The sequence below is a fragment of the Salipiger abyssi genome (genome assembly GCF_017311415.1).
Classification (GTDB): Bacteria; Pseudomonadota; Alphaproteobacteria; order Rhodobacterales; family Rhodobacteraceae; genus Salipiger; species Salipiger abyssi_A.
Window position 1 is genome coordinate 110,063 of record NZ_JAEKIS010000001.1, and the last position, 57,391, is coordinate 167,453.

General features: G+C 66.9%; 46 protein-coding genes, 1 other RNA gene and 2 pseudogenes (2 of these 49 cut by a window edge). 22 read left to right on the plus strand and 27 right to left on the minus strand.

Annotation, left to right across the window (positions count from 1 at the left end; all coding sequences use genetic code 11):
• A protein-coding gene (locus I6N89_RS00605; protein ID WP_207016299.1) for a tyrosine-type recombinase/integrase crosses the window boundary here: on the minus strand, positions 1–1,216 show its 5' portion. It extends 122 nt beyond the left edge of the window; the window shows 1,216 of its 1,338 coding nt (coding positions 1–1,216); the start codon lies at positions 1,214–1,216; its stop codon lies off the left edge, out of view.
• Between the two features lie 328 nt (positions 1,217–1,544).
• Positions 1,545–2,459, minus strand: a complete 915-nt coding sequence (locus I6N89_RS00610) for a LysR family transcriptional regulator (RefSeq protein ID WP_207016300.1) — start codon at positions 2,457–2,459, stop codon at positions 1,545–1,547.
• A gap of 209 nt (positions 2,460–2,668) precedes the next feature.
• Between I6N89_RS00610 and I6N89_RS00615 the strand changes: the two genes are divergently transcribed.
• Entirely contained in the window at positions 2,669–2,980 is a 312-nt protein-coding gene (locus tag I6N89_RS00615; RefSeq protein ID WP_076695770.1) for a Dabb family protein, read from the plus strand.
• Between the two features lie 40 nt (positions 2,981–3,020).
• On the opposite strand, the gene I6N89_RS00620 is transcribed toward I6N89_RS00615, so the two are convergent.
• Positions 3,021–4,085, minus strand: a complete 1,065-nt coding sequence (locus I6N89_RS00620; RefSeq protein WP_207016301.1) for a maleylacetate reductase — start codon at positions 4,083–4,085, stop codon at positions 3,021–3,023.
• A gap of 510 nt (positions 4,086–4,595) precedes the next feature.
• On the opposite strand from I6N89_RS00620, the gene I6N89_RS00625 reads away from it, so the two are divergent.
• From I6N89_RS00625 to I6N89_RS00655, 7 genes are all read left to right on the plus strand, one after another.
• Complete coding sequence (locus I6N89_RS00625) at positions 4,596–5,687, plus strand: ketopantoate reductase family protein (protein WP_207016302.1); 1,092 nt, start codon at positions 4,596–4,598, stop codon at positions 5,685–5,687.
• A gap of 107 nt (positions 5,688–5,794) precedes the next feature.
• Positions 5,795–7,240 carry an amidohydrolase family protein gene (locus tag I6N89_RS00630; protein ID WP_207016303.1) on the plus strand — a complete coding sequence of 482 codons (1,446 nt, stop codon included), beginning with the start codon at positions 5,795–5,797 and terminating at the stop codon, positions 7,238–7,240.
• 252 nt (positions 7,241–7,492) lie between these two features.
• The gene (locus I6N89_RS00635; protein ID WP_207016304.1) at positions 7,493–7,786 is read left to right on the plus strand and encodes a YciI family protein; all 294 of its coding nucleotides are present in this window, start codon (positions 7,493–7,495) and stop codon (positions 7,784–7,786) included.
• 73 nt (positions 7,787–7,859) lie between these two features.
• Positions 7,860–8,993: a sugar ABC transporter substrate-binding protein gene (locus I6N89_RS00640; RefSeq protein ID WP_207016305.1), complete on the plus strand. Its 1,134-nt coding sequence runs from the start codon at positions 7,860–7,862 to the stop codon at positions 8,991–8,993.
• A gap of 99 nt (positions 8,994–9,092) precedes the next feature.
• On the plus strand, positions 9,093–10,649 hold the full coding sequence (locus I6N89_RS00645) for a sugar ABC transporter ATP-binding protein (protein ID WP_207016306.1): 1,557 nt from the start codon (positions 9,093–9,095) through the stop codon (positions 10,647–10,649).
• Positions 10,646–11,671 carry an ABC transporter permease gene (locus tag I6N89_RS00650; protein ID WP_207016307.1) on the plus strand — a complete coding sequence of 342 codons (1,026 nt, stop codon included), beginning with the start codon at positions 10,646–10,648 and terminating at the stop codon, positions 11,669–11,671. The genes I6N89_RS00645 and I6N89_RS00650 overlap by 4 nt, the downstream gene beginning before the upstream one ends.
• Before the next feature lie 19 nt (positions 11,672–11,690).
• Positions 11,691–12,533, plus strand: coding sequence for an intradiol ring-cleavage dioxygenase (locus I6N89_RS00655; protein WP_207016308.1), 843 nt, complete (start codon positions 11,691–11,693; stop codon positions 12,531–12,533).
• Positions 12,534–12,691: 158 nt separating this feature from the next.
• Here I6N89_RS00655 and pdxY read toward each other — a convergent pair whose 3' ends face one another.
• Positions 12,692–13,549 (minus strand): pyridoxal kinase, encoded by an 858-nt coding sequence (pdxY, locus tag I6N89_RS00660; protein ID WP_207016309.1) that lies wholly within the window; start codon positions 13,547–13,549, stop codon positions 12,692–12,694.
• 173 nt (positions 13,550–13,722) lie between these two features.
• Positions 13,723–14,073 (minus strand): MerR family transcriptional regulator, encoded by a 351-nt coding sequence (locus I6N89_RS00665; RefSeq protein WP_207016310.1) that lies wholly within the window; start codon positions 14,071–14,073, stop codon positions 13,723–13,725.
• Positions 14,074–14,155: 82 nt separating this feature from the next.
• Here I6N89_RS00665 and I6N89_RS00670 point away from each other — a divergent pair, with 82 nt between their 5' ends.
• The 4 genes from I6N89_RS00670 (at position 14,156) to I6N89_RS00685 (ending at position 16,795) form a co-directional block, all read left to right on the plus strand.
• On the plus strand, positions 14,156–14,950 hold the full coding sequence (locus I6N89_RS00670; protein WP_207016311.1) for an alpha/beta fold hydrolase: 795 nt from the start codon (positions 14,156–14,158) through the stop codon (positions 14,948–14,950).
• Positions 14,951–15,044: 94 nt separating this feature from the next.
• Positions 15,045–15,932, plus strand: a complete 888-nt coding sequence (locus I6N89_RS00675; RefSeq protein ID WP_207016312.1) for a LysR family transcriptional regulator — start codon at positions 15,045–15,047, stop codon at positions 15,930–15,932.
• An 85-nt stretch (positions 15,933–16,017) separates the two neighbouring features.
• Entirely contained in the window at positions 16,018–16,443 is a 426-nt protein-coding gene (locus tag I6N89_RS00680; RefSeq protein WP_207016313.1) for a MerR family transcriptional regulator, read from the plus strand.
• Complete coding sequence (locus I6N89_RS00685; protein WP_207016314.1) at positions 16,418–16,795, plus strand: carboxymuconolactone decarboxylase family protein; 378 nt, start codon at positions 16,418–16,420, stop codon at positions 16,793–16,795. The genes I6N89_RS00680 and I6N89_RS00685 overlap by 26 nt, the downstream gene beginning before the upstream one ends.
• A gap of 18 nt (positions 16,796–16,813) precedes the next feature.
• On the opposite strand, the gene I6N89_RS00690 is transcribed toward I6N89_RS00685, so the two are convergent.
• The 4 genes from I6N89_RS00690 to I6N89_RS00705 form a co-directional block, all read right to left on the minus strand.
• Positions 16,814–17,191: a pyridoxamine 5'-phosphate oxidase family protein gene (locus I6N89_RS00690; RefSeq protein ID WP_207016315.1), complete on the minus strand. Its 378-nt coding sequence runs from the start codon at positions 17,189–17,191 to the stop codon at positions 16,814–16,816.
• A 145-nt stretch (positions 17,192–17,336) separates the two neighbouring features.
• Entirely contained in the window at positions 17,337–18,707 is a 1,371-nt protein-coding gene (locus I6N89_RS00695) for an aspartate aminotransferase family protein (protein ID WP_207016316.1), read from the minus strand.
• An 11-nt stretch (positions 18,708–18,718) separates the two neighbouring features.
• Positions 18,719–20,176, minus strand: coding sequence for an NAD-dependent succinate-semialdehyde dehydrogenase (locus I6N89_RS00700; RefSeq protein ID WP_207016317.1), 1,458 nt, complete (start codon positions 20,174–20,176; stop codon positions 18,719–18,721).
• Positions 20,177–20,725: 549 nt separating this feature from the next.
• Positions 20,726–21,205: an Lrp/AsnC family transcriptional regulator gene (locus I6N89_RS00705; RefSeq protein ID WP_207016318.1), complete on the minus strand. Its 480-nt coding sequence runs from the start codon at positions 21,203–21,205 to the stop codon at positions 20,726–20,728.
• 114 nt (positions 21,206–21,319) lie between these two features.
• On the opposite strand from I6N89_RS00705, the gene eutB reads away from it, so the two are divergent.
• The 3 genes from eutB to I6N89_RS00720 all read left to right on the plus strand — a co-directional run bounded on the left by eutB (position 21,320) and on the right by I6N89_RS00720 (position 27,604).
• Complete coding sequence (eutB, locus tag I6N89_RS00710) at positions 21,320–22,288, plus strand: hydroxyectoine utilization dehydratase EutB (protein WP_207016319.1); 969 nt, start codon at positions 21,320–21,322, stop codon at positions 22,286–22,288.
• Positions 22,285–23,244: a cyclodeaminase gene (locus tag I6N89_RS00715; RefSeq protein WP_207016320.1), complete on the plus strand. Its 960-nt coding sequence runs from the start codon at positions 22,285–22,287 to the stop codon at positions 23,242–23,244. Before eutB ends, I6N89_RS00715 begins: the two co-directional genes overlap by 4 nt.
• A gap of 313 nt (positions 23,245–23,557) precedes the next feature.
• A complete protein-coding gene (locus tag I6N89_RS00720; RefSeq protein WP_268957193.1) occupies positions 23,558–27,604 on the plus strand; it encodes an ExeM/NucH family extracellular endonuclease in 4,047 nt (1,348 codons plus the stop codon).
• A gap of 80 nt (positions 27,605–27,684) precedes the next feature.
• Here the strand turns inward: I6N89_RS00720 and I6N89_RS00725 are convergent, their stop codons facing one another.
• Together I6N89_RS00725 and I6N89_RS00730 are read right to left on the minus strand one after the other, a co-directional pair.
• Positions 27,685–31,449 (minus strand): translocation/assembly module TamB domain-containing protein, encoded by a 3,765-nt coding sequence (locus tag I6N89_RS00725; RefSeq protein ID WP_207016322.1) that lies wholly within the window; start codon positions 31,447–31,449, stop codon positions 27,685–27,687.
• Entirely contained in the window at positions 31,446–33,230 is a 1,785-nt protein-coding gene (locus I6N89_RS00730; RefSeq protein ID WP_236016360.1) for an autotransporter assembly complex protein TamA, read from the minus strand. The genes I6N89_RS00725 and I6N89_RS00730 overlap by 4 nt, the downstream gene beginning before the upstream one ends.
• A gap of 254 nt (positions 33,231–33,484) precedes the next feature.
• On the opposite strand from I6N89_RS00730, the gene I6N89_RS00735 reads away from it, so the two are divergent.
• Positions 33,485–34,390, plus strand: a complete 906-nt coding sequence (locus I6N89_RS00735; RefSeq protein ID WP_207016324.1) for an NAD-dependent epimerase/dehydratase family protein — start codon at positions 33,485–33,487, stop codon at positions 34,388–34,390.
• 3 nt (positions 34,391–34,393) lie between these two features.
• Here I6N89_RS00735 and I6N89_RS00740 read toward each other — a convergent pair.
• A pseudogene (locus I6N89_RS00740) lies at positions 34,394–36,166 on the minus strand (DNA polymerase III subunit gamma/tau); the annotation flags it as partial.
• 231 nt (positions 36,167–36,397) lie between these two features.
• Between I6N89_RS00740 and I6N89_RS00745 the strand changes: the two are divergent.
• From I6N89_RS00745 to I6N89_RS00755, 3 genes are all read left to right on the plus strand, one after another.
• Positions 36,398–37,927: an ankyrin repeat domain-containing protein gene (locus tag I6N89_RS00745; RefSeq protein ID WP_207016326.1), complete on the plus strand. Its 1,530-nt coding sequence runs from the start codon at positions 36,398–36,400 to the stop codon at positions 37,925–37,927.
• Positions 37,928–38,017: 90 nt separating this feature from the next.
• Entirely contained in the window at positions 38,018–38,851 is an 834-nt protein-coding gene (locus I6N89_RS00750; RefSeq protein ID WP_207016327.1) for a neutral zinc metallopeptidase, read from the plus strand.
• A 1-nt stretch (position 38,852) separates the two neighbouring features.
• Positions 38,853–39,362 (plus strand): dual specificity protein phosphatase family protein, encoded by a 510-nt coding sequence (locus I6N89_RS00755; protein WP_207016328.1) that lies wholly within the window; start codon positions 38,853–38,855, stop codon positions 39,360–39,362.
• A gap of 103 nt (positions 39,363–39,465) precedes the next feature.
• Here I6N89_RS00755 and ffs read toward each other — a convergent pair.
• An RNA gene (gene ffs / locus I6N89_RS00760) (signal recognition particle sRNA small type) lies at positions 39,466–39,564 on the minus strand.
• 56 nt (positions 39,565–39,620) lie between these two features.
• On the minus strand, positions 39,621–41,597 hold the full coding sequence (locus I6N89_RS00765; protein WP_207016329.1) for a bifunctional 2',3'-cyclic-nucleotide 2'-phosphodiesterase/3'-nucleotidase: 1,977 nt from the start codon (positions 41,595–41,597) through the stop codon (positions 39,621–39,623).
• 196 nt (positions 41,598–41,793) lie between these two features.
• Here I6N89_RS00765 and nudC point away from each other — a divergent pair, with 196 nt between their 5' ends.
• Together nudC and I6N89_RS00775 are read left to right on the plus strand one after the other, a co-directional pair.
• Entirely contained in the window at positions 41,794–42,756 is a 963-nt protein-coding gene (nudC, locus tag I6N89_RS00770; protein ID WP_207016330.1) for an NAD(+) diphosphatase, read from the plus strand.
• Positions 42,757–42,807: 51 nt separating this feature from the next.
• The gene (locus tag I6N89_RS00775) at positions 42,808–43,278 is read left to right on the plus strand and encodes an SRPBCC family protein (protein WP_207016331.1); all 471 of its coding nucleotides are present in this window, start codon (positions 42,808–42,810) and stop codon (positions 43,276–43,278) included.
• A 308-nt stretch (positions 43,279–43,586) separates the two neighbouring features.
• Here the strand turns inward: I6N89_RS00775 and I6N89_RS00780 are convergent, their stop codons facing one another.
• Genes I6N89_RS00780 through I6N89_RS00790 form a run of 3 tightly spaced genes read right to left on the minus strand, consistent with a single transcriptional unit; the run spans position 43,587 to position 47,104 of the window.
• Positions 43,587–44,219, minus strand: a complete 633-nt coding sequence (locus tag I6N89_RS00780; RefSeq protein ID WP_207016332.1) for an ATP-binding cassette domain-containing protein — start codon at positions 44,217–44,219, stop codon at positions 43,587–43,589.
• Positions 44,212–45,852, minus strand: coding sequence for an ABC transporter permease (locus I6N89_RS00785; RefSeq protein WP_207016781.1), 1,641 nt, complete (start codon positions 45,850–45,852; stop codon positions 44,212–44,214). Before I6N89_RS00785 ends, I6N89_RS00780 begins: the two co-directional genes overlap by 8 nt.
• Before the next feature lie 37 nt (positions 45,853–45,889).
• Positions 45,890–47,104: an ABC transporter substrate-binding protein gene (locus I6N89_RS00790; RefSeq protein WP_207016333.1), complete on the minus strand. Its 1,215-nt coding sequence runs from the start codon at positions 47,102–47,104 to the stop codon at positions 45,890–45,892.
• A 163-nt stretch (positions 47,105–47,267) separates the two neighbouring features.
• Here I6N89_RS00790 and I6N89_RS00795 point away from each other — a divergent pair, with 163 nt between their 5' ends.
• On the plus strand, positions 47,268–47,867 hold the full coding sequence (locus I6N89_RS00795; RefSeq protein WP_207016782.1) for an SAM-dependent methyltransferase: 600 nt from the start codon (positions 47,268–47,270) through the stop codon (positions 47,865–47,867).
• Positions 47,868–48,038: 171 nt separating this feature from the next.
• On the opposite strand, the pseudogene I6N89_RS00800 reads toward I6N89_RS00795, so the two are convergent.
• From I6N89_RS00800 to tkt, 10 genes and pseudogenes are all read right to left on the minus strand, one after another.
• Positions 48,039–48,620: pseudogene (locus I6N89_RS00800) on the minus strand (HAD-IA family hydrolase).
• The gene (gene gph, locus I6N89_RS00805; protein WP_207016334.1) at positions 48,617–49,282 is read right to left on the minus strand and encodes a phosphoglycolate phosphatase; all 666 of its coding nucleotides are present in this window, start codon (positions 49,280–49,282) and stop codon (positions 48,617–48,619) included. Before gph ends, I6N89_RS00800 begins: the two are co-directional and overlap by 4 nt.
• A 118-nt stretch (positions 49,283–49,400) precedes the next feature.
• The gene (locus tag I6N89_RS00810) at positions 49,401–49,955 is read right to left on the minus strand and encodes a thioredoxin family protein (protein ID WP_207016335.1); all 555 of its coding nucleotides are present in this window, start codon (positions 49,953–49,955) and stop codon (positions 49,401–49,403) included.
• 3 nt (positions 49,956–49,958) lie between these two features.
• On the minus strand, positions 49,959–50,660 hold the full coding sequence (rpe, locus tag I6N89_RS00815; protein ID WP_207016336.1) for a ribulose-phosphate 3-epimerase: 702 nt from the start codon (positions 50,658–50,660) through the stop codon (positions 49,959–49,961).
• Positions 50,657–51,589 carry a CbbX protein gene (cbbX, locus tag I6N89_RS00820; protein WP_207016337.1) on the minus strand — a complete coding sequence of 311 codons (933 nt, stop codon included), beginning with the start codon at positions 51,587–51,589 and terminating at the stop codon, positions 50,657–50,659. The genes rpe and cbbX overlap by 4 nt, the downstream gene beginning before the upstream one ends.
• A 103-nt stretch (positions 51,590–51,692) precedes the next feature.
• Entirely contained in the window at positions 51,693–52,112 is a 420-nt protein-coding gene (locus I6N89_RS00825) for a ribulose bisphosphate carboxylase small subunit (protein ID WP_207016338.1), read from the minus strand.
• 80 nt (positions 52,113–52,192) lie between these two features.
• Entirely contained in the window at positions 52,193–53,656 is a 1,464-nt protein-coding gene (locus I6N89_RS00830; protein WP_207016339.1) for a form I ribulose bisphosphate carboxylase large subunit, read from the minus strand.
• Between the two features lie 24 nt (positions 53,657–53,680).
• Complete coding sequence (fba, locus tag I6N89_RS00835) at positions 53,681–54,760, minus strand: class II fructose-bisphosphate aldolase (protein ID WP_207016340.1); 1,080 nt, start codon at positions 54,758–54,760, stop codon at positions 53,681–53,683.
• 105 nt (positions 54,761–54,865) lie between these two features.
• The gene (gap, locus tag I6N89_RS00840; protein ID WP_207016341.1) at positions 54,866–55,867 is read right to left on the minus strand and encodes a type I glyceraldehyde-3-phosphate dehydrogenase; all 1,002 of its coding nucleotides are present in this window, start codon (positions 55,865–55,867) and stop codon (positions 54,866–54,868) included.
• An 18-nt stretch (positions 55,868–55,885) separates the two neighbouring features.
• Positions 55,886–57,391, minus strand: partial view of a transketolase gene (gene tkt, locus I6N89_RS00845; RefSeq protein WP_207016342.1) — the 3' portion only. Its footprint extends 480 nt past the window's final position; 1,506 of the gene's 1,986 nt are visible here — the last part of the coding sequence; the start codon falls outside the window, past its right edge; its stop codon occupies positions 55,886–55,888.

Genomic DNA, 57,391 nt, shown 5'->3' on the forward strand with positions numbered 1-57,391 from the left:
CTGAGATGTAGCCTGCGACGGTATCGGCGGCCATGACGAGGCTGCTGTCGAGGGTATGCACATACTTGCTAGTCACCGAACCCTTCGAGTGCCCGAGGAGGGCCGCGATGGTGATTTCGCTGAAGCCAAGCTCGTGGGCTATGCTTGCGAAGCTGTGACGCAAGACATGTGCGGTGATATCCGAAAGTTCGGTGTTCTCGAACAACTGACGCCATCGTTTTGGAAAATTCCCGAAAGCGTTGTTGCCGCGCACACCTGGGAACACGAAGGGCCCTTCCTTCCTCAAGCTCTGCGTTTCCAGGAACTCGACAACCGCCAATCCTATCGGTCGTGTGGACGCACCTTCCTTTGTCTCTGATAGCCGCAGACAGCTGTTGGGAAGATCGACATCGGACCAGCGGAGTTCGATGATCTCGCTGCGCCGGCAGCCCGTGAGGGCGATCTGGCGAACGATGCTGACCATGGTGGCGAGGTTTTCATCCCGCTCGGCCTTGTCCAGAATTTCCCCCATCAACTGATACTCGCTGTGCGTCAGACGCCGGTCGCGAACGCGATCTTTGGGCTTCTTGATGCCGTGCGCGACGTTCTTGTCGACGATGCCTGCCTCCGACGCATAGGTTAGGATACCGCCCAGTAAACCGACCGCACGGGTTGCTGTGCCCTGGCCACCCCGCAAGATCGTCTTGCCCCTTAGCTTCTGGGTCTTTCGTGTGGCACGGGTCTTCCCGAGGATAATGTCATTCATCATCTTCGTAACATCCGCTTTGGTCAGATCGCGTACCCGCTTCTTGCCGATTAGCGGGATGATATGCCCATTGATCCGCCCAATATCGGTGGTGACCGTTGTTGGCCTCTTGGGTTGTCCTCGTTTCCCCAAGATCAGACCTGCGTGCAGGTCTTCTATGTAGCGCTCGCAGAGCTGTTGCACGGTCATGGCCTGTCGGTCGTCGTGGCGCTCTTCGGCCGGATCATCGCCCTGTGCGACGCGCCCAAGCTGGACCTTGGCCTCTCGTCTGGCTGTTTCGGCAGTCCAGATACCGTGGAGGCCAATTGTATAGCGGCGCGACCGTCCGTCACGGCGATACTGGATCACGTAGCTGCGCTTCCCAGAAGCGAAAACACGCAGCCCGAAGCCAGACAGATCGCTGTCCCAGACAACGTAGTCCTTCTTCTGGCTCTTAACGCTTTCAACCAACCGTTTTGTGATCTTTGGCATCGTCAACCTCATCATCTGAGCAACTGAGCCGCGTAAGCACCACGTAAGCAGTCGGGGGGAAGCTACGGAGTAGTTGCGGCTATCGGTTTCGACGACGAGCGAGCTTAAACACAAGCGATTTTAAGATGTTAGCGTGCCGTGGCGTGCTGCGTCGCGCATTTCGGATAGGCCACGATTAATTGCTCCGAAGGCAGAGGCCATAGGTTCGAATCCTATCGGGTGCGCCATTTCTAGATACGCGCTGAAAGGTCCCTCGTTCCCTTGATCGGACGTGTCCTTTCGGGCTTCGGATGTCGTCTTGGCAACGCGCAAAATAGCCCGGGTGCGGTCAGGACATCCAGATCTCCTCGTACCCTTTCGCCTTGAAGTGATCGGAGAGGAATTCGATGAACAGCCGGGTCTTGGCCGGCATGTGGCGGCGGGCCGGGAAAGCCATGTTGATGGTGAGCTGCGGCAGATCCCAGTCGTCGAGCACACGCACCAGACGGCCCGCCTCCAGATCCTTTTGAACGATGTAGGAGGGCTGCGCGATGATCCCCATACCGTCGCGGGCGGCGGCCATCAGAAGCTGGCCCTCGTTGCTGGTCAGGACTGGCGTCACGTTGATCGTCGTGCGCGATTTGCCCTTGTGCATATGCAGCCGCAATGGGTCGTCCGCCAGCATGTAGACCAGCAACCGGTGGCGTTCGAGATCCTCCGGGTGGCGCGGCATGCCCATCTCGCCGATATAATCCGGCGAGGCGACGAGGCGACGGCGGGTCTTGGCCAGCTTGCGCATGGTGATCGAGCTGTCCTCCTCGACCCGCCGGGTGCGGATCGCGAGATCGACCCCGGTCTCGATAATGTCGTGATAGCGGTTGGAGGCCGTCACATCGACCTGGATACGCGGGTATTTCCGGGTGAACTTCGGGATCAGCGGCATCAGGTGCAGCAGCGAGAACGAGGTCGACGCCGTCAGCTTCAGCGTGCCCGAGGGCGAATGCGACACGCTGCCGATCAGCGCCTCGGCGTCCTGAAGCTCGGCGAGGATCGACCTGCCGTAAGAACAGAAGAGCTCGCCCTCTTCCGTGAAAGAGATGCGCCGCGTGGTGCGGTTGACCAGCCGCACGCCCAGCCGCTCCTCCAGCGAGGCGAGATAGCGGCTGGTGGCCGAGACCGACTGGCCCAGCACCTCCGCCGCCTTGCTGATGCTGCCCTGCTCGACGATCTGTACGAGCACCTCGATCTCGGTGAACCTGTCCATGTCCCCCCGCCTTTCGCTATGAGCGCCGTCTTTGATCAATACGGGCGCAACCTATGGCACTTCAGTTCATTATTGTGATTTTCGCAATTATCTTTCCTTGCGGGGTCGATTTCTTTCGGAACCCGGAAAGGTAGGATGATCCGGCGATCTGTTGGAGGAGCAGGTGTAGAGCTTGCCGGTCATAGCGGCGGCGCACCGGAAGGAAGATCATGATCAAGCATATCGTCATGTGGAACATGTCGGGGGAGACGGCGGCCGAGCGCGACGCGGCGGCGCAGATCGTCAAGGAGAAATTCGAGGGTCTGCGCGACGCCGTGCCCGGGTTGATCGAGCTCGAGATCGGTATCGATGAGAGCCAGGTGGGCTATGCCTGTGACGTGGTGCTCTATTCCGTGTTCCGGTCGCGCGAGGCCCTGGCCGCCTATGCCAGCCACCCGCTGCACCTCAAGGTGCGCGAGGAGCTGGGGAATATGCGGATCGCCCGCTACCAGGTGGATTACGTTCCCGGCGGCGCGCTCTGAGCGCCCCCGGCAGGCGGGCGCCCGCCGGGGGCCGGTCTCGTCAGTGCCGGGACGGCGGGCGGCCATGGAAGGCATCCCCGAGCAGCAGCGTCAGCGCCTCGCGTTCCAGCGGACGGGGATTCCAGTAGGGATCCCTGAGGCTCAGCTCGACCACATGCTCGATCCCGTCCTCCGGCATGCCAAGCGCCTGTAGCCCCTCGGGCGCCCCGATCTCGCGCCCGATCGCGTAAAGCCGCCCGGCGGGATCGTCGGTCTTCAGCGCGGCGCGCAGCCGCTCCATCGCCTCGGGAATGGCGGGCGCCGTATAGGCCAGCGCATGGGGCAGGATGATGGCATGGGTGGCCGCATGCGGCGTGTCATAGGCGCCGCCGATGGCGTGGCAGAGCTTGTGGTGCAGCGCCATGCCGACCGTGCCGAGGCAGGTGCCGCAGAGCCAAGCCCCGTAGAGCGCATCCGAGCGCGCCTCGCGGTCGCCGCCATCCTGCGCGATGCGCGGCAGGGCGTCGGTCAGCGCGCGCACCCCTTCGGCGGCGATCAGCGAGGTGATCGGATTGGCCTCCCTGCAATAGAGCGCCTCGACCGCGTGGGCGACGGCGTTCATCCCGCTCAGCCCCGACATCTCGGCCGGCAGGCTCATGGTCAGCTCGACATCGTAGAGCACGGTTTCCGGCAGCACCTTTTCGCTGCGCAGGGTGCGTTTCACCCCGTCGGTGGTCTCTCCCAGGATCGGCGTCATCTCGGAGCCGGCATAGGTGGTGGGGATGACGATCTGCGCCAGGTTGGTGCGCAACGCCAGCGCCTTGCCCAGCCCGATGGTCGACCCGCCGCCGAGCGATACGATGCCGTCCGCGCCCAGCGATTTCAGCGATTTCAGCGCCTGTTCGGTGACTTCTGCCGGCGTATGCATGCGGGCGTCGCTGAAGATCCCGGCGCTGAGATCGCCGAGGCTCTTGGCGACGGCGCCGACCTGCTCGGCCTGCTGCGGGGTCGAGAGCAGCAGCACGCGGGTCATGCCGGCGTTGCGGATCTCGTCGGCCAGTTTGTCGAGCGTGCCGAAGCCGAACAGGATGCGCCCGGGATTCGCGGTGTAGGTGAAATTGTGCATGGGTTCCTCCCCGATCTCGCGCCGGACTCCTGCGGGATATCCGGGGGCGAGCGTTGCGTTGAACAGCCGGAATCTTGGCAGTTGCGCGGGGCTCTTGGAACGCCGGGAGGGTGGGAAACATCTTTGCGGATTTGGCAAATATCCTGCGGTTCGAGGGTGTTCAGGGGGCGCGGGACTGCCGGTGTGCGGACGGGGAAGATGTGAGGATTCGCTAGAGGGTATGTTTTTAACCATATGATTTTCAACAATTATGACTGGAATCACTCGATGACGTCACGTCTTCGCTTTGCCGCTTGCCCCGGCGTTTCCGGACTTGTGCGAAATTCGGGTGAATGGCGCGGTTGACCGGATTTGTGGCGGGCCGGGGATCTGGACAGCGCAAGGAGCGCGCTCCTAGGATCATGACCACTCGGAGGGCATCGAGCCAGCCTGGCGATGCCCGGCGGCGCCTTCTGGAAAACGCACAGCCGATGCCGGCCGGAGGGCCGCCGGGGAAGGGGAGGACGAGCTATGAACAAACCGCGGATCGCCTATGTGGGGACCGGCGCGAACGGCGCCGGGATCGCCGCCGACATGACCAATGCAGGCCATGACGTCACCATGATCGAGCAATGGCCCGATCATGTGGAGGCGATGCGCCGCAATGGCATCATCGTCGATCTGCCGGGCGGGCGCTCGGAGACCACCGAGGTGCATGTCCGGCATCTGTGCGAAGTGGCCGAGATGCGCCAGCCCTTCGATCTCGTCTATCTCGGCATGAAGGCTTATGACACACGCTGGGCGGTCGAGCTGATCAAGCCGATGCTGGCCGAGGATGGAGTGGTGATCGGCATGCAGAACGGCATGACCCGGGGCACCATCGCCTCCATCGTCGGGCCGGAGCGCTGCCTTGGCGCGGTGATCGAGGTCACCGCGAACATGTACACTCCGGGCCGCGTCGACCGGCAGAGCCCGCGCGAGGAAAGCTGGTTCGCGCTCGAAGACAGTACTGCCGTTGGACCCGAGCGCGTGGCGCTTGCCGCCGAGGTGCTGGGCGCGGCGGGGCGGGTCGATGTGGTGGCCGATATCCACTCGGCGAAATGGATGAAGCTCGCGGTGAACGCCGCCGAGCTGGTGACCTCGGCGCTGGTCAGGCTGCCGCTGATGCACGCGGCGAAAGACCCCGCGCTGCTGAACTTCATGCTGGCCACCGGGCGCGAGGCGGTTGCCGCAGCGGCGGCCGATGGCGCGATCCTGATGCCGATCCTCGGCATGCCCGAGGATGTCGACACCACCGATCCCGCCGCCTTTGCCGATGCGCTTTTCGGCAAGGTGCTGTCGTCGTTCTGCCTGCCCGACACCGAAACCACCTGTTTGCAGGACTGGCGCAAGGGCCGGCGCAACGAGGTCGAGGAGCTGAACGGCTACGTCGCCGAGATCGCCCGCACCAACGGGCTGAAGGCGCCGCTCAATATCTTCACCGTCGAGATGGCCCGCCGCATCGAGCGCGGCGAGCTGCCCTTCGACGAAACCAATCGTGACGCGATGGCGGCGGCACTGGCCGAGCATTACCCGGAGCTGGGAAATCTCGCCGGACTGCCCCCGCATCTGGCCGGCGCCTAGGCGCCTCCGCACCGCTTCATGTGAAAGAGACCGGCCGGCCTTTGCCGCGCTGTGCGCCTCTGCGCGCACCCCCGGAGGAGGGGCCGAATGTTCAAGGGAGAGAGACCATGACAAGACTTCTGATCAAGAATGCCGCCACCGTCACCATGGATGACGCGCTCGGCGATTTCGAAAAGGCGGATATCCTGATCGAGGACGGCGCGATCAAGGAGATCCGCCCCGATATGGATGCCGATGCGAGCATCGACGCCGAGGTGATCGACGCCGAGGGCATGATCGCCATTCCCGGCCTCTGGGACGCGCATCGCCACACCTGGCAGACCGGGCTGCGCGGCATCCTCGCCGATGGCCGCATCCCCGATTATCTGCGCGGCTTTCGCATTCAGATGGCGACGCTCTATCGCCCCGAGGACATGTATGCCGCGAACTATGCCGGCGGGCTCGATTGCCTTGAGAACGGCGTGACCGGCCTGGTGGATTACTGTCACAACATCATCAACGAAGACTATGCCCGCGCCTCTGTCGAAGGGCTCAAGGCCTCCGGCGTGCGGGGGCTCTACGGGCACGGCATGGTGCCGGTGACCGAAAACACCTTCGCCGATGGGCGTGGCCTGTCCGAAGGCAATGAAAACGCCGATCTCAGCCACAATTGGCGCTATGAGACCGCGCGCGAGATCCGCAAGGAGTATTTCTCCGACGATGGCCTTCTGCGCTTCGGCATCGCGCCGCAGGAGCTGGCGATTGCCCCCGCCGCCGAGGTGGAGCAGGAATTCGAGCTGGCGCGGGAGCTGAATTCGCGCATCACCTTCCACAGCAATCAGGTCGCCGTGCCCAATGGCGGCATGCGCGATATGCACACCCTGTCGGAGCACGGGCTGCTGGGGCCGGATGTGAACCTTGTGCATATGACCTTCACCAACCCCGACGAATGGGACATTCTCGATGGCTCCGGCGCGTCCGTGACGCTTTGCGCGGAAACCGAGATGCAGATGGGCATGGGCTTTCCGGTGGCCGTCGAGGCGACGCGCTACACAGACGCGGGGCCGAGCCTCGGCATGGATTGCACCAGCAGCACCAGCGGCGACATGCTGGCCCATGCGCGGCTCGTTCTGCAATGCACCCGCTGGCATGGCGATGCGGTGCATTACGAGAATTTCAGCCACCCGAAAAAGATCCACTGGACGACGCGCGACGCGCTGGCCTGGGTCACGATCAACGGCGCGCGGGCTGCGGGGGTCGACGATATCACCGGCTCGCTGACGCCGGGCAAACGGGCCGACATCGTGCTTCTGGATATGCGCGGCATCGCCTTTGCCGGCTGGAACCGCAAGGATCCGTGCAGCATGGTCGTCTCACAGGCCAATAGCCGCAACGTGCACACGGTTCTGGTCGACGGCAGGATCGTCAAACGGGGCGGGCCGCTGCTGCATGTCGATCCGGAGGCGGCGGTGGCCAGGCTCGAAAGCTCGCATGATTTCCTCAACGAGGCCATGGAAGAGAACGGCGGCTTCATCCCTCAGCCGCCGGTGCCGCTGCCGCTTTACGAGGCCTGATCCGGCCTCTGCGCGGCCCCGGCTCGCGATGCGGGCCGGGCCGCGTGCCGATGCGCGCAGAGTGTTGCGCGCATCGGGTGTCTGCCATTCGCTCGTCGGTTCTGATTTGCGGATGGCGCAAAAATATTTCCCGAAAATGCCAGATTATCCCGCGTTTGGGGAAATGCCATGATGCTTTAACCAGACGGTCCGGGGTCCGGACCGCGCCGCATCAGGCCCCGGGACGGGGCGGCGGCGGGAAGAGGAGAAACCATGCTGTTCGCAATCCACTGCCTTGATCATCCCGGAAAAACCGACGACCGGCTGGCCCATTACGACGCCCACAAGGCCTATCTGGCCACGGCGCCGATGGCCTCGGTGATCTCCGGCCCGCTGCTGGCCGGGGACAACGAAACCATGATCGGCTCGCTCTTTGTCGTCGAGGCCGAGCGCATCGAGGATGTGCGGGCCTTCAACGCCGCCGACCCGTTCAACAAGGCCGGCATCTGGAAAGAGATCAATATTCACCCCTTCAGCATGCGCGTCGACAACCGGGCGTCGCGCTGAAGGAGGGCGGAGCCGCGCAAGGCTCCGTTACAATCGAAGGCCCCGGGAGGGGGGCCGAAAGGGAGGGAACATTATGACCTATTTCACGCATGTGAGTGGCAAGGGCGTCTCGCTCGCGGCGATGATCGCCGGCGCGACGCTGGCGCAGCCGGCGCTGGCCGACGATGTGCTCGCCGAGGCAAAAGCCATGGTCGAGCAGGGCTATGCGGGGCTCTACGAGGCGCCGCCGGAAACCGGCCCCGCCGCCGTCACGGACAAGACCATCTGGTATATCTCCTGCGGCCAGGCCTTTGTGCTCTGCGCCCAGCAGGCCGAGGGCTTTGCCGAAGCGGCGGAGCAGCTGGGCTGGGAGATCAGCATCCAGGATGGCAAGGCGACGCCCTCGGTTGCCAGCGACATCATTCGCCAGGCGGTCGCCGCCAAGGCCGATGGCATCGCAATCTCCGCCTTCGACTGTCCGGGCGTGAAAAGCGCGCTGTTGCAGGCCAAGGCCGAGGGCATCCCCGTCGTCTCGGTCCAGTCGATTGATTGCAGCGCCGATGTGTTCGGCAGCGAGGAGCCGCTTTTCACCGCCTCAGTCAATATGCTGGGCTCCACCGATGCGCGCGATTTCTACTATCGCTTCGGCGAGCTGCGCGCCAATTACGTGATCGCCAGGACCGAAGGGCAGGGCAAGGTGATCTCCATCGCCGAGACCAGCCAGCAGGTTCAGCAGATGAACCACAAGGGGTTCATGGACACCATCGCCAAATGCGAGGGCTGTGAGGTCGCGGAATCGACGTTCAACTTCGGTCAGGTGCCGAGCCCCGCGACGCAGATCTGGCAATCGGCGCTGCTGCAAAACCCCGATGCGGTCGCGGTGGAATACGGCATCGACGCGCTGATGGAGCTGGGGCTTCAGACGGCTGTGCGGCAATCGGGCCGCAGCGACCTTGTGGTCGGCGGGGGCGAGGGCTTTCCGAACAATTTCGACCTGATCCGCCGGGGCACGCAGACCTTTTCCATCGCGCTGCCCTTCAAATGGTTCGGCTGGGCCGTGGCCGATACGATGAACCGGGTGCAGGCGGGCGAAGACCCAACTGAGATGCCGAACCAGGGCACGGGCTTCATCTTTGTCGATGCCGAGCACAACCTGCCGGAACCGGGCGAGATGCTGGAGCCGAAACTGGATTTCCGCGCGGCCTATCTGTCGGTCTGGAACGGCTGACCACTGGCGGCGCCCGGAGAGGATCCGGGCGCGGTCTGGCACAGGCTCACGATGCCCCGGATTGCCGTTGCGCACCCTGTGCGGAAGAGGGAGGACCCAATGCAAAACATGACAGAGCGGGCAGAGGTGACCTCTGCGCTGCGGATAAACACCCTGTCGAAATCCTTTGGCCAGACACAGGCGCTGGACGAGGTGAGTTTCGAGATCCGGGGAGGCGCCATTCACGGGCTGCTCGGCGGCAACGGGTCGGGCAAGTCGACGCTGATCAAGGCGCTGGCCGGGGTGCAGCCGGCGGATCACGGCGGCAGTTTCGAGTTTCTCGGCACCAGGGTCGCCGCCGATCACATGACGCCCGAGCTGTCGCGGTCGCTGGGGCTGCGCTTTGTGCACCAGAACCCGGCGGTGTTCCCGTCGATGACCGTGGCCGAGAACATCGCCATCGGCGCCAGCTTTCCCACCACCGCCGGCAAGATCCGCTGGAAGGCGCTGCGCCGCCACACCCAGGAGCTGCTCGACCGGTTCGAGATCGACGCCCGCGCCGGCGACATGGTGGGCGATCTGCGGCAGGCCGAACAGACGATGATCGCCATCGCGCGGGCGCTTCAGGATGCCGATGAAAACGCCGTCTCGGCGCTGGTGCTGGACGAGCCCACCGCCTCGCTGCCTGACCACGAGGTCGAGATCCTGCTCGATGCGGTGCGCCGCTTTGCTGCCGCCGGGCATACGATCATCTATGTCAGCCACCGGCTCGACGAGGTGATCCAGCTTACCGATGACGTGACCATCCTGCGCGACGGGCGCCACGTTGTGACGCGCCCGACCGAGGGCCTGTCGGAGGCCGGGCTGATCGAGCTGATCGTCGGCCACAGCCTTGAGAAATCCTATGCCTCGGCGCAGGCCGCCACGCCCGCGCCGCAGGGCGCCTCCCGGCTTGAGGTGCGCAACCTCTCGGGCGGGCCGCTGCGCGACGTGTCCTTCGATGTCGGGCGCGGCGAGGTGCTGGGCATCGCCGGGCTGCTCGGCTCGGGCCGCACGGAACTGCTGCGGATGCTCTTCGGCGATCTGGAGCGTGAGGGCGGGACGGTGACGCTCGACGGCAGCGCGGTGCGCTTTGCCGAGGTGCGCGAGGCGATGGCGGCGGGCGTCGCGCTGGTGCCCGAGGATCGCAACCGCGAGGGCGTGTTTCAGGGCCTTTCGGTGCGGCACAACCTCTCGATTGCCGACCTTGGGTGTTTCACCCGTGCGGGCCGGATCAACGGCACCCGCGAGCGGCAGGAGGCGCGGCAGTCGATTGCCGATCACCGGATCAAGACCGCCGACGACGCGGCGCTCATTTCGTCGCTCTCGGGCGGCAATCAGCAAAAGGTGGTGATGGCGCGATGGCTGCGGCGCAAGCCAAGGCTGCTGCTGCTCGACGAGCCCACCCAGGGCGTCGATGTGGGCGCGCGCGAGGATCTTTACGCCGCGATCCGCGCCAGCCTGAGCGACGGCATGTCCGTCATCGCCGTCAGCTCGGATTTCGACGAGCTCGCGCAGATCTGCGACCGCGTGGTCGTGCTGCGCGATGGCTGCATCACCGACGAATTGCGGGGCAAGGACATCACCCGCCAGCAAATGACACATCTGGTACTCGCCAGCGGAAAGGATGCCGCATGACCATGGTCAAGGAAACCAAACATATCGCAAACCCGCCCAGGGGCGGCGGCTCGGTCAACTGGACCGAGTTCTTCGAACGCTCGGGGCTGATCCTGCTGCTGCTGCTGGTGATCACCGTCTTCGCCATCCTGCGGCCGAACACCTTCGCCACCTACGCGAATTTCCGCAGCATCGCGACGGTGCAGCCGGTCATGGCGGTGACCGCCATCGCGCTCATCGTGCCGCTGATCGGCGGGCGGTTCGACGTCTCGGTGGGCGCGACGCTGGGGCTTTCGGCCATCGTCACCGCCTCGGCCATGAGCCATTTCCAGCTGCCGCTGGCGGCGGCCATCGGGCTGGGGGTTCTCTCGGGCGCGCTGATCGGCGCGGTCAACGGCACCATCGTGGCCTATCTCGGGGTGAATTCGATCATCGGCACGCTGGGCATCGCCACCATCCTCGGCGGCGTGGTGACCGGCTACACCAACGGCATTCCGATCAGCAGCGGGCTCTCGCCGATCCTGACGGATATCTCGATCCAGTCGGTGCTGGGCATTCCGGTGCTGTTCATCCTCATGGCGGTGATCGCGGTGGCGGTCTGGTTCGTGCTGACCCAGACGCCCTATGGCCGCAACCTCGCCGCGGTCGGTGCCAATGCCGATTCCGCCCGGCTCGCGGGGATCCGCAGCAAGCGCGTGGTGATGCAGAGCTTTGTCATCGCCGGTGCGCTGGCGGGCATCGCGGGGGTGCTCCAGATCGGTGCGCAGGGCAATGCCGGGCCGCAGCTCGTCGGCATCACCTTCATCCTGCCGGCGCTGGCCGCCGCCTTCCTCGGCGCGACCACCTGGCAGCCGGGCCGGTTCACCGTGCAGGGCACGATCATCGGGATCTTCTTCCTCGGCACCACGATCAGCGGTCTGTCGCTGGTGGGCATTCAGCCCTGGATCACCGATGTGTTCAACGGCGCCGCCGTGGTGCTGGCGATTGCGCTCTCCGCGCAGCTGCGCCGCCGCCGGACCGGGTCGCTCGATATCGGCAGCTAAGCCGGGAAAGGACGCACGCATGACAAAGTATTTTTCCGAAGACCAGTCGGTCGACGTCGTAAATGCCCGCATGGGCGGGGAGATCAATCCCCGCCTGCGCGAGGTGATGACCAGCCTCGTCAGCCACCTGCATGCCTTCGCCAAGGAGGTCGAGCTGACCCAGGCCGAATGGGATCTGGCCATCGAGTTCCTCACCAGGACCGGGCAGATCTGCACCGAGGAACGGCAGGAGTTCATTCTGCTCTCGGACGTTCTGGGCTTTTCGATGCTGGTGGACGCGATCAACAACCGCCGCCCCGCGGGCGCGACCGAGAACACCGTCTTCGGCCCGTTCCACGTCGCCAATGCGCCGGTGCGGGAGTACGGCGCGACGATCTCGCTCGACGGCAAGGGAGAGCCCTGCCATTTCACCGGACGGGTGCTGGATCTCGACGGCAACCCGATTGCCGGCGCCTGCGTCGATGTCTGGAGCGACAATTCGGATGGCTATTACGATGTGCAGCAGCCCGGTATCCAGCCGAAATGGAACAACCGGGGCCGCTTCATGAGCCGCGAGGACGGGCGCTACAGCTTTGTCGGCATCAAGCCGGTGAGCTATCCGATCCCGGATGACGGGCCTGTGGGCAAGATGCTGGGCGCGCTCGGGCGTCACCCCTACCGGCCCGCGCATATGCATTTCCTTGTGACCGCCGAGGGCTATGACACCATCGTGACGCATACCTTTGTCGGCGAGGACAGCTATATCGGCGATGACACGGTGTTCGGCGTGAAAGAGACCCTCGTCGCCCCCTTCGTCCGGGACGGGGAGGGTGCATGGCGCTCGGATTATGATTTCGTGATGGTGCCGTCGACGCAGGAATAGCGAGCGAACGGCGATTGATCCGGCGCGACGACGTTCTTTGAAACGGCGCGCCGTTCGTATTTCCCAATGAGGCAAGCCCCTGATGGAGCGCCGTTTTTCGGCAGTCAACGCTTTGCGCCGAAAGGGGCGCGCGCCCTCTTCTCCACGCCCAGAGACGGTTAGCGCCCGTCACCGAGTGCTGGGGTCAGGAGCGCGCGCCGGAACTCGGGCTCGCTCAGCACCACCTCGCCCGCGCCGAGCGCCTTAGCGTGGCGGAGCGCGCGGGCGGTAAGCGTCTGGGCGGTCTCGACCGCCTGCGGCAGGGGACGGCCCCGTCCCAGCCCGGCCATGATCAGCCCGGCAAAGAGATCGCCGGTGCCGGGCAGCGCGATGGGCAGGTGTTCGGTCGGGTGGCGGCTGCTGCCCTCGGGGCCGAGGATGACGCTTTCGATATGGCCCTCGGGTGTATCCTCCAGCGCACAGCCGGTTGCGATAAGATGCGCGGCAGGCGCGATGTGCAGGGCCTCGCGGGCGGCCTGAAGGTCACTCAGCGTACGGATCTCCTGCCCGGTGAGCCAGGCCAGTTCGAACGGATTGGGCGTGGCGATGTCGGCCATCGGCAGCAGCCGCTCGCGCATCACATCGGCGATGGCCTCGGGCACGTAGAGGCCCGGCCGCTCGTCGCCCATCACCGGATCGCAGAGATAGGTGAGGCCGGGGTTCACCGCCTTTGCCTCGGCGACGAAATCCGCCACCATCTCGGCCACGTCGAGCGAGCCGATATAGCCCGTCAGGATGTAATCCGCCCGCTCCGGCAGGCCGCGCTCGCGGGCGCCTTGCAGCAGGTCGGAAAAGAACTCCGGCGGCAGGGCGCGGCCGCGCAGGGTCGGGTAATCGGGCGTGTTCGAGAACACCACGGTGGGGATCGCCGCCACCTCCAGCCCCGCCGCCTGCATCGGGAACAGCGCGGCGGAATTGCCCACATGGCCAAAGACCACCTGACTCTGGATCGAGATCACGAAAGGGGGAGGGGTCATGCGGTGCCGTCCAGTCTCTTGCTTCAGTCCTCGACCCGATGCCCCTGAGTTCCGCAAGGTTCAGCCTGTCGCCAGGGGCCTCGGACGTTTGCCGCATGTCTGGCAGGGACGCGGCCCGTGGGGAAGATGCTATCTTCCGGAAAATGGCCCGTTCGGTTTGGCGCGGGGCGATCTCAGGGCGACAGGCTGGCGATATAGCTCGCGATCAGATCGCGCGAGCGCGCCATGTCTTCGAGCTTGCGGTCGAGCTTTTCCAGCTCGCCGTCGAGACGCGCGCGAAGGTTTTCGCAGGGATCGAAGCGCGGTTCGGGACTGATGATGCAGGGCAGCAGGTCGCGCATCGCCTCGATGGTCAGCCCGGCATCGGCGAGCTGGCGGATCCGGCGGGCTTCTTCGACATCCGCCTCGGAATAATCGCGGTAGCCGCTGTCGCGCCGGAGCGGCGTCAGCAGCCCCTCGGTCTCGTAGTAGCGCAGCATCCGCACGCTCACGCCGCTGCGCTCGGAAATCTCGCCGATCTTCATTGCCGCGTCCTTTTTGCTTGACCCTGACAGCACTGTCAGGGTGCAGGAGAGGGCCGGTCGGATCAAGAAGGAGACCGGAGAAATGTCGAAAATCGAGTATGTTCAGGCGGATGGCGCGCGGATCGGCTATCGCGACGACGGTGACGGGCCGGCGCTGGTGCTGGTGCATGGCACCGGCGGCGACGGCGAGGCCAACTGGGGCGAGGTGCTGCGCGGCCTGCCGGGGCGGCGTATCCTGCGGCCCGATTACGCGGGCTCGGGCCTGACGGAGGGCGCGACCGAGCGGCTGACACTCGACCGGCTGGCGGATCAGGTGCTGGCCGCCGCCGATCATGCCGGGGTCGATGTCTTCGACCTCGTCGGGTTCTCGCTGGGCGCGGCGGTGGCGCTGCGGATCGCGGCGCGTCATCCGGGTCGCGTCCGCCGGCTGGTGAGCCTCGGCGGTTTCGTCACCGGCGGCGATCCGCGCTCGCGCCTGCAATTCGATCACTGGGTCGAGCTGGCGGGGCGCGACCGCGAGGCCCTTGCCCGGCTGATCCTGCTGACCGGGTTCAGCGCCGATTTCGTCGCCGGGATGGGCGATCTCGACGCGGTGGTGGCGCAGATGGTGGAGACGACGAACTGGGAGGGAATGGCGCGGCAGGCGATGCTCGATACCGCGGTCGATGTCTCGGCGGATCTGGCGGCGATCCGCGCGCCGACGCTGGTGCTGGGCAACCGCCACGATCAAATGGTGCCGCCTTCGGCCTCCGTCGCGCTGGCCGAAGGCATCGCGGGCGCGCGGCTCGGCTGGATCGACGGGCCGCACCTGTCGCCGATGGAATGCCCCGACGCGGTCGCGGCGGCGATCGCTGATTTCCTGCGGGAAGAGCGCTGACGAGCGCGACCTGGCAGGTTGACGGACGGGGGCAGGATCGAACATGGTTGGAAAATCGAAACTTGTGCATCTTTTGGATTGAGAATTCTCAACTGTGACAGATCTCGCACCCGTCCGAACCCTGAATCTCGATGCCCTGCGCAGCTTTGTGGCGATCCATGAGACGGGCTCATTCCGCCGTGCCGCCGCGCGGGTCAACCTCTCGCCCTCGGCGGTGAGCTTGCAGATCGGCAAGCTTGAGGACGTTCTGGGGCAGCGGCTGCTCGACCGCAATGCGCGACGGGTCGCGCTGACCGAACAGGGCGAACGGCTGTTGCTTCAGGCGCGGTCGCTGCTGTCGCTCAGCGACGAGACCATGGCGATGTTTCGGACCCCGGCGCTCGAAGGGCGCATTGCACTGGCCGCGCCGCATGACCTCGGCATGTCATTCGTGCCGCAGCTGCTGGGCCGGATGGCGGAGCGCTATCCGCGCATTCGTGTCGATGTGCGGCTCGGCGCCTCTGGAGAGATGCTGGACGGGTTCCGGGCAGGTCGGAGCAATGTCGTGCTCTTCAACGATGTCGGGCCGCCGGAGATAACCTCGCTGCGGCTGCGGTCGGAGCCGCTGGCCTGGCTCATGGCGCGCGGCGGGCGGGCGCATCTGGAGGATCCGCTGCCACTGGCCATGGCCGAAACCGGATGCTCCTGGCGCGAGGCCGCGCTCGCCGCGTTGAGTGCGTCGCAGCGGCCCTGGCGCATCGCCTATTGCAGCGACACCTCGATGGGGCAGGTCGCGGCGCTGCGGGCCGATCTCGCGCTGGCCGCTCTGCCTCGCTCTCTGGCGCAGGGCGATCTGGTGGAGGTGCCGGAGACAGCAGCGCTGCCGGCGCTGCCCCAGACGGAAATCCGCATCGCCCATGACGACAGCGCGCTGGCCCGCGCGATGGTTTCTCTTGCCGGTGACACGGCAGAGGCCGCGCTGTCGGCGCTGCGGGCGGGCTGACCGGCGCGAGGCCGAAATAACGCCTTGACTTAGAGCGCGCTCGAACCCCTAGGCTCGGATGCGTCTTGATGAGAAGCAGGGTGTCATGAAAATCGGTGAGCTTGCGAAACGCAGTGGTCTGTCGGCTCATACCATCCGCTACTACGAGCGGATCGGCCTCTTGCCATATGCCGATCGCGATGCCGGCGGGCGGCGCGATTACGACGAGTCGATCCTCGTCTGGATCGCCTTTCTCGATCGGCTGAAGACCACCGGCATGCCCATTCGCGAGATGCTGCACTATGCGGAATTGCGCGCGGAGGGCGGTCATACCGGCCCCGAGCGGCGGCGCATTCTGGAAGCGCATCGCGACCGGGTGCGCACCCATCTGGCCGATTTGCAGGCCTGCCTTCTCGTCCTCGACACCAAGATCGACACCTATGTCGAAGCGGAGAAAAGGACGCATTCCCATGACGATACAGAACACTCCCACAAAGCAGGGCCGATTGGAGCGCGGTCAGCGCGCGCTTGAGGCCATCGACGGGCAGGCCGGGCAGAACGTGATTGACGCGCTGGCCGATATCGCGCCGGATTTCGCCACCTACCTGTTCGAGTTCCCGTTCGGCGACATCTATTCGCGCCCGGGCCTATCGTTGCGCGACCGCGAGATTGCCACCATTGCCGCGTTGGCGGCGATGGGAACGGCTCAGCCGCAGCTCAAGGTACATATCGAGGCCGGGTTGAATGTCGGGCTGAGTCGAGAGGAGATCACCGAGATCCTCATGCAGATGGCGGTTTACGCGGGCTTTCCCGCCGCGCTTAACGGGCTCTTCACCGCCAAGGAGGTCTATGCGGCGCGGGCGGATACGGAGGCGGGCACATGAGCCCGACCCGGTGGCGTCTCATCGCCCAGATGCTTGCGGCGGCGGTTCTACCGACACGCGAACCGCCGCCTGCGCCATGGGCAGGCTATCCCGGATCTCGCCATCTGCCGCGACGATACCTGCGGTGCCATTGACCCGTGCCCTGCGCCGGCGTTCGAAATCCATGAACAGCATGCCGATCTGTGGACTGGCCTTGATATCCCCGAGGCGTTGTAGAGCCCGCTGCCGGTGAAATCCGGGAAGACCGACGATCCCTTGCCGGTCACCCGAAGCATCGGGAGCGGGGCGTACACAGCATCTGCGTCTCCGTGACCTATCGGGGGCGATTGCTCTGCTGTCCAGACCGAAGAACTGGTCGTCAAGGGCCAGCCGGTCGCCTGCCGAAACGTCGGCCACCAGATCGGCGGGGCCGATCCCTCCTGCGGGAAAGGCGAGCGTGCCGTGCCCTTCACCGCCTTAGAGCCTGTCGTTCCCCTTGAGGCTGTCGTGATCTGGAGAGCCGATATCGTTCAGCGCGTTCGAAACCGACAGAGCGCTCGGGTCAGCCCAGCACGGTTTTCACCGCGTCCGCCGTCACCGAGACGATCTCGTCCGCTTCCGCGCGGGTCAGGCAGAGCGGCGGCGCAAAGCCTAGGATGTCGCCCTGCGGCATGGCCCGCGCGATCACGCCGCGCTCCAGCATCGCCGCCACGACCTTGGCGCCCTTGCCTTCGGAGGTGTCGAAGAAGCGGCGGCTGTCGCGGTCGGCGACCAGCTCCACCGCGCAGAGCATGCCTTCGCCGCGCACCTCGCCGACATTTGCATGCGCGCCGAGCGCGTCGCGCATGGTCCGGGTGAGATAGGCGCCGGTGTCTGCGGCGTTCTGCACGAGGCCAAGCTCGTCGATCAGCTTGAGGTTGGCGATGCCGGCGGCGGCGCCGATGGGGTGGGCGGAATAGGTCCAGCCATGGCCCAGCACGCCGTATTCGTCGGTGCCCTGCATCAGCACATCCCACATGCGCTGCCCGACGATGGTGGCCGAGAGCGGCGCATAGGCCGAGGTCAGCCCCTTGGCCGAGGTGATGAGATCGGGCTTGATGCCATAGTGATCCGAGCCGAACATCGCGCCCAGACGCCCGAAGCCGGTCACCACCTCATCGGCGATGAGCAGGATGTCATGCTTGTCCAGCACCGCCTGGATCGCCGGCCAGTAGCCCTCGGGCGGTGGCACGATGCCACCGGTGCCCAGCACCGGCTCGCCGATGAAGGCGGCGATGGTCTCGGGCCCCTCGGACTCGATCAGCGCCTCCAGCTCGGCGACGCAATGGGCGGTGAAATCCGCCTCGGTCATCGCGGTGTCGGGGCGGCGGAAATAATAGGGCGCCTCGGTATGGATCACCTGCGCCAGCGGCAGATCGAATTTCTTGTGGAAGAGCTCCAGCCCGGTGAGCGAGCCGGTCATCAGGCCAGAGCCGTGATAGCCGCGCCAGCGCGAGATGATCTTCTTCTTCTCGGGCCGTCCGAGGATGTTGTTGTAATACCAGACCAGCTTGATGTTGGTCTCGTTCGCATCCGAACCGCCGAGGCCGAAATAGACCCGCGCCATGTGATCGGGGGCGCGGTCCATCACCATCTTGGCCAGGGTGATCGAGGCCTCGGAGCCGTGGCCGGCATAGGCGTGGTAATAGCTGAGTTCGCGCGCCTGCCCGGCGATGGCCTCGGCGATCTCCTGACGGCCATAGCCGACGTTCACACAGTAGAGCCCGGCGAACCCGTCGAGCAGGCGGTTGCCGTCGCGGTCGGTGATATAGACACCTTCGCCACCGGTGACGATGCGCTGCGGCGCCTCGCCCCGGGCGAACTGGCCGAGATGGGTGGAGGGGTGGAAAAAGCTCTCGCGGTCCCATTTTCCCAGTTGATCGTTCGTCAGCATATGCTCTCCTTTCAGCCCCAGTCGCGGCAGACGTATTTGATATCGGTAAAGGCCTCGAGCCCCTGGCGCGCGCCCTCGCGGCCCATGCCCGATTGCTTGACCCCGCCAAACGGGATCGGCGCGCCGGTGACCTTCGTGCGGTTCACCGCCACCATGCCGAATTGCAGCGCGCGGGTGAGGCGGTAGATGCGGCGCGGATCGAGGCTGTGCACATAGGCGACCAGCCCGTATTCGGTGGCGTTGGCGCGCCCGATCACCTCCGCCTCGTCGTCGAAGGGGGTGAGGGGGGCAACCGGGCCGAAGGTCTCCTCCGACATGATCGCCGCGTCGTCTGTCACATCGGCCAGCACCGTGGGCCGGAAAAAGAGCGGCCCCAGCGCCGGGTCGACGGCGCCGCCGGTGAGCAGTTTTGCGCCTTTGGTCAGCGCGTCATTCACCTGAAGCGCCTGCTTTTCCACCGCGCGCTCATGGATGAGCGGGCCGATGTCGGGATCGTCCATGCCCTTGCCGAGCCGCAGCGCCTCGGTGGCGCGGGCAAAGCGCTCGCAGAATTCCTGATAAAGCGGGCGCTGGATGTAGAAGCGGTTGGCGCCCAGGCAATCCTGCCCGGAGGTGGCGAATTTCGCCTTGATCGCCTCGGCGACGGCGCGGTCGAGATCCGCATCCTCGAAGACGATGAAGGGCGCATGCCCGCCTAGCTCCAGCACCAGCCGCTTCACCGTATCGGCAGACTGGCGGTAGAGCAGCCGCCCGATCTCGGTGGAGCCGGTGAAGGAGAGGGCGCGCACGCGGGCGTCGGCCGTCCATTCGCCGACGATGGTGGCGGCGTCGCCGATCACCGTGTTCACCGTGCCGTCGGGGAAGCCGGCGCGGCGCGCCAGCTCGGCCAGCGCCAGCGCCGAGAGCGGGGTTTCGGCGGAGGGGTGGATCACCACGGTGCAGCCGGCGGCGAGCGCGGCGGCGGCCTTGCGGGTGATCATCGCCGAGGGGAAGTTCCACGGCGTGACGAGCGCCGCGACCCCCACCGGTTCGCGCCAGAGCTCCATCTCGGCATCGGGCAGGTGGCTGGTGACGCCCTCGATATTCGGGCGCAGCGCCTCTTCGGCATAGAACTGCACGAAGCTCGCGGCATAGTCGATCTCGCCGCGCGCCTCGCTCAGCGGCTTGCCCTGTTCGGCCACCATGAGGCGCGAGAGATCCTCCTTGGCGGCCATGATCAGCGCGTGCCAGCGGTGCAGGATCGCGGCGCGGTCCTGCGGCAGCATGGTGGCCCAGCCGGGAAAGGCCGATTGCGCGGCATCGACGGCGGAGCGGGCACCGCTCGCATCGCTCATCGCCACCTGGGCGATCAGTGCGCCGGTGGCCGGGTCGCGCACGGCGAGGCGGCCCTGGCCGGGGAAATCGCCCGCGTTTTGAAGAAGTTCTGGATCGGTGAGGCCGAGCGTGGGCCGGTTCGACAGATCGGTCATGGTCACACACCTCCTTTATGCGCTCAGGCTAGGGGAGGTCGGGGAGAGAGTTTTCGCGGATTTGCCTGCCGGGAAAGAAATATTCTCTGTTCTGCGGGCCGGCGGGAGGAAAGCTCTCTGCGCGAGCGTGTGGAGCACGCGATGGGCAGATTGCCCACCCTACCGGTTGTGCGTTGTCCAGGGCGCGGGACAAGGCCGAAGGCCGCCTCTCACACATCGCAAAGCGATGTGTTGCCGACAGGCGTTTGCAAGCAAACGCCGAGAGGCGCGCCATCGTCATGCCGAAGGCATGCCTCTGGCATGACCCGTTCCGTCGCACCAAAGGTGCGCCGTTAATAATCGGCACGCCTTCGGCGTGACGGGCTGGCGATTTGGCGACGCGAGCGTTTTGTTGAAAGGCCCTTCGGACTTGGTCAGGATGAATCGAGAGGTTCGTAAATCGGATCGCCAACCCGCAGGCCGGCGATTGTGCGGCTCCCGCTATACGCGCCCGTAGGGTGGGCAATCTGCCCACCACACCCGACACAACGCCGACAGCGCCACCGCCCTCTACCCGCGCAGCAGCCCAAGCGCCGGCGGCTCGTCCTTCACCGGTTTGGTCACGATATAGCTGTAATAGCGCCGCACCCCGGCGCGGCTTTCCAGGAGCCCGTCCATCAAAGTCTGGAACGCCGCCACATCCGGCGCCACCACCTGCATGAGATAATCGTAGCCGCCGCCGATCGCCCAGCAGCCGGTCACCGGATCGAGCCGCGCCACCGTGCGCTCGAAGATCTGAAAGCTCTCCGCGCGGTGGCTCTCCAGCTCGACGGTCACAAAGACCTGCACATGCGGGCCGATCCCGGCGAGGTCGATCTCGGCGCGGTAACCGCGGATCAGTCCGACCTGCTCCAGCCGCTTCATGCGCTCCCAGCAGGGCGTTGGCGACAGGTTCACCCGCGCCGCCAGTTCGGTCTTGGCGATGCGGCCCTCGCGGCAAAGGGTTGCGAGGATGGCGATGTCTCTGGCGTCGAGGCGGGTGGCGGTCATATTCCGCTTGTTCCGGTCGGCGGCGGGTTTGTCAATCTGGACAACCCTCGCAAGCCTCCAGGAGGCGGCACTGGACATTGTGACCGGCCCGGCCAATGCTGCGGTAAAGAGGCGATGGCAGGGCGTATGGTCACTCTCGAAGACGTCACAGCGGCGCGCGCATGGATCCGGGACAGGGTGCGCCTGACGCCGGTCAAACCGTCAGCCGCGCTGTCGGCGCTTGCGGGTGGACCGGTCTGGCTGAAATGCGAGCATCATCAGGAGACCGGTGCCTTCAAGCTGCGCGGCGCTGCCAATGCGGTGGCGCGGCTGGGAGAGGTGGCCGGTGTCACCACCGCCTCCACCGGCAATCACGGCAGGGCGCTGGCGTTTGCGGCGCGGCAGGCGGGGCTGCCGGCGGTGATCTGCGTCTCGCGGCTGGTGCCGGAGAACAAGCGTGCCGCGATCACGGCGCTCGGTGCCGAGGCGCGGGTGAGCGGGGCGAGCCAGGACGAGGCCTTCGACGAGGCGCGGCGGCTGGAGCGAGAGGAGGGCTTTGCGCTCATCCCGCCCTTCGATCATCCGGACATCATCGCCGGGCAGGGCACGCTGGGGCTGGAGATCCTCGACCAGCTGCCCGGTGCCGCCACGCTCGCCATTCCGCTCTCCGGCGGGGGGCTGCTCGCCGGCGTCGCGCTGGCCGCCAAGGCGCTGCGCCCGGAGATCCGCATCATCGGCATCAGCATGGAACGCGGCGCGGCTATGGCGGCAAGTCTCAGCGCCGGGCATCCGGTCGAGGTCGAGGAGGTGGAAACGCTGGCCGACAGCCTCGGCGGCGGCATCGGGCGCGACAACCGGCTGACCTTCGCGCTCTGTCGCGACCTGATGGACGGGCTGATCCTGCTCTCGGAGGCCGAGATCGCCGCCGGCATCCGCCATCTCGCGCGCGAAGACGGCGAGACGGTCGAGGGCGCCGCCGCCGTCGGCGCAGGGGCGGTGCTGGCGGGCAAGCTGCGCGCCGGGGGTGGCCAGCTGGTGCTGGTGCTTTCGGGCGGCAATATCGATCCGGCGCTGCACCGGGAGATCGTCGGGGAGACATCATGAGCGACATCCGCATTCTGCACGAAATCGACCTGCGGGCGCGCATCGCGCTGGACCTCGCGGCCATCGATGTGGTCGAGCGCGCGTTTGCGACCCTCGCCGACGGTGGGGTGGAGATGCCGCCGATCCTGTCGATGCATATGCCGGATCTCAATGGAGAGGTCGATGTGAAGACCGCCTATGTGCCGGGGTTGCCGGGCTTCGCGGTGAAGATCTCGCCTGGGTTTTTCGACAACCCGGCCAAGGGGCTTCCCTCGACCTCGGGGCTGATGGTGGTTCTGTCGACCGAGACGGGCCGGGTGCGGGCGGTATTGCTCGACAACGGCTATCTCACCGATGTGCGCACGGCCGCCGCCGGTGGCGTGGCGGCGCGGCATCTGGCCCCGGAGGGTGCGCGCCGGGCCGCCATCTTCGGAGCCGGGCTTCAGGCGCGGATGCAGTTGCAGGCGCTGCGGCTCGTCCGCCCCATCGAGGAGGTGGCGATCTGGGCGCGCGACCCGGAAAAGGCCCGCGTGCTGGTAGCAGAGCTGAGCGGAGAGGGGCTGCGCGTCCGGGCCTGCGCCGATCCCGCCGAGGCCGCCGCCTTTGGCGATGTGATCGTGACAACGACCCCCGCGACCGAGCCGATCCTGCGCGCAGAATGGCTGCGCCCGGGCCAGCATGTCACCGCCATGGGCAGCGACCAGCCCGGCAAGGGTGAGCTCGATCCTCAGTGCCTCGCCCGTGCGGACCTCTATGTCGCCGACCGGGTCAGCCAGACCCGAACGCAGGGCGAGCTGCGCGCCGCGCTGGCGGCGGGCACGGTGCAGAGCGCCGACGGCATTCCCGAACTGGGCGAGGTCATCACCGGCCGCCAGCCGGGGCGCACATCGTCCGATCAGATCACTATCGCGGATCTGACCGGCACCGGGGTACAGGATACCGCGATCGCCACTCACGCACTGGCCGCCTTCGACTGAGCGGCGCGCCTGAGCTCAGAGCGGCACGGCAGGATATACCCGTTTAACGAGATTCGGTGATGCCTTGTGCAAAGCGCGAAGGCTGAGGTGCCGCCCAGCCTTGTCCGAACGCGCGGGCGCCCTGTGGACCTGGCGTCACCTGTATCCAGGTCGGCGAGACGTCGCGCATTCTGGGCGTCGGCGGCGGTGACCCTACGGAAAATACTTATTTCATATGGATTTGCGTCGCGGGCTGACGCAATCTTTCAGAATAACGAAAAACTGTAACAAAGCCCTGCCATCACCCGGGCAGGGATTGCATCAGGGAATCAGCATGGGTCATTTTCATAGAGGCGCGCCGCGCGCTTGGTTTTCGAAAACAATCATAACGGGCACAGAGCGGAGAGACATATTGCTCGGCTCCCAGCGTGACGACACGATTTCGGGGCTCGGCGGAAACGATCTGCTTCTCGGGCGTCACGGGGACGATCTGATGGAAGGCGGTGCCGGGAACGACCTGATCGTCGGCGGACGCGGATCGGACACGGCGGTCTATGCCGGTTCGGTCCTGGAGTACCGGATCGGGTCGCCCTGGCAGCACAGCTATGGCCATGGCCACGGTTTCGGGCATGGTTTCGGACATCGCCCGGGGCATGTTACCGGACCGGTCATCGTGACCTCCGTCTCGCCGGGTGTCGCCGATGCGGGACGTGATATGCTGACCGGTATCGAGGCGCTGTATTTCCGTGCGGACGACTACACGCTCTTTCTCGACGGCACCAACAACGCCGTTCTCGCTGCCGACGATGCGGTCTCCACGTCGGAGAACGGTGCGCTGGTCATCGACACCGCGCAGCTGCTTGCCAACGACCGCGAGTTCGACGGCGATACCATGGTGGTGACCGCCGTCGACGGTCTCAGCGCGTCGGGCGCCACGGTGTCGCTGAACGGCACGCAGGTCAGCTACGATCCGGGCTCGCTCTTCGACTATCTGGGCGCCGGCGAAACCGCGACCGATACCTTCACTTACACCGTCGATGACGGCAAAGGTGGCGCCGATACCGCAACCGTCACGGTCACAGTCGAGGGCGAGAACGACGCACCGTCGCTGCTGACAATCGACAGCATTTGCCTGATCGAGGGCAATACCGAGGCACCCACCGTGCTGGCCGCCTCCGATGCCGAGGGCGATACGCTGAGCTATGCGATCACCGGCGGGGCCGATGCCGCGTTGTTCGGGATCGACGCGGCCACCGGCAAGCTGGCTTTCCTCTCCGCGCCCGAGGCCGGCGCGCCGCTCGATGACGGCGCCGACAACGGATATGACGTGGAGATCACCGTCAGCGACGGCAATGGCGGTAGCGTCAGCCGCGCGGTGCAGGTGGCGGTTCAGCCCGCCCCACTCGCGGGCCGTCAGACCATCGCATACGACATGGTGGGCAGCGCCAGCCAGAACCTTATCGGCTACAGCAACACCGCGCCGGTCTTTGGCAGCGCGGGGGACGGGTTCGGCCTGTTCTCGGTCGCGACCAGCAGCTCGATCCCCTTCGCGCTGGTCGACGACAGTGCCGGGGTGTACGCGCCGGATTCGCTGGGCATCATCGATTCGGCTTCCAACACCGACACGTTCTTCGGCGTCACCGACACCCAGAACGGCGACAATGACGGCCCGGTCTCGGCGAGCTGGAGCTTCGGTATCGGCGGCTACACCGACCTGTCCCTCTCGGTCGATGTCGGTGCCATGGGGGATTTTGAAAGCTCCGACGGCTTCACGCTCACTTACAATATCGATGGCGGGTCCGAGACCATCCTGTTCGACTTCGTTGCCGATGAGGACGCGTCTCTGGACTACACGCTGGCCGGCGGGGGCGTTTTCTCGCTGAACGATCCGCTGACCGTGGCGGGGTCGGGCGAGGTGCTGTCCAACCTGCTGCAAACGCTGAGCGCGGATATCGCCGGTACCGGCGCCGTTCTGAACGTGACGCTGACGGCTGAGGCCGATGGCGGTTCCGAGGCCTTTGCCATGCAGAACCTGGTGATCGAGGCGGCGGGCGGCGGCAGCGCCCCCGTGGAGCCCACCGAATACGCCATTGCCGCGCTCGGCGAAGATGCGTTCGAGGGCGACAGCGGTGCCACCGGTTACACGTTCCAGATCACCCGCAGCGGCGATGTGAGCGCGGCGGGCAGCGTCGATTTCACTGTCGGCGGCGAGGTCGATGCGGCGGATTTCGGCGGCACGCTGCCATCGGGCACCGTCAGCTTTGCCGCCGGCCAGACCTGCGCGACCTTCACGCTTGAGGTGGCCGGCGATCTCACCGTCGAGGATGACGAGCTCTTCGAGGTGATCCTGTCGAACCCCTCCGATGGCAGCCTCGCCACCGCCAGCGCCGCCGTCACGGTGCTGGACGACGACGACCTGACGCTGATTTCCACGATCCAGGGCAGCGGTGCCGCCAGCGATTACGTCAATCAGGTGGTCACCGTCTCGGCCATCGTCACGCAGGTGACCGGCAGCGGCTACTACCTTCAGGAAGAAGATGCCGATAGCGACGGCGACGCGGCCACCTCCGAGGGTGTGTTCGTGTTCACCGGCGGCGACAACCCGGCGGTGGGCGATCATGTCATCCTGCGCGGCGCGGTCGAGGAATATTTCGGCGAAACCCAGATCGACCAGGAAACGGTGCGGGTGGTGTCCTCCGGCAACGCGCTGCCCACGGCGGCCTCGGTGCTGCTCAGCCCCGATGTGGCGCAGGATTTCGAGGCCATCGAGGGCATGCGGGTGACGCTCGACAGCGGTGTCGCCGAAGAGCGCCTTACGGTGATCGAGAATTTCAATCTCGACCGCTATGGCGAGATCGTGCTCTCGGCCGGCACGCAGATGCAGCCGACGCAGCTCTACGACGCCCAGACCGAGGCCGAAGAGATCCAGGCGCTGATGCAGGGCAATGCCAACAACCGGCTGCTGATCGACGATGGCGTGTCGGCGCAGAACCCCGACGCCTTCACCTTCATCCCCAACGCAACGGCGGGCGACAATGGCAACGGCTATCTCGACGCCGGCGACACCTTCACCGCCGACGGGCCGACGCTGCGGCTGGGCGCCGAACTCAACGCGCCGGTTACCGGGGCGATGGGGTATGCCTATGGCGAATACCGGCTGGTGATCGACGATCAGCTCGATATCGACGAGGCCACCAATAGCGGCGCGCGTCAGGTCGTGCCCGATCCGGTGGGGGGCGATTTCCAGATCGCTTCGGTCAATGTGCTGAACTATTTCACCACGCTGAGCGGTGGGGTGGGTCCGAACGGGCTTGACCCGCGCGGCGCCTCGACAGCGGCGGATCTGGAGCGGCAGACCGACAAGCTGGTCGACGCCATTCTGGGCACCGGCGCCGAGGCCTTTGCCTTGCAGGAGCTGGAGAATGGCGGCTTCGGCGATGGGTCTGCGATTGACACGCTGGTCGATGCGCTGAACGCCGAGGCGGCGCTGCGCGGGCTCTCCGCCAGCTATGCCTTTGTCGATCCAACCGGCGGCGATCCCGACGGGTTCATCGGCACCGACGCGATCACCACTGGCATCCTCTACGATACCAACAGCCTGACGCTGGTCGCCTCCGATTACATCGTCTTTGACGAGCCTTCGGCCGCCACCACCTATGCGCTGGCCGAGGTGCTGAATGCAGTGGTTCCTGCGGGCGACCGGCTGGGCGATTTCCAGCGCAACCGCCCCGCTGTCGCCGCGACCTTCGAAGATCCGGCGACGGGCGAGCGCTTCACCATCGTCTCGAACCACTTCAAATCGAAGGGCGATAGCGGGCTGGTCGATCTGGTCGCCGCCGCGCAGGACTATCTCGACAATGGCGGCACCGCCATCACCCAGGCCGATATCGACGCGCTGACCAGCGATCCGAACTACGATCAGGGCGACGGCCAGGGTTTCTGGAACGCGGTGCGCGCCGATGCGGCGGGCGAAGTGCAGAGCTGGGTCGAGACCGAATATGACGGCGGCGGCGTCATCGATTACCTGCTGATGGGCGATTTCAACGCCTATGCGCAGGAGGATCCGGTCCAGACCCTGACCGACGATCCGGACATGGTGGACCTCATCGACGCCTTCATCGGCACCGAGAACGCCTATAGCTATGTGTTCGACGGCCAGCAGGGCGCGCTCGATCAGGCGGTTGCCTCCGCTGGGCTCGCTGGCGATGTGACCGGCCTGACCGAATGGCACATCAACGCCGACGAGCCGGACCTGCTCGGCTATAACAGCGCCTACAACGATCCGGGGTTCTACGAGGACAGCCTCTTTGCGTCCTCGGATCACGACCCGCTGATCCTCGGGCTGGATCTGACGCCGGATGGTTTCGATCTGCTCACCTGAGCCGAAACCCCGGGCCCGAAGCCAAAAACGCCGCGCTGTCACAGCGCGGCGTTTTCACGTCTGGCGGAGGGGTGGGGCGCTCAGTAATCCTTTTCGAAGAACACCCCGAAGCCGGTATTGCCGCTGGTCGAGACCTGACCGCGCGCCTTGACGTTGCGGTTGATCTGGATGTTCAGGTTCACATCTGTGTTGCCGTCCGAGCCGATCTCGACATCCGTATAGACATTGTCGCTGATATATTTTCCCAGGCGCAGCCCGGCATTGCCCTGCTCGTCGGTGGTCACGTCGAAATCGTCGAGCCCGAAGCCCTGGCGCAGATTGCCAACGATGCCCTCGCCGCCCTTGCCGGCCAGCGTGTTCACCGCCGCCGCGATGCGCAGCGCCTGAAGTGCCGAAAGCTCTGACACGTCGCGACCAAAGAGCAGGAGGGCCAGCACCTCTTCTTCGGGTCGCGAGGGGTTCGAGCGGAAGCTCACCTCTGGCGAAGTCGCCTGACCCTCCAGCGCCACGGTGATCACCGTGCCGTCGCGCTCGGTGGTGGCCTCGACCTCAAGCGTCGGGTCGAAATTGCCGGTGAGCCGCAGGATGGCCCTCTCCAGCGTCAGGCGCTGGCCGAGAATGTCGAGCCGTCCCCTGATCAGGTCGAAGCGGCCCACGGGCACGATATCCTGCGAGGTGCCGGTGAGGCGCAGCGTGCCGCCGAGTTCCGCATCGAGCCCGCGGCCGCGGACAAAGATCCGCGACGGCGCGCGGATCTCCAGATCCAGCGGCAGGACGTAGGGCGCGCCGCCGCCGGTCTCGCTTGCCTCCAGCAGCCCGGCGCGGGCGCGGGTCTGTCGCACGGCGCCGGGCTCGGCGATATGGGTCAGGGTGAAACTGCGGCTGCCCGGCCCGAGCCCCGTTTCGGGGATGCGCAGCTCGGCCTGAAGGAACTCGATCACGCCGCCGATACGCGGGCCGGTCGCCAGCGGCCCCTGCACGGTGATGTCGCCCTCGGCATTGGCCTGAAACAGGCGCCGGTCCTGCAATACCAGATCGCGCAGCCGCATGGTGAGATCGGCGTTGAAGGGGGCGGCGAGGCCCACCGTGCCTTCGGCGCGTAGCGTGCCGCCGGAGGAAAGCTGGCCCTCGACCGTCAGGCGCGACTGTCCACCGCCGAGCGTGCTGTCGATGTTGACACCGGTCAGCGTCATCGCCGGGCCGGGCAGCACCACCTCGGCGCCGTTCACCTGGATGCTGCCCGAAAGCGAGCTGGGCGCCAGCGGCCCGTTCAGCCGCAGGTCGAGCCGCGCCAGCCCGGAGAGCAGGTTGGGCGCGGCGATGCGGTTGGCCAGCGCCAGCGGCGCGGTGCCGTTGATGGCGAGATTGGCGCTGTCGAAGGCGCGGGCGAGGCTGCCGGAGATCCGCGCCTCGGTGCCGCCGGGGGCGGTGACGCTGGTGTTGACCTGCCACGGCCCGGTGCCGCTGGCGCTCAGCGTGCCGGTGGCGGTGGCGCGACCGGGGAGCTGCTCGACGAGGAGCCCCAGATCGCGCAGCGCCACATCGTATGTCAGCGCGCTGTCGCCTTGTTGCGCCATGCTGCCACTCGCGGTGGCGGTCAGTTCGGGGGTGTTGAGGTCGAGCCGCTCGACGGTGATCAGCCCGTTGCCGTCCCGCTGCACCGAGACCGTCGCTCTGCCATCGCCGGCCAGCAGCGCGTCGGCTTGAGCAATCCCAAGCCCGACATCGCGCGTGTTCAGTGTGCCGTCGGCGCTCAGCGATCCGTCGGCGAGGCTGTAGGAGGCGGTGCCGTCGAAACTGGCGCTGCCGCGCAGCGGACGCCCGACCAGCGGTGCATAGGCCGAAAGCGCGTCGGCGGCGGCGTTGCCGGCAAAACGCAGGAGGCCGATGCTGCCATCGGCGGTTTTCGTGGCGGTCAGCGCGCCATCGGCGCGCGTGCCGTCGGGGCCGGTGGCGGTGAAATTCAGCGCGTAATCGCCGGGGCTTTCCTTCAAATCGCCGCTGAGCGATGCGCTCCCGCTCATGCCGGGCTGCACCCGCGACAGCTCGGGCAGGCTGAGCTCGAAACGGCCCGAGCTGGCATCGGTGCGGTATTCGCCCTGCGCGGTGAGCCCGATGCCGGGGCCGTCGATCTCCAGCCGGCGCAGAAAGGTGCCGGCCTCGTTGCGCTCCACATTGCTGGCGAGCGCCACCCGCCCGGCGAGCAGCCCGTCGAGCTGCGCGATATCGGCGGAGAGATCGGTGGCGCTGCCGTCGAGCGCGAGGTCGAAGCGCCCGGATAGCGGCTCCACATGGCCGCTGAGGGCAAGATCCGCCGCGCCGCCAAGATCGCGCCCGGCAAGGCCGGAGAAACGCTCCAGACCGCTGGTGCGCAGGGTGAGGTCGGGCTCTATGGCCGGGTCGCTGCCCTGCGACAGCCCGGAGAAGGTGATATCGCCGGCGATATCCAGCCCGGCGCCGCTGAGGTCGATATCGGTGAGGCGCAGCGGTGCCTCTTCCTGCCAGTCGAATTGCAGCGTGCCGCGCAGCGCCTCGCCGGCGGCGCGGGCCAGCGCCTCGTCGGCAAGCGTGAGCCCGCTTGCGTCCATCGCCAGCCGGCCCTGTACCTGGCCGGGCAGGGGGCTGCCGGCATTGCGGTCGATGCTGCCCTCGCCGGTGATCCGCGCCTCGCGCAGCGCCATCTCGGGCCGGTCGAGCCCGCGCGCCAGCATCTCCAGCGTGAAGCCGTCGCCCTCGGCGGCGTCATAGTCCAGCGTCAGCGTCGCCTCATCGAGCCGGGTCACCTGCTCTGCAAAGGCCAGCCGCACCGGGCTGCCATCCTGCGAGGCGATGCGCCCGTCGAGCGCCAGCCGCTCTGGCCAGCCATCGGCGCCGATCCGCGCCGCGCCGGTCAGCGCGACACTGGCGGTTTGCAGATCGAGCTCGTCGAGCGCAATGGCGCCGCCGGATTCCAGCATGCCATTGGTGCGCAGCGACTGGCGCGCGCCGAGAAAGGCGCGCTGGTCCTCGGGCAGCAGCGGGCGCAGGTCGCCGGCCAGATCGGCGGCAAAGCGATAGCCCTCTTCGGCGGCGCCCTGAAGCGTGATCTCCCCGGCGAAACGGTCCTGCCCGTCGGTGGCAAGCGCCAGATCGGCGGTGAAATCGTCGAGCGGATCGTCGCCCTGCAAGGTCAGCCGCAGCGCCGGCGCGCCGGGCAGCCCGGCCCTGGTGGTCAGCAGGCCGCCCGCCGCCTCCTCCAGCGCCAGATCGACACTCAGCCGGCGGGTCTCGTTGGCGTAACTGCCGGAAAAGGTCAGCGCGTCGCGCGGTCCGTCGATCCGCTGCACCGAGAGCTCGGCATTGCCCTCGCCGCCGGCGAGCTGCGCCGAGCCGGCGATCCCGAGCGCGATCTCCTCGCCGATCACCGGCGCGCCGAGCTCGACGCGTTCGATGGCAAACTCGCCGATATTCACCGAGACCGGCAGCTCGGGCAGTGAAAAGCTCCTGCCGCTGGCTTCCGGCGTGGGCGCGTCGCCGCCCGAGGCGGGCAGCCGGGCGATCTCCAGCCGCGCCGCGGTGAGGGCATTGACCTCGACACGGCCGGTCAGCAGCGCGGCGCGGCTCCAGTCGAGCTCCGCGTCCTCCAGTGTCAGCCAGACGCCGTCATCGTCGGCGATGGTCATGCGGTCCATGGTCGCTTGCGCGCTCAGCGCGCCGCGAAAGCCGCGCACCTGCACGTTCATCCCCTCGGAGGAGAGCGCGTCCTCGATCAGCCGTTCGAGCCGTGTGCCCTCGTCCTCGTCCTGCGCGTGGGCCGGCAGGGCAAGACCGAAGAGCAGCGAGAGCAGAAGTAGAAAGCGTTTCAAAATGCCTGACCTATGCCGAGATAAAGCTGCACGCCGCCGGTGTCGTTGCTGCCGCCGGTGGGGGCGGCGACGTCGAGCCTGAGCGGGCCGATGCCGGTCTGATAGCGTACCCCAAGGCCCGCGCCGGAATGCCAGTCGCCATCGTCGCCGGGCGTGCTGCCTTCGCCGATGAACCCGGCATCGGCAAAGGCCACGAGGCCCCAGGTTTCACCGATATCCTGCCGGACCTCGGCGGAGAGCCCAAGAAAGCTGCGCCCGCCGCTTTCGTCGCCGCCGCCGAGATCGACATTGAGCGACTGATAGGGCTGGCCCCGCACCGTGCCGGCGCCGCCGGAATAGAACAGGAATTCCGGCTGCGTCTCGGTCAGCTCCGATCCCATGACCGAACCGACTTGCAGCCGCCCGGCCAGCACCGTGCCCTTGTTTTCGCCCAGCCCGTAATAGCCGCGCAGATCGGCGTAGAAGCGCGCGCCGTCGCCGGGCCCGTCGATATCGAGGAACGGCGTCAGCTCGGTGCCGACATACCAGCCCGAGCGCGGATCGAGATCGTTGTCGCGCTTGTCCCAGGTGAGCGACAGCGGCATGGTGAAGAGCAGGAATTCGCGGTGACCGAGATCGTCGTCGGTCTCGGAATAGATCAGGCCGAGGCCGATCTCGGCGCTCAGATCCTCGTTGAAGCGGCGGGTGAGGCCGGCGGTCAGTCCGAGACTGTCGGCGGAATAGGTCGGCTCGTTCTCGGTCGACAGAGCGGCCTGAAAGAAGGCGTCGGTATCGGGGCCGAGCCGGGCGATGGCGGCGGGCACTTCGAGCCGCGCCGAGAGGCCGGCGTCGATCTCGCCGGTATTGTTCGAGATGTCGGAGATGTCGCCTTCGATGCGCAGGCGCTCGGCGCCGCCCATGAAGTTGCGATGCATCCAGAAGCTGCTGAGCGCCAGCCCTTCGAGCGAGGATATCTCGGCGCCGAAGCCGAAGCGGCGCGGCTTGGCGTCGGCAACGCGCAGCTCGATATCCAGCGTGCCGTCGGGGTTGGCGGTCTCGGCCTCGGTCACGGTGACGCTGGAAAAGGCGCCGGTGGCGGTCAGGCGGCGGGTGACCTCGGTCAGCTCGTCGGGATCGAAGCGTTCGCCATTGGGCAGGCCGGCGATGCGGCGCTGCGCGGCGGTGCGCACGGCGCTGTCATTGACGGTGACAAGGCGGCCAAAGCGCAGCTCGGGGCCGGGGGCGACGATCATGTCGACGTCGATCCGGCTGTTGGCGTGGTTGGCGGTGATCTGCTGGCGCGAAAGCTCGGCCTTGGCATGGCCGAGCTGGCGCCAGCCGTCGATGGCGGCATTGGCGGCATCGCCGATCAGCCCCGAGCGCGCGGTGGAGGTGGGCGCGAACCCCTCGGGCAGCTCGGTGCCGGGCGCCAGCGGTTGCAGCCGCGTGTTGCCGAACTTGAACTTGGGGCCGGTGGTGACCGTGACCACGACGGTGTCTACCGCGTCCGGTGTCGAGAGCAGCGGAATGTCGGAGGCCTCGCGCCCGTCGAGCAGGATGCTCACCGTGCCGCCGTAGTAGCCGTTTGCATAAAGCGTCTCGACCAGGATGCCGTAATCGGACAGCGCCGCTGCCAGCGCGTCCTGTCCGGTGACCCGGCCTTCGTCCTGCGCGGCGGCGAGGGCGGAGTTGCTCTTGATCTGTGCGCGCAGATCCTCGTCCATATCGGGGGTGGAGAAATTCAGGGTCTCAAATGCGGCGGCCGGGCCGCTGGCGAGGCACAGGGCAAGACCAAGGGCCATTGGAATGCGCCGTAGGGTCACTGGAAGTCCTTTCCTCTGGCCAAACGAGCGAATGCGCGCAAATCGGCGCTCCGCCACTCTATGGCAGAGCTAGCGCAGACGCTAGTGTGCGCAAGCATATCTTGTGGGCTGTGCGAGGATGCGCAGGGTGGCCGAGCGCGCCCCGCCTCTGTTCGAAACCGCAGTGCTTGCCTGCGGTCGCGCCAGCTTCTATCCCGGTCGCAACCGGATCCGCAGGCATGAGGGGGCAGCGCATGGCGCGTATCTATATCACCGGAACCTCCGGCGTGCTGGGCTATGAGCTTCTGGCGCATCTGGGCACGCAGGCGGCGCCCGTCACCGGGGTTGCGCGGCGCGATCTTCGGGTCGAGGGCACCGGATTGGACCAGATCGTCACCACGGAGGTGCTGGCGCCGGACTGGCTGCCCGAGGGCGACACCGACAGCACCATCTTGCATTGCGCCGGGCTCGCCAGCCCGCGCTTGGCCTTTGCCGATTTCGCCGATCTCAGCCGCCGCGAGATCGAGCCGCAGATCGGCTTTGCCGAGGCGCTGGTGGCGCGCGGCTGGGCCGGGCATCTGGTCTATGTCTCCTCCGCCGGGGTCTATGGCGATACCGACGATCTGCCGATTGCCGAGACCGCCCCCTTGCAGCCGAAATCCCATTACGCGCTGCAAAAGATGGCGGTGGAGCAGGGGCTGACGCTGCTGGCCAACCGCCACGGCTTTCGCCTGACGATCCTGCGGCTGGCCAATGCCTATGGCTCGCCGCTGGCCGGGCCGCGCTATGGCGTGGTGAACATCCTGCTCGACGCGCTGGAGACCGGCGCGCCCTTCAGGCTCTTCGGCACCGGCGAGAGCCTGCGCGATTATATCCATGTCTCGGATTTCTGCCGCGCGGTGGCGCGGGTCTGCGCGCTGGCCTTCCCCGAGCGGATCATGACGCTCAATATCGGCACGGGGCAAGGCACCTCGCTGGCAAGGCTGGTGGCGCTGGTGCAGGAGGTGACGGGGCGCGAGCTGGTGCTGCAACGCGAACCGCTCGAAAGCGAGATCAAATCCAACGTGCTGAAGATCGACCGCGCCCGCGCGCTGCTCGACTGGGTGCCACAGGTCGATATCGAAGAGGGGCTGCGCCGCGCCGTCGCGGCGCTGGGCTGAGGCTCAGTCCTCCTCGAACGGATCCCACTCGTCCTCGACCTCGGGCAGCGCCTCGGCGACGGCCTCCTGCGCGGCCGCCTCAGCGGTGTGCACCTTGAGGATTTCCGCCTCGGGGAAGGCGGCGAGCGCGGCCTGCACCAGCGGGTGCTCGCGCGCCTCGGCCTTCAGCGCCAGCTCGGCGGCGTGTTCCTTTTCATAGACGGTGGGTGCGTCGCAGCCATTGACCAGGATCACCGCCCAGCGGTTGCCGGTCCAGCGTTGCAGGGCAGAGCCCAGTTTCTGCGCCAGATCAGCCGGTGCGCTGTCGTCGGGAGTGAACTCGATCCGCCCGGGCTGATAGGCGGCGAGGCGCACATGGCGTTCCACCTGCGCCAGCAGCAGCCCGTCGCGATTGGCGCGGATCAGCTCGATCACATGCTCGAAGCTCGGGTAATGCGCCAGCGCCGCCTCGGGCGCGACCGCGCGCACCGCATTGCCCTGATGCGCCACCGGGCCGGAGGGCGCCGCGTGGGTCGGCGCCGGGCCGCCCATCGCGTTGGCGCCGCCTGAGGGCCCGTGCGCGTAACCGCCGCCTCCGCCGGGGCCCGGGCTGGGCGGTGGCGGGGTGTCCTGCAACTTGCGCAGCAGCTCTTCGGGCGAGGGCAGCTCGGCCACATGGGTGAGCCGGATCACCGCCATCTCGGCGGCCATCATGGCGTTGGGCGCCTGCGCCACCTCGTCCAGCGCCTTGAGCAGCATCTGCCACATGCGGGTCAGCGCCCGCATGCCGAGATTGGCCGCCAGCGCCTGGCCGCGTGCGCGCTCGTCGGGGGAAATCGTCGGGTCTTCAGCGGCTTCCGGCGTGATCTTCACCACCGAGGTCCAGTGCGTCAGCTCTGCCAGATCGCGCAGCACCGCCAGCGGGTCGGCGCCGTCGGCATATTGCTCCGAAAGCTCGGTCAGCGCGCCGGGCGCGTCGCCATGCATGATCTTCTCGAAAAGATCCATCACCCGGCCCCGGTCCGCGAGCCCCAGCATGGCACGGACCTGATCGGCGGTGGTCTCACCGGCGCCATGCGAGATTGCCTGATCCAGCAGCGAGGTCGCATCGCGGGCCGAACCCTCCGCGGCGCGGGTGATGAGCGCCAGCGCGTCGTCGGTGATCTCGGCCTCCTCGGAGGTGGCGATCTTGCGCAAGAGCGCGATCATCACCTCGGGCTCGATCCGGCGAAGGTCGAAGCGCTGGCAGCGGCTCAGCACGGTCACCGGCACCTTGCGGATCTCGGTGGTGGCGAAGATGAATTTCACATGCGCCGGCGGCTCTTCCAGCGTCTTGAGCAGCGCGTTGAACGCGCTGGTCGAGAGCATGTGCACCTCGTCGATGATGTAGATCTTGTAGCGCGCCGAGGCCGCCCGGTAATGCACCGAGTCGATGATCTCGCGGATATCGTTGACGCCGGTGTTCGAGGCCGCGTCCATCTCCATCACATCGACATGGCGGCCCTCCATGATGGCGGTGCAATGCTCGCACTGGCCGCAGGGCTCGGTGGTGGGGCCGCCATTGCCGTCGGGGCCGATGCAGTTCATGCCCTTGGCGATGATCCGCGCGGTGGTGGTCTTCCCGGTGCCGCGAATGCCGGTCATGATAAAGGCCTGCGCGATGCGCCCGGCCTTGAAGGCGTTTTTCAGCGTGCGCACCATGGCGTCCTGACCGACGAGATCGGCAAAGGTCTCGGGGCGGTATTTGCGGGCGAGGACCTGATATTTCGGGCTCTGGTCGGACATGGTGGCCTTTTGCGCTGCGGGGTTGCGGCCAAGGTATGCGCGGCGCGGGCCAAGGTAAACCGGCTGTCGCGCAAAAGCCGATTGCGCCGGTCGCGCTTTTGCCTATCCTGCGCGCAGGCCCGCCGGCAGGGGGCCGCCCGGTCCGCGGAAAGCGCCCGCACCTGCCTTTCGGATTTTCGATGAAAATTCGGTTCCCTTCGCCCGGCTTAGCGGACCATCGGGCGGTCACAGAGGTAACCGACCATGTCCGAGATCTCTCTCGATTCGCTGCGTTTCGACGCCAAACGCCTGCAACGCGGGTTCGAATCCGGCGCGCCCTGGGCGCTGGAGCGGCTGCGCGTGTATCCGCCGCGCGCCACGCTGTCCGGCCTGAAGCGCGCCGATTTCCTGCAAGTGGTGGCGCGCGAGAACGGATTCGAAAGCTGGCCGCGGCTGAAGCTCGCCGCCGAGACCCAGGGGCTCGACCGCGCCGCAAGCGTGCAGCGGCTGAAAGTGGCGCTGTTTCAGGGTCAGACGCGCGTTGCGGCGCAATTGCTGGAAGACACCCCCGATCTTGCCGACGGGCTCTTTGGCCTGCAATGCGCGCTCTATCGACGCGAGGCGGTGGCGGCGGCACTGGCGGAAAATCCCGCGCTGGCGGTCGCCCGGCACGGCCCGCGCAGCCCGATCCTGCATCTGGCCTTCTCGCGCTGGATCCACGAGCGCCCCGGGCTGGAGGCGGATATGCTGGCGGTGGCCGAACTGCTGCTGGCCCATGGCGCCGATGTGAATGACGGCTATCCGCATCGCGAGGGTGAGGCGCATCTGCTCTCGGCGCTCTATGGGGCGATCGCGGCGGACAATATGCCCATGGTGCGCTGGCTGCTGGAGCAGGGCGCCGATCCCGATGACGGCGAGTCGCTCTATCACGCCACCGAGCTCGGCCATCACGAAGGCCTGCGGATGCTGCTGGCGCATGGCGCCGATCCGGCGGGCACCAATGCTCTGCTGCGGGCGCTGGATTTCAACGATCACGCGGCGGTTGAGATGCTGATCGCCCGTGGCGCGCGGGTCGATGAGTTCAATGCCGAGGAGGTGGGCGGTGAGGCGCCCTGGGTGATCCCGGCGCTGTTCCAGGCGGCCCGGCGCGGCTGCGACCGGCGCATGGTCGCGCTGCTGCTCGAGGCCGGAGCCGATCCGCGCGGGCAGTGGCAGTGGATGACGCCTTATGCCTATGCCCGGGTTTATGGCAGCCGGGCGGTGGCGGACGCTATGGAGGCGCGGGGTGTCGCGACGCCGCTCACGCGTGAGGAGGCGCTTCTGGCGCGCGCGGCGGAGGGGCTGGAAAGCCCCGGCGAGTATCTCGACCCCGCGGCGATCCCGCCCGCCTGCCGCGATATCCTGCGCGAGATCGCCGACAGCGCGGCGCATCTGCCGCAGATCCGCGCGCTGGTGGCGCTGGGCGTGCCCTATGACGCGCCGGGGCCGCAGGACGGGGTGACGCCGGTGCAGTCCGCCGGCTGGGCCGGCAGCCCGGAGGTGATGGGCTATTTCCTGAGCTTGCGTCCGGATCTGTCGCATATCAACGGCTACGGCGGCACGCTGCTCTCGACCATCCTGCACGGCTCGGAAAACGCGCCTCAGCGCGACGGGTGCGATCATATCGCCTGTCTCGAACTGGCGCTGCGGGCCGGGGTGGCGCTGCCGCGCGCGGCGCTTCGCGGGGCAGGGCGTGCGGATGTGGCGGCGTTCCTGCGGGGCTGGGCCGAGGCGCATCCGGGGCAGGTGGTCTGACCCTGTGTGCCGGGCCGGTCATTTCCCTTTCTGCCGCCGCCGGTTCTGCGTATCATCGCGGACAAGGTCATTGGTTGTGAGGGATTGGGTATGCGTCTCAGGGGCGTCCGGCGGAGCCGCAATATCGAGGACCGGCGCGGTGCCGGGGGAGGCGGGAAAGCCTCCTTCGGCGGTGTCGCGCTGCTGCTTGTGCTGGCCATCGGCTATTTCGCGGGGGTCGATGTCACGCCGCTGCTCGACAGCGCGACCCGGCAGCCGGGCACAGCGCGCGAACCCACAGCCGAGGAGGAGCGTGCTGCGGAGTTTTCGGCGCAGGTTCTCGCCACGACCGAAGAGGTCTGGGGGCGGATCTTCGAAGAACAGCTGGGCCGCAGCTATACGCCGCCGGTGCTGGTGCTGTTTCTGGGTCAGACCTCATCGCCCTGCGGCGGCGCCAGCGGCGCGACCGGGCCGTTCTACTGCCCCGCCGACCGCAAGGCCTATCTCGATACCGAGTTTTTTGCCACGCTGTCACAGCAGCTCGGCGCGCGCGGCGATTTCGCGGCGGCCTATGTGATTGCGCATGAGGTGGCGCATCACGTCCAGAACGAGCTGGGCATCCTCGGGCAGGTCAACGAGGCGCGGCAGGCGGTGGGCCAGGTGCAGGCCAACGCGCTGACGGTGCGGCTGGAATTGCAGGCGGATTGCCTCGCCGGGGTCTGGGCCACCCATGTGGACGGCTTGCTGGAGCCCGGCGATATCGAGGAGGCGCTGAACGCGGCGCGGATGATCGGCGACGATCATTTGCAGCGCCGCGCCGGCCGGGTGCCGCAGCCGCACAGCTTTACCCACGGCACTTCGGAGCAGCGCGAGAGCTGGTTCGCGCGCGGCTACGAAGCCGGCGATCCCGGTGCCTGCGACAGTTTCGCGGCGGACCGGCTCTGAGATGATCGTGCATGCGCTTCCCGTTGCAGGCGGCATCCTCGCCATCGCGCCACTGCCGGGGCTGGAAGGCGACTACGCGGGGGACATGGCGCATCTCGACGAATGGCGCCCGGCCATGGTCATCTCGCTGGCTACCAGGGCCGAACTGGAAGCGGTTGGCGCGCAGGAGATCGGCCAGCATGTGCAGGAGCATGGCGCGCGCTGGGCGCATCTGCCGATTGCCGATTTCGGAACGCCCGACGAGCCGCTTCTGGCGCTTTGGCCGGAACTCAGTCGATTTGCGCGCCGCGCGCTCTCGGGTGGCGGGCGCGTCCTGGTGCATTGCCGGGGCGGGTGCGGACGCTCGGGTATGGTTGCGCTGCGGCTGATGATCGAGGCAGGGGAGGCGGGCGACGAGGCGCTGGCGCGGTTACGCGCGGTACGGCCCTGTGCGGTGGAGACGAGAGCCCAGATGCGCTGGGCGATGGCGGGACGGCGCGAGGCGGCACAGTTTCTGCGGCACGAGGACTGAAAAAATTCGTACGAATTTTTTCGTTCAAAGATTTTTCGTACGAAAAATCTTTGTTTTCCCCACCCGCGTTCTCGCGAAGGCCATCACGAAATTGCGGGGAAAGAGGTGAGAGGCTGGACAACGACCCAAGCGGGGCTCGTTACGGCTGCTTCCTTCCGGACCTGACCGGGTTGGCGAGGCGCCTGCCCGCGCCAACCTCTCAAGAGCGCAGATAATGCCGCGGCGACGGATTCGCAACCCCGGCGTCTTTGCCTGATGTCAGAGCGCGATGCGGAACCGCGCAAAGCCCTCCGGCGTGTCGCCCGCATCCTCGAGATCCAGCGCCTGCATGTCCTCGACATAACCGCGCGCCGCCGGGCCGGTCTCGAACAGCACGGTGGTGCCTGGCATCGGGGCAAAGCGCCAGTTGTCGTCGGCGCTCGGGTTGATGGTGCCCTGCTCGACGATATAGCGCACGATCACGTCGCGGTTGGTGTCCGGCCCCTCGAAGATCACCGTATCGCCGGTGCCCGGGAAGCTGCCGCCGCCGGAGGCGCGATAATTGTTGGTGGCGATGATGAATTCCATCTCGTCGGTCACCGGCGCACCGTCATGGCGCAGATCGACGATCCGCTGCGCCTCCGGTGCCGCCAGTTCGCCGCCGGAGGTGAAACGCGACGGTTGCGACAGGTCGATCCGGTAGCTGACGCCGTCGATCACGTCGAAATTGTAGCTCGGGAAATCCGGGTTCAGCAGCACCGCGTCCTGCGATCCGGGCGCGATCCGGTTGAACATGCCCGCCGAGCGCTCCAGCCAGCCGCGCAGCTGTGCGCCGGTCACCTTCACCGCGCGCACGGTGTTGGGGTAGAGGTAGAGATCGGCCACGTTCTTGATCGCCACATCGCCGGCGGGCACATCGGTGTAATACTCCGGCCCGCCGCGTCCGCCGGCCTTGAACGGTGCCGCCGCCGAGAGGATGGGCAGCCCCTCGTAGTCCGTGCCCTTCATCATCTGCGCGATATACCATTGCTGTGCGTTCGAGACGATCTGTACCGAAGGATCGTCGGCCACCAGCGCGAAATAGGAATAGAGCGGTGCCGAGGTCTTGCCCACGGCGCGGCGCACATAGGCCAGCGTCTCCTCATGCGCCTGCGCGACCGAGGCCAGAACCGCGGGGTCGTCCTCGACCAGCGCGGTGACCGAGCGGTCTTCGTTGCGCTGCGCGATGGGGCGCGCCTCGGAACTGGTCGAGACCACGCGCCATTCATTGCCGTCGCGTTCCAGCAGCAGGTCGATCAGCCCCATATGCGAGCCCCAGAAACCGCCCATCACCGCCGGTTTGCCGTGGATCGTGCCGGCGCCAGCATCGACGCCCGCGTAATCCGCATAGGTCGGCGAGGGGAAAACCAGATGGCTGTGGCCGGTCATCACCGCGTCGATCCCGTCGATCCCGGCAAGCGGCACAGAGGCGTTCTCCATGCCCTCGGCATGATCCGCCGCGCCGATGCCGGAATGGCTGAGCGCGATGACCAGATCCGCGCCGTCCTCGACGATCTGCGGCACCCAGGCGCGCGCGGTCTCGACGATGTCGCGGGCCTGGACATTGCCTTCGAGATGCTTGCGGTCCCAGTTCATCACCTGCGGCGGGGTGAAGCCGATCACGCCGACGCGGATCGGATGGCTGTTGCCGGCGCCGTCGGTCAGCACGCGGTCGAGAATGACATAAGGTTTGAAGAGCGTCTTGTCGGCGCGCGGACCGGCGCCGGCCGCGGTCGCGATATTGGCCAGAACGACGGGGAATTCGGCGCCAGCGGCGGATTTCATCAGAAAATCCAGCCCGTAGTTGAATTCGTGGTTGCCGATCGTGCCGGCGTCGAATCCGACCGTGTTCATCGCGGTGATGACCGGATGGGCGTCGCCCTCCTTCATGCCGCGCTCATAGGCGATGTAATCGCCCATCGGATTGCCCTGAAGGAAATCGCCATTGTCGAACAGCATCGCATTGGTCGCCTCGGCGCGGATGCCCCGGATGATCGACGCGGTGCGCGACAGCCCGACCGTATCGACCGGTTTGTCGGCGTAATAATCGTAGGGATAGACATGCACATGCAGGTCCGTGGTTTCCATGATCCGGAGATGGGCCTGGTTCGGCGCGGCATTCGCCGAATAGGGATGAAGTGCGATCAATGCGGAGCCTGCGGCTGTGCCCGCCAGAAAGGACCGGCGGGAGAGGTCGGATGTGCGGGGCCGGGACATGATTGCGCTCCTTCGCTGAGAGTCGATTCGTGCGTAAACCAGTTTCCCAACATCCCCACGACATGAGGAAAGAAAAAACGACGCCGTTCAACCTTTGGGAGAGGCTTCCGTTGCGGCAGCGCACGCGCCGAATCCGGTTTGCCACGCGGCGGCTGTCGTGGCATGCCGGGTTGGGCGGTGCGAGGGAGCGGTGACGATGCGACATGCGGAAGAGGTGACCTTTGGCGGTTCGGGGCTCGACCGTGCCGCGGAGCTGAGGGGCGATATCCCGGCTATGGCCGCGCTGATGCAGGCCGAGAGCAGCCGCACCCTGGCGCTCTGGCGAGGCAAGCTGCTGGTGGCGGGGGAGGCGGCAGAGCCCTGTCGCCTGCCGCTCGATCATCCGGTGCTGCGCGAGGCGCGTGCCGCGCCGCTGTTTCTGGGCCGCGAGGGCGAGGCCGCGATCTTTGCGCATGATCTTTCGGCCTGGGAGCCGGAGGCAGCAGGCGATGCCGAGGGCGGCTTTCTCGATCAGAGCGAACAGCATCACCCGGCCTGCGCCCCGGAAGAGCGTTTCGTCGAGCTGCGCACGCTGCTCACCCGGCTCACGCCACGCGCCGCCGAGCTTGGGGCGACGGCGCGCGCGCTTTTCTCCTGGCATGCGAGCCACGGCTTCTGTGCCCGCTGCGGCGCCGCGAGCGATGTGTTCATGGCGGGCTGGCAGCGGATCTGCCCCTCCTGCGGCGCGCAGCATTTCCCGCGCACCGATCCGGTGGTGATCATGCTTGTCACGCGTGGCAATGCCTGCCTGCTGGGGCGTTCGCATGGCTGGCCGGAGGGGATGTATTCCTGCCTCGCGGGCTTTGTCGAACCGGGCGAGACGCTGGAGGCGGCGGTGCGTCGCGAGGTCTTTGAGGAGAGCGGCGTGCGCGTCGGCGCGGTGCGCTATCTCGCCAGCCAGCCATGGCCGTTTCCCGCCTCTCTGATGATCGGCTGCCACGGCGAGGCCGAGAGCGAGCGGATCGAGATCGACCCGGGCGAGATCGAAGAGGCGCGCTGGGTCAGCCGCGAGGAGCTGGCGGAGGCCTTTGCCGGCGCCGTGCCCGAGATCAAGCCGGCGCGAAAGGGCTCCATTGCGCATTTTCTGCTGCGCAACTGGCTTGCGGACCGGCTGGCTTGACGCGACACTGCGTGCAAAGACAACATCTTCGATGATGGATAAGAGGGCAGGATGCAGTTATCGACCAAGGAAGATATCGAGGCGCCGCTCGATCGGGTATTCTCCCAGGCGAGCGATTTCGAGCATCTGGAGCGTCAGGTGATGCGCCGGGGCGTCGATGTGCGGCGGGTTTCGGGCGATCCGGCGCAGCCGGCGGCTGGGATGGGCTGGCTGGCCGGGTTCCGCTTTCGCGGCAAGCCGCGCGAGGCGGAGATCGCCTTGACCGAATACGATGTGCCCAACCGGCTGTGCTACCGCACGGTGTCGGGCGGGATCGAGGCGGTGACGCAGATCGACTTCGTGGCGTTGTCGCGGTCGCGCACCCGGGTCGGCATGGAGATCGCGCTCACGCCCAAGACGCTTTCGGCGCGGGTTCTGCTGCATTCGATGAAGCTTGCCAAGGGCAATGTGGAAAAGCGTTTTCGGGTGAAGATGGCGGATTACGCCAAGGAGCTGGAGGACCGGCTGAAGCGCGAGGGGTGAGGCGGTTCGGCCGCGGTGGGCAGATTGCCCACCCTACGTTTGAGCCGTGTCATCGTCGGCCCGTGGGTTGGCGAACGGAGCCCTGAACCTCTCGGTTTATCTTGGCCAAATCCTAAAGACCTCGCCACGTTGCCTTCAGATTACCGAATCGCCAGCCCGTCACGCCAAAGGCGTGCCGATGATAAACGGCGCACCTTTGGTGCGACGGGGCCGGCTGCGGCCTCGCCCCGCGCCCTAGCTAAGCTCAAACGTAGGGTGGGCAATCTGCCCACCGCACACCCGTCTACAATGCTCCCTTAACCATCCTCCTAGAGCCGGACCACCGCCCCACCCGCCGCATCGGCATCCGCCTGATCGTGGGTCACCAGCAGAACCGGCAGCCCCTGCGCCTTTGCACGCCCGAAGACCAGCGCCCGGATCTGCCCGCGCAGCGCCGTGTCGAGGCGCGAGAATGGCTCGTCGAGCAGCAGCGCGCGCGGCTCCGCCAGAAGCATGCGCATCAGCGCCACCCGTGCCTTCTGCCCGCCCGACAGCGTCGCCGGGTCTCGCGCCGCAAACCCCGCGAGGCCGATCTCTTGCAGCGCCGCGTCGATCCGCGCCCGCCGGGCGGCGCGGCCCCGGATCTGCGGCGACAGACCGAAGGCCAGATTGCCGCCCACCGAGAGATGCGGAAACAGCAGCTCGTCCTGGAACAGGATGCCGGTGCGCCGCGCCTCGGGGGGCAGGGCGGTGATGTCGTGCCCGTCGAGCAGGATCCGGCCCTCCAGCGTGAAGCCCGGAGCCAGCGTGCCGGTGATTGCCGCCAGCAGCGTCGATTTGCCCGATCCCGACGGTCCCATCACCGTCAGCACCTCGCCTGGCGCCACGGCGGCATCGAGCGCCAGCAGCAGGCGCCGCCCGAACGAGATCCGCACATCCTCCAGCCGCAGCCCCTCAGCCATGGCGCAACCCCCGCCGGTTGCGCCAGATGAGCGCCGGCAGCAGCAGTGCCAGCGCGAAGGGCAGGAAGGCCGCCGCGGTCTGGGCAAGGGCTGTGACCCCGATCACCCGCCGCGCGCCGCCCGAGGCGAGCGCCACCGCCTCGGTGGTCAGCGTCGGCACCCGGCCGCCGCCCAGCAGCAGCGTCGGCAGGAACTGCCCGACCGAGACCGCGCAGCCGACCGCCACCGCCGTCAGCACCGGGCGCAGCAGCATCGGCAGCCGCACCCGCCAGAACACGCCTCCAGGCGAGGCGCCGAGGGCGCGGGCGACGGCGGCGTGGCGTGTGTCCCAGGCGCGGTAGGGATCGGAGAGCGACAGAAAGAGATAGGGCAGCACAAAGATCACATGCGCGGCGATCACCGCCGCTCGCGTGCCGTCGATCCCGCCGACCAGCGCGAGGATCTGGAGTCCCGGCAGAAAGGCGATCTGCGGCACGATCAGCGGCAGGTAGAGCAGCCAGAGCGCGCGCTGCGTCGGGCGCAGCCCGTGGCGCTGCTCGGCCTCCAGACAGGCGAGTACCAGCACCAGCGCGATGGTGACCGCCGGCAGTGCGATGCGCAGGGTCTCGGTCGCCGGTGCGATCAGCATGCCGCCCTGCCGCATCCAGCTTTTCAGGGTGAGCGCGTCGGGCAGCAGGGCTGGAAAGCCCCAGAACCCCGCCAGCGACCACACCGCGAGCGCAGCGAGCCCGAGAAAGACCGCCGCCGCCGAGAGCGCGCCGAGCAGCAGCGACACGCCCCGCAGCGCGCCGTCCCGCTTGCCACGCGCGCCGCTTGCGATCCGGCGCCGACCGAGCCACGCGACGACCGCCTCGCCCAGCCGCCACAGTCCCAGCGCCGCGACGGTCAGCGCCAGTTGCAGCAGCGCCCCGGCGGCGGCGCGCAGGCGCAGCGCCAGATCCGGATCGTTCATCCAGCGCAGCACCTGCACCGAGAGCGTCGGCGGCGTGTTCGGCCCGAGGATCAGCGCCACATCGACCACGCTCATGGAAAAGGCCAGCACCGCATAGACCGGCAGGCGGATCTGCGGATAGAGCCTCGGGAACACCGTCAGCAGCCAGCCGGTGCTGCGCCCGTAGCCGAGGCTGCGCGCGGTGGCGAGGCTCTGGCCCGGGCGCAGCGCCGGCAGCGCGGCGAGTGTCATCAGCAGCAGGAAGGGCACTTCCTTGACCACCAGCCCGGCGATCAGCGACAGGCCCAGCGGGTCTTGCAGGATCAGCAGATCGGGCGGGCGCTGCCAGCCGGCAAGCGGGGCGATTGCGCGGGCGATCCAGCCTGACGGCGCGATCAGGAAGGCCAGCCCGAAGGCGGCGGCGGCATGTGGCACCGAGAGCAGCGGCGACAGCGCCCGCTCCAGCCAGCGAAAGGCGCGTGTGCCCTGCCAGCCGGCGCAGATCAGCACGGTGAGCCCGAGCGCCAGCGCCGTGGCGGCGAGCCCGGTGCCGGCGCTCAGCGCCATGGCACGCGGCAGGCCGGGCCAGGCCATGAGATCGCGGAAGGGCATCAGCCCCGGCTCGATCCGCCCCAGCGCCGGCATCACCCCGAAGGCGGGCAGCAGCGTGCCAGCCAAGCCCGCAGCCACCGGGCCGAGCATCACCAGCAGCGTCAGGGCCGGGGCGAGCCGTAACACCTTACTCGGCGATCCCGTAGCGCGCCGCCCAGTCGTCCTCCAGCCGCTCCATCCAGGACGGGTGCGGCTCGGGCAGGGGGGCGCCGAGCTCGGCGGCGCTCAGCGTGGCGGGGCCGGCGGCGATGGCCTCGAAGCGGGCGCGGTCGGCCTCGTCGAGCCGCGCCATGTCGAGCACGGTGCCGAGCCCCCAGATCTCCGGATCGGCCATGCGCGCCTGCGCCTCGGGCGAGAGCAGGATATTGGCCACCACCATCGCGCCTTCCCTGGCATTGGCGTTGTAGGGGATGGCGACAAAGCTCGCATTGCCCAGCGTGCCGCCCTCATGCACATGGCTGCGCACGCTGTCCGGAAGCTGGCCGTTGGCGATGGCATTGGCGGCGGCGTTGGGGTTGAATTCGAAGCCGATGTCGATCTCGTTATCGGCCATGAGCTGAATGAGCCGCGCGCTGTTCTGCGGATAGGCCCGGCCCTGACGCCAGAGCAGCGGGGTAAGGGCGTCCATGAACTCCCAGAGCGGCGCGGTGACGGCGGCGTAATCGGCCTGCGTCACCGGCAGGGAGAGCGCGTCGCGATCCGGCGTCAGCTCGATCAGCGCCTGTTTCAGGAAGGTCGAGCCAAGGAAATCCGGCGGCTGCGGAAAGGCGAAACGGCCCGGGTTGTCCTCTGACCAGTCGAGCAGCGCCTGCATCGAGCGCGGCGGCTCGGGCAGGCGGGCGCTGTCGTGGTAGAAGACAAGCTGCGCCGTGCCCCAGGGGCTTTCCAGCCCGTCGGTGGGCACGGTGAAATCCGCCGAAAGCGCCGCGTTCTCGGGATTGGTCAGCGCGCGGTTGGGCAGCGCCTCCGCCCAGGGGCCGAAGAGCAGGCCCTGATCCTTCATCGCTGCGAAATTCTCGCCATTGATCCAGATGAGGTCGATGCCGCCGCCGATATCCTTGCCGGCGGTCTTTTCCGCCAGCACGCGGCTCACCGCCTCGGCGGTGTCGCTGAGCTTGACATGTTCCAGCGTCACGCCCCGATCCGCCGCCTGCGCGCCGATCCAGGCGATGAAGGCGTTGACCGAGTCCGAACCGCCCCAGGCGTTCCAGTAGACGGTCTGGCCCTGCGCCGCCTCGCGCACCGCCTGCCAGTCGGCGGGATCGGGGTCTGCCCAGGCGGGCAGGGCGAGCGTGGCGGCCAGTGTTGCGGCCAGTGTTGCGGTGGCGATGACGGATTTCATTGGCGGGTCTCCCTGAGCCGGCTTTTGCCGGTATTTCCGATGCTTATGGCAAGCGCCCCGGGCGCCGGTCAAATGACATTCCGGTGGGGAAGGTTACAGGCTTTGGCTTGTTTCGGCAGGGGGTCGCGCCTAGGTCTCTGAGGCAACAGATATGGAGATCCGCATGTGGGAAGAGCGCTACAATACCGAGGATTACGTATTCGGGCGCGAGCCGGCGGCCTTCCTGCGCCGGCACGAAAGCTGGCTGAAGCGAGGAGAGTTCGCGCTGTCCGTGGCCGATGGCGAGGGGCGCAACTCGGTGTTCCTGGCGGAAAAGGGCCTGAAGGTGATCGCCTGGGACGGGGCGCCCACGGCGGTCGAGAAGGCGCGGGCGCTGGCGCATGAGCGCGGGGTCGCGGTGGCCTATGAGGTGGCCGATATCGAGGACTGGGCCTGGCCCGAGGCGCGGTTCGATCTGGTGCTGGGTGTGTTCATCCAGTTTGTCGGCCCCGAGGCGCGGGCGCGACTTTTCGAGCGGATGAAACGCGCGGTGAAACCCGGCGGGGTGCTGATGCTGCATGGCTATACGCCGAAACAGCTCGACCATGGCACGGGCGGGCCGAAGGCGGTGGAGAACCTCTATACGCCCGAGCTGCTGCGCGAGGCCTTTGGCGATCTGGAGATCCGCGAGCTCGAAGCCTATGAGGCAGAGCTCGACGAGGGCGGCGGCCATGTCGGGCGCTCGGCGCTGATCGACCTCGTGGCGGTGAAGCCTTTGTCGTGACGGCGGGGGCGGCCAAGACCCTTCGAAGGGTCTTGCAAATTCCTTCGAAGGAATTTGCTCAGGCGCGGGCGGGAAACAGCCCGCGCAACCCCTCTGGCAGCGCATCGCGGCGCAGCGCGCCCAGCACCGGCGCGCCGTCGAACGCCTCGCCGTCTGTGTAGACCGAGGGCGTCACCAGCACCTCCAGCCCCGCGCCGCGCCGCGCGCCGAGAGTACGCCGTTACGGCTGTCCTCCAACGCCAGCGCGCGGCTCGCGGGCAGACCCAGCCGGTGCAGCGCCAGCAGGTAGACATCCGGCGCCGGTTTCTTCGCCGCCACCTCGTCGCCCGCCGCGATCACGTCGAAGACGGCATCGCCCGGGCTGCCCCATCAGCACTGACAGAGCGCCTTGACATTCGGCCGGCTGGTGGTGGTGGCCACCGCAATCCTCAGCTCTGCCGCCCGCGCTGCATCGATCAGTTCGGCCACACCCTCGCGCAGGCGCAGCCCGCCGGTTTGCAGGATCTGCACATAGCGCCGTGTCTTGGCCGCGTGCAGGGCGGCGACATCGGGCACGGTCTCCCCGGTCTCAGCCAGCCAGGCGCGGATGCGCTCCTTGCCGCCGGTGGTGCCCAGCAGGCGCCGGTATGCCTCCCGCGTCCAGTGCCAGCCCAGCCCTTCCGCGGCGAAGGTTTCGTTAAAGGCCTGCCGGTGCGCCTCCTCGGTCTCGGCCAGCGTGCCGTCGACATCGAAGATGAGCGCCGCGGGCGTCATGCCTGCACGTCGGAGAAATGCCGCGCGACAAGATCCGGCAGCTGGTCGAAATGATCGAAAACATAGCTGTGGTAGAGTTCCGCCACCGGCGTCTTGCGATAGCCTTCGGTATAGAGCGCGAAGGGCAGGCCGGCGCGCTCCGCCGTCTCCGCATCGACCTCGCTGTCGCCGACATAGAGCGCCGTTTCGGCACCGAGATCGCGCATCACATGCAAAAGCGGCGCCGGATCGGGCTTGCGCCGGGGCAGGGTGTCGGCGCTGACGACCTTGCCGAGGAACCGGTCGAAGCCGAAATGCCGCAGCGCGATAGCCGTCGGTTCGCCCGGCTTGTTGGTGCAGAGCCCCATGGCGCAGCCCATCGCCTCGAGCCGCGCCAGCGCGTCCATCACGCCCGGATAGACCCGCGTATGCGCGGGCTCGCCCTCGTAATGGCTCATGAACTTCGCCAGCAGGCGGGCGTGTTCCGCCGGATCGTCGCCCAGGCCCACCGCCTCCATGACCCGGCTGATCAGCACCCCCGCGCCCTTGCCGATGAAACTGCGCGCCTGTGCAAAGCTGATCTCGGGCAGGCCTTCGTCGCGCAGCACCAGATTGGCGGCGAGATGCAGGTCGGGGGCGCTGTCGATCAGCGTGCCGTCGAGGTCGAAGACGATGGTTTTCATGGGGGCATTCACGGAGAAGATCCTTGGTGGCGGAGGTCGCGCCCCGGACCGGGAGGTCGCGGCGATGGCGCTGGAGCATGCGTATTTGGAAAGAGAAGACGCGCAGGGCGCGCGCCTCTCAGGCGGATTTCCACTTGATCGAGCATCCCATGGAGGGGATCTGCTCCTTCGGGCCATGGCCGGTCTCGGCCACCTGTTTCATCGCCTCGTAGAGATCGCGGCGCAGATCCGCCGGGCCGGCCTCGCGGCGCGAGGCGTCGAGCCGGCCGCGATATTGCAGACCGCCGCCCGCGTCGAAGCCGAAGAAATCCGGCGTGCAGGCGGCATCGTAGGCGCGCGCCACGCTCTGTGCCGCGTCATAGAGATAAGGGAAGGGAAAGCCGCGCTCCTCCGCCATGCGTGTCATGTTCTCGAAACTGTCCTGCGGATAGGCCTCGGCATCGTTGGCGGAGATCGCCACGACACCGATGCCGAGCGTTTGCAGGTCGCGCGCATCGCGGATGATCCGGTCGAGCACCGCCAGCACATAGGGGCAGTGATTGCAGATGAACATCACCAGCGTGCCCTTTGGCCCGGCGATATCCGCATAGCCGTAGCGGCGGCCATCGGTGCCGGGCAGGGAAAAGCCCGGCGCCTTCCAGCCGAAATTGCAGACGGGCGGGATCGCGGCCATGGCTCAGGCCGCCTTGGCCCGGGCGCCCTCCGCCGCCTCGCGGATGGCGCGGATGTTCTGGCCGTAGACCTCGGGCGCATCGACCGAGCCGCCCTTGAACACCGCCGAACCCGCCACCAGCACATCGGCGCCGGCCTCGACCACCAGCGGCGCGGTCTCGGGGGTGATGCCGCCATCGATCTGGATATGGATCTCGCGGTCACCGATCATCTGGCGGATCTTGCGGGTCTTCTCGATGCCGGAATGGATGAATTTCTGGCCGCCGAAACCGGGATTCACCGTCATGATCAGCACCATGTCGCAGAGATCGAGCACATCGGCCACCGCCTCCGCCGGCGTGCCCGGGTTCAGCACCACGCCGGATTTCACTCCTTGGGCGCGGATCGCCTGAAGCGTGCGGTGGATATGTGGGCCGGCCTCCACATGGGCGGTGATCATGTCGGCGCCCGCCTCGGCATAGGCCTCGATGTATTGATCCACCGGCGCGATCATCAGATGCACGTCCATGAAGGTTTTCACATGCGGGCGAAACGCCTTTACCGCCGGCGGGCCGAAGGTGAGGTTCGGGACGAAATGCCCGTCCATCACATCCACATGCACCCAGTCGGCGCCCTGCGCCTCGATGGCCCGGATCTCGGCGCCGAAATTGGCGAAATCGGCCGAGAGGATCGACGGGGCGATCTTGATGGAACGGTCAAAGCTCATGCGCGTGTCTCCTCATGCGCGCGGTCCACGTCCAGCCCGCCCTGAAAGACCCGGCTGGGGCGGATATCCGCCTCTGTAATCGTGCTCAGCGCCTTTGCGTCGAGCGGGCCGGTCGAGGTCTCGAACAGCCGGTTGGCCTGCCGCAGCCGCGCCCGGTCGAGCGCATTGCGGATGGAGCGCGCGTTGGCGAAATGCGGCTGCGCGCGCCGCTTGCCGATATACTCTTCCATCGCACGCTTGCCAGCCCCGTCAAAGACGTAATTCTGTTCGGCGAGCATGGTCTCGGAGATCCGCGCCAGCTCGTCGTCGCTGTAATCGGGAAATTCGATATGATGCGCGATGCGCGAGCGGAAACCGGGGTTGGAGTCGAAGAACCGGTCCATCCGGTCGGCATAGCCCGCCAGCACCACCACCAGATCGTCGCGATTGTTCTCCATGACCTGGAGCAGGATCTCGATGGCCTCCTGCCCGTAATCGCGTTCGTTCTCCGGGCGATAGAGGTAATAGGCCTCGTCGATGAAGAGCACGCCGCCCATGGCCTTCTTCAGCACCTCCTTGGTCTTGGGGGCGGTGTGGCCGATATACTGGCCGACCAGATCGTCGCGGGTGACGGTCACCAGATGGCCCTTGCGCACATAGCCCAGCCGATGCAGCAGATCGGCGATCTTCAGCGCCACCGTGGTCTTGCCGGTGCCGGGATTGCCGGTGAAGCTCATGTGCAGCGTGGGGGTCTCGGTGGCGAGCCCCATCTCGCGCCGCGCGCGGTCGACCAGCAGCAGCGCCGCCGTCTCCTTGATGCGCTTCTTGACCGGCGCCAGGCCGATCAGCGTCTCGTCGAGCTCGCGCAGCACCTCTTTCACGCCCGAGGCCTCGTAGGCGGCAGCAAGATCCACGGTCTGCGGCGACATCTCCTTGGGCTCGGCAGTCATGAGGGCGACCTTCCTGTCTTCCATTGGCTGAAAATATCCATACGGGGCGCTCCCCGCCCCGCGACCGGTCGGGCGGGGGCGCGAGGCCCCCGGCACCGACGTCTCAGGCGTAGCGCGCACCCTCGGGTTCGCGCATGGCGTAGCTTTCCACGGTGTAGCGGATGCTGCGGCCCTCGCCCTCCTGCCGCACCACGCGGAAGCCGGGCTCCTCGGCGGGGCGGTTCACGATGAAGCTCATGCGGATCGATTCCCAGCCCGCGGTGGCGTCGAAGGCCAGCACGCGGATATATTTCCCGCCATGCTCCTTGCGACATTCGTTGACCTCATAGACCACCGCCGCCGCGTCCGGGTTGTCGAACATCGGGTGGCCCCACATCTCCCAGTAGGAATTCCGCGGGTGCGGATCGTCGGTATATTCCACCGAGACCGCCCAGCCATTGTCGATGGCGTATTGCGCCTGCGTGCGGATGTCGTCGTCGGTGAGATCGGGCAGGAAGCTGAATTGACCTTGTCTCAGTCGCATTTTGTGTCCTTTCGCTGTCGGCATGCGCCACGGGCGCAGAGAGGGGGCGGGGGAGAGAGGCCTCTCTCCCCCGATATCGGTCAGGCGGAAACCTCTGGGGTCGGCGCGAAATCGGGCGCGTCGGTCGAGACGTAATCGAAGGTGACGTCCTTCCAGGTATCGAGCGCCTGTTTCAGCGGCGTGCAGGTGCGGGCCGCGTCGCGCAGGATGTCCTCGCCCTCGTTCCAGATGTCGCGCCCGGCATTGCGGGCAAAGACCATCGCTTCCAGCGCCACGCGGTTCGCCGTGGCCCCCGCCTGGATGCCATGCGGGTGGCCGATCGTGCCGCCGCCGAATTGCAGCACCACATCCTCGCCCAGATAGGTCAAAAGCTGGTGCATCTGGCCGGCATGGATGCCGCCCGAGGCGACCGGCATCATCTTGTTGAGCGAGGCCCAGTCCTGATCGAAGAAGATGCCGTTCTCCAGCGCCATCGGGTTAAATTCCTCGCGGAAGATATCGTAATACCCTTTGGTGGTGGCCGGATCGCCCTCGAGCTTGCCGACCACGGTGCCCGCATGCAGGTGATCGACCCCGGCAAGCCGCATCCACTTGGCGATGACCCGGAACGACACCCCGTGCGAGCGCTGGCGGGTATAGGTCGAATGGCCTGCGCGGTGCAGGTGCAGGATCATGTCATTGTCCCGCGCCCATTTCGCCATGGACTGGATCGCGGTGTAGCCGATCACCAGGTCGATCATGATGACGACCGAGCCCAGCGACTTGGCGAATTCCGCCCGCTCATACATCTCTTCCATCGTCGCGGCGGTGACGTTGAGATAGGTGCCCTTGACCTCGCCGGTGGCGGCGGAGGCGCGGTTGACCGCCTCCATGCAATAGAGGAACCGGTCGCGCCAGTGCATGAAGGGCTGGCTGTTGATGTTCTCGTCATCCTTGGTGAAATCGAGCCCGCCCTTCAGCGCCTCATAGACCACGCGGCCATAGTTGCGCCCCGAAAGCCCGAGCTTGGGCTTCACCGTGGCGCCCAGCAGTGGGCGGCCATAGGCGTTGAGCCGTTCGCGCTCCACCACGATGCCGGTGGCGGGCCCCTGAAAGGTCTTCACATAGGCGACGGGCAGGCGCATGTCCTCCAGCCGCAGCGCCTTCAGCGGCTTGAAGCCAAAGACATTGCCGATGATCGAGGCGGTCAGGTTGGCGATGGAGCCGCCTTCGAAGAGATCGAGATCATAGGCGATATAGGCAAAGAACTCGCCCTCGCTGTTCGGCACCGGATCCACCCGGTAGGCCTTGGCGCGGTACTTGTCGCAGGCGGTGAGCCGGTCGGTCCAGACCACGGTCCAGGTGGCGGTGGAGCTTTCGCCTGCCACGGCGGCGGCGGCCTCAACCGCGTCCACACCGTCCTGCGGGGTGATGCGGAACAGCGCGATGATGTCGGTGTCCTTGGGCGTGTAATCCGGCTCCCAATAGCCCATCTGGGCATATTTCATCACGCCCGCGCTATAGCGCTTCTTGGCGTCGGTGACGGTCTTGGCGTTGTCCAGCATGGTGGTTCCTCCTCTGGGGTCTGGTCAGGCCGCGTGGGCGGCGGCGATCCGGGGGGCGAGCGCACCGCTGGTATAGCGATGCGCCATTTCATCGAGCGAGATCGGTTTGATCTTGGCGGCCTGACCGGCGGTGCCGAAGCGCTCGAACCGGTCGATGCAGAGCTTTGTCAGCTCTTCCATCGCGGGGATGTTGAACTTGCGCGGATCGAATTCCTCGGGCTTTTCCTGCGCGATCCGGCGGTACTGCCCGGTCATCGCCATGCGGCAATCGGTGTCGATATTCACCTTGCGCACGCCCATGCGGATGCCCTTCTCGATCTCCTCGACGGGCACGCCATAGGTCTGCGGCATGTGCCCGCCATGGGCGTTGATGAGATCCTGCAAATACTGCGGCACCGAAGAGGAGCCGTGCATCACCAGATGTGTGTTCGGCAGTTTCTCGTGGATGCCCTGGATGGTCTTCATCGACAGGATGTCGCCATCGGGCTTGCGGGTGAACTTGTAGGCGCCGTGCGAGGTGCCGCAGGCGATGGCCAGCGCATCGCATTTGGTGGCCAGCACGAACTCCACCGCCTGATCGGGATCGGTCAGAAGCTGGTCGTGCGACAGCTTGCCCTCGGCGCCCGAGCCGTCCTCCGCCGCTGCCTCGCCGGTCTCCAGCGAGCCCAGAACCCCCAGTTCGCCCTCGACCGAGGCGCCGACCGCATGGGCGGCCTCGGTCACCCGACGGGTGATCTCGACGTTATAGTCATAGCTGGCGGGGGTCTTCATGTCCTCCTCCAGCGAGCCGTCCATCATCACCGAAGTGAAGCCATGGCGGATCGCCGAGAGGCAGGTGGCGTCGTTGTTGCCATGATCCTGATGCATCACGACGTGGTTGTCGGGATACATCTCGCACAGCGCCTCGACCATGTGGCGCAGCATCACATCGCCGGCGTATTTCCGCGCCCCGCGCGAGGCTTGCAGGATCACCGGCGCGCCGGTGGTCTTCGCGGCCTCCATGATCGCGAGGCCCTGTTCCATGTTGTTGATGTTGAAGGCCGGCACGCCGTAGCTGTTCTCGGCGGCGTGATCCAGCAATTGTCTGAGCGTTATCAGTGCCATTCTCGGTCCTCCCTCAGGCCGCTTGCTTGGGCGCGCAAAGCGCCGCGATGCCGGGCAGCGTCTTGCCGCCCGATGGTTTCAGGAATGAGATCGGTGGGAAGCGCATCAGATGAGCGCTCCCATCGCCACCGCCGTATCGGCCATGCGGTTGGAGAAGCCCCATTCGTTGTCATACCACGACAGGATGCGGACCATGCGCCCGTCCATCACCTTGGTCTGGTCCATGTGAAAGACCGAGCTGTGCGGGTTGTGGTTGAAGTCGATCGAGACGTTGGGCTCGTCGGTATAGCCGAGGATGCCGTTCAGCGGCCCGTCGGCGGCGGCGCGGATCGCGGCGTTGACCTCCTCGACGGACGTGTCTTTCGCCGCCTCGAACACCAGATCCACCACCGAGACATTCGGCGTCGGCACCCGGATCGCCACACCGTCGAGCTTGCCGTTCAACTCCGGCAGGACGAGCCCCACGGCCTTGGCCGCACCCGTGCTGGTGGGGATCATCGACAGGGCAGCGGCGCGGGCGCGGTAGAGATCCTTGTGCGTCGTGTCCAGCGTCGGCTGGTCGCCGGTATAGCTGTGGATCGTGGTCATGAAGCCCTTTTCGATGCCGATGGCGTCGTTCAGCGCCTTGGCCACGGGCGACAGGCAATTGGTGGTGCAGGAGGCGTTGGAGACGACCTTGTCCGCCGCCGTCAGCGTGCCGTGGTTGACGCCGAAGACGATGGTCTTGTCGGCGCCCGAGGCAGGGGCGGAGACCAGAACGCGGCTGGAGCCGTTCTCCAGATGCAGCGCCGCCTTGTCGCGGTCGGTGAAGATGCCGGTGCATTCCAGAGCGATATCCACATCGCCCCAGGGCAGTTCGCGCGGATCGCGCAGCGCGGTCACCTTGATCGGACCGCGACCCAGGTCGATGCTGTCGCCCGACACCGTGACCTCGCCGGGAAAGCGCCCGTGTACCGAGTCGTAGCGCAGCAGATGGGCGTTGGTCTCGACCGGGCCGAGATCGTTGATGGCAATGACCTCGATATCGCTGCGGCCCGATTCCGCGATGGCGCGGAGCACATTTCGCCCGATACGGCCAAAGCCGTTTATCGCAACCGTGACAGTCATGGATGTCCCTTTGTTCTTTTATTTCATGTCTTTGGCGAGGCCGGCCACGGCCTCTGCGGTGATGCCGAAATGGCGGTAGAGATCGGGCGCAGGCGCCGAGGCGCCAAAGCCCGTCATGCCGACAAAGCCGTCCTCTTGGCGCAGCATGAGATCCCAGCCCTGCCGGATCGCGGCCTCGATGCCGATGCGCGGGGCAATGCCCAGCACTTCGGCGCGATAGGCCGGGTTCTGCTGCGCGAAGAGTTCGAAACAGGGGGCGGAGACCACGGCGGCTTTGATCCCGTCGTCCTCCAGCAGATCGGCGGCGGCCATTGCGATTTCCACCTCCGAGCCGGTGGCGATCAGCGTCACGTCGCGGGCACCGGGATCGCGCAGCAGATAGGCGCCGCGCGCGGTCAGGTTGGCCTCGGTGTGGCGCGTGCGCAGCGTGGGCAGCCCCTGCCGCGACAGCGCCAGCGTCGAGGGGGTGGCCTCCTGCGTCATGGCGATCTGCCAGGCCTCGGCGGTCTCCACCGCGTCGGCGGGGCGGAAGACCAGGTGGTTGGGCATGGCGCGCAGGGACGCGATGGTCTCGACCGGCTGGTGGGTCGGGCCGTCCTCGCCGAGCCCGATGCTGTCATGGGTCATAACATAGACCACCGCCACGCCCATCAGGGAGCTGAGGCGCATCGCGGGCCGGCAGTAATCGGCAAAGGCCAGGAAGGTGCCGCCATAGGGCTTCAGGCCCCCGTGCAGTGCGATGCCGTTCATCGCCGCCGCCATGCCATGCTCGCGGATGCCGTAATGGATGTAGCTCCCGGCGTAATCTCCTGTCTTCACAGGGGTTTGGCCCTTTGTCTTCGTGTTGTTCGAGCCGGTCAGATCCGCCGAGCCGCCGACCGTGTTGGGCAGGGTGCCGTTGACGATATCCAGCGCCATTTCGCTGGCCTTGCGGGTGGCGACCTTGGGCCGGTCCTCGGAGAGCCGGTGCTTGTACGCGCAGATCGCGGCATCGAGCGCCTTGGCATCGACGGCGCCATGCGCGGCGCGAAACGCCTCCGCCTTCGGGCTCGCCGCCAGCCGCCTGGCCCATCCGGCGCGGGCCTCGGCGCCGCGCGCCGCCACCGCGCGCCACCCGTCCCGGACCTGATCCGGGACCTCAAAGGGCGGCCAGCTCCACCCCAGCGCCTCGCGGGCCGCGGCAATCTCGTCCTCGCCCAGCGGCGCGCCATGCACATCGTGGCTGCCCTGCTTGTTGGGCGCGCCGAAGCCGATCACCGTCTTGCAGGCGATCATCGACGGGCGATCGCTGGCGCGCGCCGTCTCGATGGCGGCGGCGACCGCCTCCTTGTCATGCCCATCAACGGCCTGCACATGCCAGCCGGCGGCGGCAAAGCGCGCCTGCTGGTCGGTGGAGGTGGAAAGCTCCGTGCCGCCGTCGATGGTGATACCGTTATCGTCCCAGAGCACGATCAGGCGGGAGAGTTTCAGGTGTCCGGCAAAGTCGATGGCCTCATGGCTGATGCCCTCCATCAGACAGCCGTC

Excerpts from the sequence above, each read along its gene's own strand:
- I6N89_RS00610 (WP_207016300.1), bottom strand. The coding sequence starts at position 2,459 with ATGGACAGGTTCACCGAGATCGAGGTGCTCGTACAGATCGTCGAGCAG.
- I6N89_RS00615 (WP_076695770.1), top strand. The coding sequence starts at position 2,669 with ATGATCAAGCATATCGTCATGTGGAACATGTCGGGGGAGACGGCGGCC.
- I6N89_RS00620 (WP_207016301.1), bottom strand. The coding sequence starts at position 4,085 with ATGCACAATTTCACCTACACCGCGAATCCCGGGCGCATCCTGTTCGGC.
- I6N89_RS00625 (WP_207016302.1), top strand. The coding sequence starts at position 4,596 with ATGAACAAACCGCGGATCGCCTATGTGGGGACCGGCGCGAACGGCGCC.
- I6N89_RS00630 (WP_207016303.1), top strand. The coding sequence starts at position 5,795 with ATGACAAGACTTCTGATCAAGAATGCCGCCACCGTCACCATGGATGAC.
- I6N89_RS00635 (WP_207016304.1), top strand. The coding sequence starts at position 7,493 with ATGCTGTTCGCAATCCACTGCCTTGATCATCCCGGAAAAACCGACGAC.
- I6N89_RS00640 (WP_207016305.1), top strand. The coding sequence starts at position 7,860 with ATGACCTATTTCACGCATGTGAGTGGCAAGGGCGTCTCGCTCGCGGCG.
- I6N89_RS00645 (WP_207016306.1), top strand. The coding sequence starts at position 9,093 with ATGCAAAACATGACAGAGCGGGCAGAGGTGACCTCTGCGCTGCGGATA.
- I6N89_RS00650 (WP_207016307.1), top strand. The coding sequence starts at position 10,646 with ATGACCATGGTCAAGGAAACCAAACATATCGCAAACCCGCCCAGGGGC.
- I6N89_RS00655 (WP_207016308.1), top strand. The coding sequence starts at position 11,691 with ATGACAAAGTATTTTTCCGAAGACCAGTCGGTCGACGTCGTAAATGCC.
- pdxY (WP_207016309.1), bottom strand. The coding sequence starts at position 13,549 with ATGACCCCTCCCCCTTTCGTGATCTCGATCCAGAGTCAGGTGGTCTTT.
- I6N89_RS00665 (WP_207016310.1), bottom strand. The coding sequence starts at position 14,073 with ATGAAGATCGGCGAGATTTCCGAGCGCAGCGGCGTGAGCGTGCGGATG.
- I6N89_RS00670 (WP_207016311.1), top strand. The coding sequence starts at position 14,156 with ATGTCGAAAATCGAGTATGTTCAGGCGGATGGCGCGCGGATCGGCTAT.
- I6N89_RS00680 (WP_207016313.1), top strand. The coding sequence starts at position 16,018 with ATGAAAATCGGTGAGCTTGCGAAACGCAGTGGTCTGTCGGCTCATACC.
- I6N89_RS00695 (WP_207016316.1), bottom strand. The coding sequence starts at position 18,707 with ATGCTGACGAACGATCAACTGGGAAAATGGGACCGCGAGAGCTTTTTC.
- I6N89_RS00700 (WP_207016317.1), bottom strand. The coding sequence starts at position 20,176 with ATGACCGATCTGTCGAACCGGCCCACGCTCGGCCTCACCGATCCAGAA.
- I6N89_RS00705 (WP_207016318.1), bottom strand. The coding sequence starts at position 21,205 with ATGACCGCCACCCGCCTCGACGCCAGAGACATCGCCATCCTCGCAACC.
- eutB (WP_207016319.1), top strand. The coding sequence starts at position 21,320 with ATGGCAGGGCGTATGGTCACTCTCGAAGACGTCACAGCGGCGCGCGCA.
- I6N89_RS00715 (WP_207016320.1), top strand. The coding sequence starts at position 22,285 with ATGAGCGACATCCGCATTCTGCACGAAATCGACCTGCGGGCGCGCATC.
- I6N89_RS00720 (WP_268957193.1), top strand. The coding sequence starts at position 23,558 with ATGGGTCATTTTCATAGAGGCGCGCCGCGCGCTTGGTTTTCGAAAACA.
- I6N89_RS00730 (WP_236016360.1), bottom strand. The coding sequence starts at position 33,230 with ATGGCCCTTGGTCTTGCCCTGTGCCTCGCCAGCGGCCCGGCCGCCGCA.
- I6N89_RS00735 (WP_207016324.1), top strand. The coding sequence starts at position 33,485 with ATGGCGCGTATCTATATCACCGGAACCTCCGGCGTGCTGGGCTATGAG.
- I6N89_RS00745 (WP_207016326.1), top strand. The coding sequence starts at position 36,398 with ATGTCCGAGATCTCTCTCGATTCGCTGCGTTTCGACGCCAAACGCCTG.
- I6N89_RS00750 (WP_207016327.1), top strand. The coding sequence starts at position 38,018 with ATGCGTCTCAGGGGCGTCCGGCGGAGCCGCAATATCGAGGACCGGCGC.
- I6N89_RS00755 (WP_207016328.1), top strand. The coding sequence starts at position 38,853 with ATGATCGTGCATGCGCTTCCCGTTGCAGGCGGCATCCTCGCCATCGCG.
- I6N89_RS00765 (WP_207016329.1), bottom strand. The coding sequence starts at position 41,597 with ATGTCCCGGCCCCGCACATCCGACCTCTCCCGCCGGTCCTTTCTGGCG.
- nudC (WP_207016330.1), top strand. The coding sequence starts at position 41,794 with ATGCGACATGCGGAAGAGGTGACCTTTGGCGGTTCGGGGCTCGACCGT.
- I6N89_RS00775 (WP_207016331.1), top strand. The coding sequence starts at position 42,808 with ATGCAGTTATCGACCAAGGAAGATATCGAGGCGCCGCTCGATCGGGTA.
- I6N89_RS00780 (WP_207016332.1), bottom strand. The coding sequence starts at position 44,219 with ATGGCTGAGGGGCTGCGGCTGGAGGATGTGCGGATCTCGTTCGGGCGG.
- I6N89_RS00785 (WP_207016781.1), bottom strand. The coding sequence starts at position 45,852 with ATGCTCGGCCCGGTGGCTGCGGGCTTGGCTGGCACGCTGCTGCCCGCC.
- I6N89_RS00790 (WP_207016333.1), bottom strand. The coding sequence starts at position 47,104 with ATGAAATCCGTCATCGCCACCGCAACACTGGCCGCAACACTGGCCGCC.
- I6N89_RS00795 (WP_207016782.1), top strand. The coding sequence starts at position 47,268 with ATGTGGGAAGAGCGCTACAATACCGAGGATTACGTATTCGGGCGCGAG.
- gph (WP_207016334.1), bottom strand. The coding sequence starts at position 49,282 with ATGAAAACCATCGTCTTCGACCTCGACGGCACGCTGATCGACAGCGCC.
- I6N89_RS00810 (WP_207016335.1), bottom strand. The coding sequence starts at position 49,955 with ATGGCCGCGATCCCGCCCGTCTGCAATTTCGGCTGGAAGGCGCCGGGC.
- rpe (WP_207016336.1), bottom strand. The coding sequence starts at position 50,660 with ATGAGCTTTGACCGTTCCATCAAGATCGCCCCGTCGATCCTCTCGGCC.
- cbbX (WP_207016337.1), bottom strand. The coding sequence starts at position 51,589 with ATGACTGCCGAGCCCAAGGAGATGTCGCCGCAGACCGTGGATCTTGCT.
- I6N89_RS00825 (WP_207016338.1), bottom strand. The coding sequence starts at position 52,112 with ATGCGACTGAGACAAGGTCAATTCAGCTTCCTGCCCGATCTCACCGAC.
- I6N89_RS00830 (WP_207016339.1), bottom strand. The coding sequence starts at position 53,656 with ATGCTGGACAACGCCAAGACCGTCACCGACGCCAAGAAGCGCTATAGC.
- fba (WP_207016340.1), bottom strand. The coding sequence starts at position 54,760 with ATGGCACTGATAACGCTCAGACAATTGCTGGATCACGCCGCCGAGAAC.
- gap (WP_207016341.1), bottom strand. The coding sequence starts at position 55,867 with ATGACTGTCACGGTTGCGATAAACGGCTTTGGCCGTATCGGGCGAAAT.